At 55.1% G+C, this 57,671-nt stretch carries 33 protein-coding genes (2 of these 33 running past the window's edge); 17 read left to right on the forward strand and 16 right to left on the reverse strand.

What is annotated here, in order from left to right; all coding sequences use genetic code 11:
• From FYC48_RS27115 to FYC48_RS27125, 3 genes are all read right to left on the reverse strand, one after another.
• On the reverse strand, window positions 1–1,142 hold the 5' portion of the coding sequence (locus FYC48_RS27115) for a GTPase domain-containing protein (RefSeq protein WP_235034461.1). It extends 697 nt beyond the left edge of the window; 1,142 of the gene's 1,839 nt are visible here — the first part of the coding sequence; its start codon is at window positions 1,140–1,142; its stop codon lies beyond the left edge, outside the window.
• A gap of 90 nt (window positions 1,143–1,232) precedes the next feature.
• The gene (locus tag FYC48_RS27120) at window positions 1,233–3,353 is read right to left on the reverse strand and encodes a hypothetical protein (protein ID WP_149499913.1); all 2,121 of its coding nucleotides are present in this window, start codon (window positions 3,351–3,353) and stop codon (window positions 1,233–1,235) included.
• 7 nt (window positions 3,354–3,360) lie between these two features.
• Entirely contained in the window at window positions 3,361–5,634 is a 2,274-nt protein-coding gene (locus FYC48_RS27125; protein WP_149499914.1) for a serine/threonine protein kinase, read from the reverse strand.
• A gap of 416 nt (window positions 5,635–6,050) precedes the next feature.
• Between FYC48_RS27125 and FYC48_RS27130 the strand changes: the two genes are divergently transcribed.
• The 5 genes from FYC48_RS27130 (at window position 6,051) to FYC48_RS27150 (ending at window position 13,879) form a co-directional block, all read left to right on the forward strand.
• Window positions 6,051–7,391 (forward strand): RNA polymerase sigma factor RpoD/SigA, encoded by a 1,341-nt coding sequence (locus FYC48_RS27130; RefSeq protein ID WP_160149798.1) that lies wholly within the window; start codon window positions 6,051–6,053, stop codon window positions 7,389–7,391.
• 602 nt (window positions 7,392–7,993) lie between these two features.
• The gene (locus tag FYC48_RS27135; RefSeq protein WP_149499916.1) at window positions 7,994–9,592 is read left to right on the forward strand and encodes a Do family serine endopeptidase; all 1,599 of its coding nucleotides are present in this window, start codon (window positions 7,994–7,996) and stop codon (window positions 9,590–9,592) included.
• Window positions 9,593–9,769: 177 nt separating this feature from the next.
• Entirely contained in the window at window positions 9,770–11,284 is a 1,515-nt protein-coding gene (locus FYC48_RS27140) for a sensor histidine kinase (protein WP_149499917.1), read from the forward strand.
• A gap of 188 nt (window positions 11,285–11,472) precedes the next feature.
• Window positions 11,473–12,864: a sigma-54-dependent transcriptional regulator gene (locus FYC48_RS27145; protein WP_149499918.1), complete on the forward strand. Its 1,392-nt coding sequence runs from the start codon at window positions 11,473–11,475 to the stop codon at window positions 12,862–12,864.
• 61 nt (window positions 12,865–12,925) lie between these two features.
• Window positions 12,926–13,879, forward strand: coding sequence for a sugar phosphate isomerase/epimerase family protein (locus tag FYC48_RS27150; RefSeq protein WP_149499919.1), 954 nt, complete (start codon window positions 12,926–12,928; stop codon window positions 13,877–13,879).
• 318 nt (window positions 13,880–14,197) lie between these two features.
• On the opposite strand, the gene FYC48_RS27155 is transcribed toward FYC48_RS27150, so the two are convergent.
• Both FYC48_RS27155 and FYC48_RS27160 read right to left on the reverse strand, forming a co-directional pair.
• Window positions 14,198–14,749 (reverse strand): PAS domain-containing protein, encoded by a 552-nt coding sequence (locus FYC48_RS27155; protein ID WP_149499920.1) that lies wholly within the window; start codon window positions 14,747–14,749, stop codon window positions 14,198–14,200.
• Window positions 14,750–14,754: 5 nt separating this feature from the next.
• Entirely contained in the window at window positions 14,755–18,819 is a 4,065-nt protein-coding gene (locus tag FYC48_RS27160; protein ID WP_149499921.1) for a chemotaxis protein CheB, read from the reverse strand.
• A 428-nt stretch (window positions 18,820–19,247) separates the two neighbouring features.
• Here FYC48_RS27160 and FYC48_RS27165 point away from each other — a divergent pair, with 428 nt between their 5' ends.
• Window positions 19,248–22,046 carry a PSD1 and planctomycete cytochrome C domain-containing protein gene (locus tag FYC48_RS27165; protein WP_149499922.1) on the forward strand — a complete coding sequence of 933 codons (2,799 nt, stop codon included), beginning with the start codon at window positions 19,248–19,250 and terminating at the stop codon, window positions 22,044–22,046.
• Complete coding sequence (locus tag FYC48_RS27170; RefSeq protein WP_235034462.1) at window positions 22,043–23,506, forward strand: DUF1501 domain-containing protein; 1,464 nt, start codon at window positions 22,043–22,045, stop codon at window positions 23,504–23,506. Before FYC48_RS27165 ends, FYC48_RS27170 begins: the two co-directional genes overlap by 4 nt.
• A gap of 113 nt (window positions 23,507–23,619) precedes the next feature.
• On the opposite strand, the gene FYC48_RS27175 is transcribed toward FYC48_RS27170, so the two are convergent.
• From FYC48_RS27175 to FYC48_RS27185, 3 genes are all read right to left on the reverse strand, one after another.
• On the reverse strand, window positions 23,620–24,339 hold the full coding sequence (locus tag FYC48_RS27175) for a PEP-CTERM sorting domain-containing protein (protein ID WP_149499923.1): 720 nt from the start codon (window positions 24,337–24,339) through the stop codon (window positions 23,620–23,622).
• Between the two features lie 302 nt (window positions 24,340–24,641).
• On the reverse strand, window positions 24,642–27,365 hold the full coding sequence (locus FYC48_RS27180; RefSeq protein ID WP_149499924.1) for a PSD1 and planctomycete cytochrome C domain-containing protein: 2,724 nt from the start codon (window positions 27,363–27,365) through the stop codon (window positions 24,642–24,644).
• 340 nt (window positions 27,366–27,705) lie between these two features.
• Window positions 27,706–27,990: a hypothetical protein gene (locus tag FYC48_RS27185; RefSeq protein WP_149499925.1), complete on the reverse strand. Its 285-nt coding sequence runs from the start codon at window positions 27,988–27,990 to the stop codon at window positions 27,706–27,708.
• Between the two features lie 165 nt (window positions 27,991–28,155).
• Between FYC48_RS27185 and FYC48_RS27190 the strand changes: the two genes are divergently transcribed.
• Both FYC48_RS27190 and FYC48_RS27195 read left to right on the forward strand, forming a co-directional pair.
• Window positions 28,156–29,316, forward strand: a complete 1,161-nt coding sequence (locus tag FYC48_RS27190; RefSeq protein WP_149499984.1) for a hypothetical protein — start codon at window positions 28,156–28,158, stop codon at window positions 29,314–29,316.
• A 354-nt stretch (window positions 29,317–29,670) separates the two neighbouring features.
• The gene (locus FYC48_RS27195; protein WP_149499926.1) at window positions 29,671–29,949 is read left to right on the forward strand and encodes a hypothetical protein; all 279 of its coding nucleotides are present in this window, start codon (window positions 29,671–29,673) and stop codon (window positions 29,947–29,949) included.
• A gap of 285 nt (window positions 29,950–30,234) precedes the next feature.
• On the opposite strand, the gene FYC48_RS27200 is transcribed toward FYC48_RS27195, so the two are convergent.
• The 4 genes from FYC48_RS27200 to FYC48_RS27215 form a co-directional block, all read right to left on the reverse strand.
• Window positions 30,235–31,356 (reverse strand): BON domain-containing protein, encoded by a 1,122-nt coding sequence (locus FYC48_RS27200; protein WP_149499927.1) that lies wholly within the window; start codon window positions 31,354–31,356, stop codon window positions 30,235–30,237.
• A gap of 261 nt (window positions 31,357–31,617) precedes the next feature.
• On the reverse strand, window positions 31,618–32,424 hold the full coding sequence (gene trpA, locus FYC48_RS27205) for a tryptophan synthase subunit alpha (protein ID WP_149499928.1): 807 nt from the start codon (window positions 32,422–32,424) through the stop codon (window positions 31,618–31,620).
• A 137-nt stretch (window positions 32,425–32,561) separates the two neighbouring features.
• A complete protein-coding gene (locus FYC48_RS27210; RefSeq protein WP_160149799.1) occupies window positions 32,562–33,953 on the reverse strand; it encodes a hypothetical protein in 1,392 nt (463 codons plus the stop codon).
• Window positions 33,954–34,013: 60 nt separating this feature from the next.
• The gene (locus FYC48_RS27215) at window positions 34,014–35,786 is read right to left on the reverse strand and encodes a hypothetical protein (RefSeq protein ID WP_149499930.1); all 1,773 of its coding nucleotides are present in this window, start codon (window positions 35,784–35,786) and stop codon (window positions 34,014–34,016) included.
• Window positions 35,787–36,094: 308 nt separating this feature from the next.
• Between FYC48_RS27215 and FYC48_RS27220 the strand changes: the two genes are divergently transcribed.
• On the forward strand, window positions 36,095–39,403 hold the full coding sequence (locus FYC48_RS27220) for an Ig-like domain-containing protein (protein ID WP_149499931.1): 3,309 nt from the start codon (window positions 36,095–36,097) through the stop codon (window positions 39,401–39,403).
• A 21-nt stretch (window positions 39,404–39,424) separates the two neighbouring features.
• Here the strand turns inward: FYC48_RS27220 and FYC48_RS27225 are convergent, their stop codons facing one another.
• Entirely contained in the window at window positions 39,425–41,401 is a 1,977-nt protein-coding gene (locus FYC48_RS27225; protein ID WP_149499932.1) for a hypothetical protein, read from the reverse strand.
• A gap of 513 nt (window positions 41,402–41,914) precedes the next feature.
• Between FYC48_RS27225 and lepB the strand changes: the two genes are divergently transcribed.
• The 5 genes from lepB to FYC48_RS27250 all read left to right on the forward strand — a co-directional run bounded on the left by lepB (window position 41,915) and on the right by FYC48_RS27250 (window position 50,162).
• Complete coding sequence (lepB, locus tag FYC48_RS27230; RefSeq protein WP_149499933.1) at window positions 41,915–44,008, forward strand: signal peptidase I; 2,094 nt, start codon at window positions 41,915–41,917, stop codon at window positions 44,006–44,008.
• 273 nt (window positions 44,009–44,281) lie between these two features.
• A complete protein-coding gene (gene lptB / locus FYC48_RS27235) occupies window positions 44,282–45,220 on the forward strand; it encodes an LPS export ABC transporter ATP-binding protein (RefSeq protein ID WP_149499934.1) in 939 nt (312 codons plus the stop codon).
• Window positions 45,221–45,625: 405 nt separating this feature from the next.
• Window positions 45,626–46,540: an aldo/keto reductase gene (locus tag FYC48_RS27240; protein ID WP_149499935.1), complete on the forward strand. Its 915-nt coding sequence runs from the start codon at window positions 45,626–45,628 to the stop codon at window positions 46,538–46,540.
• 66 nt (window positions 46,541–46,606) lie between these two features.
• Window positions 46,607–48,130: a carboxypeptidase M32 gene (locus FYC48_RS27245; protein WP_149499936.1), complete on the forward strand. Its 1,524-nt coding sequence runs from the start codon at window positions 46,607–46,609 to the stop codon at window positions 48,128–48,130.
• A 301-nt stretch (window positions 48,131–48,431) separates the two neighbouring features.
• Entirely contained in the window at window positions 48,432–50,162 is a 1,731-nt protein-coding gene (locus FYC48_RS27250) for a CRTAC1 family protein (RefSeq protein WP_149499937.1), read from the forward strand.
• Window positions 50,163–50,179: 17 nt separating this feature from the next.
• Here FYC48_RS27250 and FYC48_RS27255 read toward each other — a convergent pair whose 3' ends face one another.
• Window positions 50,180–50,863 carry a class I SAM-dependent methyltransferase gene (locus tag FYC48_RS27255; protein WP_235034463.1) on the reverse strand — a complete coding sequence of 228 codons (684 nt, stop codon included), beginning with the start codon at window positions 50,861–50,863 and terminating at the stop codon, window positions 50,180–50,182.
• 455 nt (window positions 50,864–51,318) lie between these two features.
• Here FYC48_RS27255 and FYC48_RS27260 point away from each other — a divergent pair, with 455 nt between their 5' ends.
• Window positions 51,319–51,915 carry an RNA polymerase sigma factor gene (locus FYC48_RS27260; protein ID WP_149499938.1) on the forward strand — a complete coding sequence of 199 codons (597 nt, stop codon included), beginning with the start codon at window positions 51,319–51,321 and terminating at the stop codon, window positions 51,913–51,915.
• Window positions 51,916–51,967: 52 nt separating this feature from the next.
• Here FYC48_RS27260 and FYC48_RS27265 read toward each other — a convergent pair whose 3' ends face one another.
• Together FYC48_RS27265 and FYC48_RS27270 are read right to left on the reverse strand one after the other, a co-directional pair.
• Window positions 51,968–53,092, reverse strand: coding sequence for a dipeptidase (locus FYC48_RS27265; RefSeq protein ID WP_149499939.1), 1,125 nt, complete (start codon window positions 53,090–53,092; stop codon window positions 51,968–51,970).
• A gap of 232 nt (window positions 53,093–53,324) precedes the next feature.
• Window positions 53,325–54,737, reverse strand: coding sequence for a glycoside hydrolase family 30 beta sandwich domain-containing protein (locus FYC48_RS27270; RefSeq protein WP_160149800.1), 1,413 nt, complete (start codon window positions 54,735–54,737; stop codon window positions 53,325–53,327).
• 490 nt (window positions 54,738–55,227) lie between these two features.
• On the opposite strand from FYC48_RS27270, the gene FYC48_RS27275 reads away from it, so the two are divergent.
• Window positions 55,228–57,671 carry the 5' portion of an FG-GAP-like repeat-containing protein gene (locus tag FYC48_RS27275; RefSeq protein ID WP_149499941.1) on the forward strand. 4,024 nt of this gene lie beyond the right edge of the window, so only the first 2,444 of its 6,468 coding nucleotides appear in the window; its start codon is at window positions 55,228–55,230; its stop codon lies beyond the right edge, outside the window.

Raw genomic sequence — 57,671 nt, forward strand, 5'->3', positions numbered from 1 at the left:
AGCGACGGCAGTGACCCCGACAACGACAGTAACAGCCGATCCCACGCCCCACTGGTCAGGTTGAGCACGCCGAGTACGGTGCGAAACGGAAACCAAATCGCTCCGATCGACGTTAGTAGCGAAAGACGCAAACGACTACGGACAGCGGCTGCTAACGGACCGTCGGCGCCGACAAGTGTCTGGGCGACTTGACCGGGAAGCTTCGTCGCTTCTTCGTTTAGCCGTTCGACCGCTCGGGTCAGACCCGGTAACTTTTCGGCCAACAGTCCGCTCAAGGCCGCTCGGAAGCGATTGTCGAGGGCTTCGAGTTTGACCGAACGGCGGCGGTCACTGTCGGGGTTGTTTTCCAGTTCTGCTTTGAGGCGTTTGACAAGTTCACCGGAGACGCGGGCGCCCACCGTTGCTTCGGATTCCTCGGAAAGGAAAAAGTCGTCGCACAAAATCGGGCGCGCGATGACGCTTGTCGGTGCGACGGTTCGCAAGTTGGCGACAAACGCGTCGACATCCGCGCCGACCGCATCGTCACCGTCCGCGACGGCGTTGACCACCGGCAACACGATCGTACCTTCACTCGCGACGGCCAAGACCCCTGGTGTCTGACCTCGGATCTGGTCGCGGCGGACGACCAAGATAATCGCCGATGCGAGTGACAGTGCCCGTCGCGCAACGTCGACGACGGCCTTTCGATCGTCCGTCGCCCCCGGCGCATCGACCAGTAAATACGGTACACCGAAGGGTTCCATTTCGTCGGAAGATACCCGAACGTAGGTTTCAAAACGCGCGTCCAGATCGGCGGGCGGTTGTGGTCCGACCCAGACCAATTGTTCGGTAGTTTGGTCGAGGTTATTGCCGCTGCGGATCGAGTCTTTCATTGGTGAGTCACGAATCAACTGACGCACCAACCAGCTCTTGCCCTGCCCGGTCGCCCCGACAACTGCCAGCACCAATGATCCGGCGGCGCGATCCTGGGCAATCAGGTTCCTCGCCGAAACATGTTCATCGCACAGGGCGCGAACTTGTCGACCCGTTTCGCTATTTCCCAAAACCGTGGTCGCCGCGCGCCGAACTCGCCGCACAAAACTGTCGCTCTCGCCTTCAGGTTGCGAGGGGAGGACCTGTTGGTTCATTTCGATAGATTCCATGGACTGTTCGTCGAAAGTGCGGCCGTTGGAAGCATTGGGAAAAATGACTTGTTGAACTCCCGGCCGTCATCCGACGGCGGAAGTTGATCTCTATCGATCGCTTTCCGGCGGCATCAGTGCTGTGAGTTCGTTGATAAAGCTTTCGTTCAAGCGGTAAACGGGGAGCATCGGTTTCGATTCATCGATCGGTATCGGAGGAACGTTCGGCACCGGCAATCGATAGGATTGCGTTCCCAGTTTGATCGTCGGCAGTGGATCCCCCGGATCAACCCCGAGGTGATAACCTAACAGGACGTAGAACATTGCCATCTGCTCGAGTGCCGCTTGGGTGGTCAAAATTTGCGCGTTTTTGCCGCCGGCCCAGTAAGCGGAAAAAGCGGTCAAGCCGGCGGCGGCTAACAACTCGACGATCGATGCATTCGCAATGACCGATGATCCAAAATCAAATGGCAACATCAAGATACTGCCGAACGTCGCCAGCATTGCGGCAAGCGGCGTCAATCCGAACGCGAGTTTCTTATGCGCCGGGACATGCTCCCACATCTCGGCGGCGACTTTGTTTAGTTGATCGCCGTCGAATTGGACTCGATCGTTTGCTTCGAACGAATACAGCACTTCATCGAGCGTCGACGTCCAGCGGACTTGATCGATCGGGTCGTTCTGATCGCCGAACCAGTGAGGCAGTGTTAACGGGGCACCGAAACGGCGTAGCGATGTGTCCAAGTCATCGGTGGCGACTAGATGACCGACCTTTTTCGCTTTGAATTTTTCTTTGATCGATTCGGCGTAGCTTTCGGCAATCGCAGTCGGCGCATATTGCGCGACCAAGTCGGTTGCCGCTTTGGCTTTCTTTTGGATAAACGTGTTGATACGAACGCCCAGTCGTGCGTACCAGGGAGCCGCCCTGCAAAATGCGTCGGCCAATTGCTGGACGATGCGTTTGGATTGGTGCATACGAACTTCGGTGACCGATCCCTTTCCGGACTGTTTGGTAAACAAGCTGAACGTTGTTTCCAAAAGCGTTTGTCTCGCTCGTTCGGTCAAGCTGGTCGACTGTCGACAATCTTCGCGGATCTTTGTCAGCGAGACATCCCAGATCGTTCTGTGCAGCGCAGCGACGCGACCACGCAGAAACCGTTCGAACGATTCGGGGCTGTCGAGTTCCTCGGATAAACTCGACAACAAACGCCTACGGTCGATTTCCGCCGGTGGGTTTCGATCTGGATTCGGGTCAACGGAGTAGAACACCGGGAATGGATCTTCCTGAGGCTGTTCGATCGAGAAGACTTGATCTCCGTCGATGACCGTTTTGGGGATGTAGGGTTCGCTTTTTGGAATTTCGTAGTCGTAGGCCGCATAGATTCGCTCGACACCGAACTTGTCAGTTTGCGGAGCGAACGATTCGAGGATGTCTTCGGGCTCCTGGCCGGGACGGATTTTATTGACGGCCAGCAACCGCGGGATGCCTGGCATCAAATCAGAGACGGTTTGCAGGATTTCACCCAGGGTGCGATCGCGCGCCATCCCCGGCGTCGACACGATCATGAAGGCGCTACAAAACGTCGATGCCTTTCCAAGCAGTTCACGGCGTTGCTGTGGCGAACCAACTCCGAAGACTTCGTCCGACACGATATCGGGGCAATCCAGCAGACCGATGCCAAGTTCGTCAAGTGCCGGATCGGTCGCGACCAAGGGCACGCCTAACGCATCGACGCCGCCGCTGCGGTTGTTGTATTGCCGGTGCGCTTCGTCGGGGTCCGCGGCAAGTAGCTCGGGGGTATGACCGACCGCGTTCCCAAAATCTTCCAGCAACAGCGACCAGAGTTCGGGTTCGTTGCGCCATCGCTGAGGCATCCAGAGCACAAAGCGGTGGGTACCATGTCGGTTGGCGATCCCACGCAGAGTCCGCTCGCGGCCATGTGGACTAAGCAGGCTCGCGACCAAGCTGGTTTTGCCGCTGTTAAGCATTCCCGCGATCGCCAGCGTCGGATACTCGGCCAATTGGGCCCCGTGGTGGACTTGTCGGCCGAGCGAAACGAGGTCGTCGGACGAACCGGGAACGATTCGGCGCAGCGCCGTTAAAAAGCTTTCACGCCCCGGTTCAGGATACAAACGATCGACCGCGGCGCGCTGATCGTCGTCCTCCAGGAGGGCTTGTAGCAAGGGCCACTGAATCGTCGCGTTTTTCTTTTTACGTTTATAGCCAAACATGATTTGGTTAGCTGGCCGTGGTGTCCCCGGGAGCGGTTTGGGGAGATCTCAGTTCATTGACAGCCGTGTCGCCTCGGGTATCGCCTTCGCCGGCGGACTCCAAGATCGCTTCGAAGTCTTCGAGGTAGGGGCCATCGAAAATCTCACGCCACCATATCCCCGCATCCGCTTGTGTCCAATGGGGACTATCGGCACAAGCTAACAACAAGGACGCAAGTTCTTTCGCCGATTGTGGACGATCCTTGGGATCTTGCCGCAAACATCGTAACAAGACTTGCTGAAGGTCCTCCGGGAGTGGGCTACCGATTCTCGCGTCCGGCCGCTCGGGGGATTCATGCAATTTTCGTACACAGACGTCGGCCGAATCACCGACGAACGGTGGTGTTCCGCACAGCAACGTGTACCCGACCGCACCGATTGAATAAATATCGCTCCAAACGCCTGCCGATGCCGCGTCACGGATCGATTCGGGCGACATGTACATCGGAGTTCCGGTCAGCGAATCGGTTCGCGTCAATTGCACCGATTCTTGGTCAAGTTGCTTCGCGAGTCCGAAGTCGACGACTTTGATTAAATCATGAATGCCGCTTCGAGAAGTCAGCAGTACGTTGGCTGGCTTGATGTCGCGATGGACCAGTCCGGCTTCATGGGCTTCCGATATCGAGCCACAGATCTGGACCAGCAAGTAGATCACGCGATCCGCCGGTTGGCGATCATAGAAATCGACGAGCTGCTCGAGCGAAATGCCATCGACGTATTCCATCACGTAGTAAAACGTGCCTTCGTCGGTCGCACCGATGTCGTAAATCTCGATCGTATTGGGGTGCATGAGGTTTGCACTTAGCCGTACCTCGCGGCGAAATCTCGTGAGCGATCGCTCAGTCGCATCCGCATTCTCAAGCACCTTGATCGCGACCGGGCGGTCAAGCAATCGATGGGTGCCTAAATAGACCGTTCCCATCCCGCCGCGACCGATTCGCTGCGTCAACTCGTAAGGGCCAAGGTGTCGATCAAGTACGCGGGGGCTGTTTTTGTTGATACGAATCAAGCCAATCAGTGGTGGCCCGGCAAAGATCGCCATGATCCCCAAAGATGCCAGTATGGCCCCGCCCCATGTCAATCGATCGACCCAACGCATCGGCGAAAACGTTCTCTCCCACGAAACTTCCGCCGCGAGCCCGATGTCATAATTGTCGAGCCAATGCCACGCGCCGACCACGGGTCTGCCAAGGTAATTTCGATAGCCATCGAGATCTTGTCCGTATCCGCCTCGCGTCGCCGAATCTGCCATTCGAGTCAGCGGCCAACGTGTCGGCGATGAGTCCGGTGATCGGCGGTCGCGAAGGTCGAAGCCAGGGTCCCGAAGCTGTATATGCATCGAACTCCTTTCGTCTTCGCTCAGCAATCCCGCCGTTCGCAACCAAGGTTCATAGCGGCTTTCGGTTAACAACGTTCCCCGTCGATCAAAAGCATAGGCCTCGCCGCCTCCGCCAAACGATGAGTGCCGAAACAGTTGAGAGAATTCTTCGTCGGCATCGATGAAACAAACGACCGCGCCGATCGTTCGCAAGCCATCGCGGATGGGCACCAAAGGCATCACGAAGGACTCAGTATGGCTCGCCGCATTTGTGTCGGTCTGATCGGTAGAGGTACGATTCGAAGAGCGGGCGGAAGGCGACATCAGCACGGTCGGGTGGCCGTCGTTGAGTAGTTTGCGGCAATGTCGAGAGATCGCAATCGATTCGCCAACAAAGTTCGGTTCGGTTGCGAACACCACTTGTCCGTCTTCGTTCAAAATCGCCCACTCAGACAAGAGTCGTCGCCCGACAGTGGCGGTGGATGAACTCATCGTTGCAGCGGGGAGGCCTTGCACGGTATCCGGAGCCGGCGCATCGAGCTGCGGGATCGTTTCAAAAGAGTCCGAGACGGCTCGTCGCACGCTGGGACCAGATGCCATTTGTACTGCGATCGCGATCTGTTGGCGAAGCCAAAGGTCTATGACCGCCCCGTTGGAACGCAGTGTGTCTTCCAGCGAATGACCGATCCCTTCACGGATCGCTTGTCGCGATAGAGCATTGACGCAGGCCAACGCCGCAATCATGCAGACCAACGCGAACGCCAACAATGTCCGGAGAGCTAACCCGGGATAGCTCCCGTCGAGTAAGGAACTGCCTAAGGAAGTTCGGTTTGATGTCCACACCGAACCATCACGCCAAGAAGCAGACAAGGACTGCTGGTGCGTACGAATTTTATGTGGCGCGATCGGATCCGGTTCGGTCATATAAACAGTATATCCGGTTATCCGCAGCGTCACTTCGTCGGTTAAGTGTCCACTTCAGCAGACAGATTAAATCGCAGAAAAATACGTCACTGAACGTTCGACATCACTCCTTTGAGGCAAATTGCCCCGTTTGGAACTTTGAGCGTCGATCGACGTACTAAGAGGTGTGACCAACGATTACAGCAACTCACTTTAAGCCAAGGGGCAACACCATGGTTATCTTGGCAGATAGCAACTTTGAATTACCGGTCGACACCCCCGTGACATCAAGGGGAGTAGTCGGTCGAAGCAATGATAGAGTAGAGCAGGACGATGCACGAGACGTAGCCATCGCTCGTGCGATTTCTGAACAAACACGAACGCGGACGCGCCGCTCACGTCGCGCGGACCCACTGCGGCCGACGAGCGACCCCGGGATGCGCGGTAGCGAAAAATCTCGGAAGCGGTTCACGATCGCAGCCGGTGACCCAATCGATTTGTACCTTGAGCAAATCGCGCAACGATCGCTTTTGACACAGGATCAAGAAATCGCAATTGCGATCAAGCTGGACACCGCACGGCAAAAGTTTCGTCGCGAGATGCTTCGTGTCGCTTCGGTCGCCGACGCGGCGATCGAGCTTCTTGAAGACGTCTTGGTAGGCGACCGTCGTCCCGACCGCGAACTCGATTTCTGTGTTTCCGATCACGACGTCAAGGACTCCATCCTGGGACGATTGCCCGTCAACTTGCGAACGGTCCGAGCGCTCCGTGAAAAGCAACGGCGTTCCTTCGAGACACTTCGGCTCGGCAAGCTCGGTCGGCGCCAGCTCGAACGCCGCGCCGTTCAATTCGCCCGTGATCGCGAAAAAATCGTCGACCTGATTGAGGAAATGCGGATCCGTATCGACTGGTTTGAGATCCAGTTCGAATCGGTCGCCCTGTGCAAGGGGCCGATGGTGCGGTCGCCCGCAGACGACAGTCAGTTCGACCTTCTGGCAGCCTTCGAGCAAGAGCTTCACGGAATTCGTAACCGGCTGCGAAAAATTCGTATGCAGCACCGACGCTATGTCGACGCACGCGGGCACCTTACCGAAGCCAACTTACGATTGGTCGTCTCTGTTGCCAAAAAGCACCTCGGACGTGGAACCGGAATGTTGGATTTGATTCAGGAAGGAAACGTCGGATTGATGAAGGCAGTCGAAAAGTTTGACCATACCAAGGGATTTAAGTTTTCGACCTACGCGACGTGGTGGATCAGGCAAGCGATGTTCCGTTCGAGTTCTTCGCACGGGTATTCGATGACGATTCCGCAACACGCGATGCAGACTATGAAGACGATGCTCAGTGGCGTCGAAAGCCTCAAAAACGAACTTGGTTATCGACCGAGTCGGGGCGAGGTTGCCGAGGCATTAAACATCAGCGAATCTCGTTTGCGGCATGCCGAAACATTGCTCGCCGGGACGCAGTCCGTCGTCCGAGATTCCGAAGACGACAACACGATGACGGCAATCGAAGACCCGAGTTCCCGTCCCGTCGACGAGTCAATGCACCGACAAGAAATGGCTCGGCAACTTTCCGTGGTGCTGGACAAACTCAACGCACGTGAACGCCGCCTACTTCAGCTTCGATATGGCCTCGATGGCCAGTCGACTCATACGTTGAGTCAAATCGGTTCGGAATTTGGAATTGGGCGTGAACGTGTTCGACAAATCGAGAAGCGTGCGCTTGAGAAGATTCGTGACAGTCATTTGGTCGACGGGTTGATGGTCGAAAACTGATTTAGAAGCGGCAGGCTTTTTATCGTCATAGCGAACGTGGTTTGGCATTATCCCCGATCACGTTCGCTTTTTTTATGCCTGCGTTGGGTTAACTGTGCAGTTTGCGGCCGGCAGCGCGATGCCGCATCAATCTCCGTAAGGCGGATCGATCGACTTGGACCAGTGAATGGTTGAAGTTCAATTTTGGGTTTGTCTCAACGGCGTTCGCCACGGTTTCCATTGACGGTCGACTCCATTCAGCCACCTCCTCGTACAGCGATCGGGCGGGTGCTCGTAGCTGATATGCCGGAATAGAACGATTTGCCTTAATGGGGAACTAACTTCGCCGGTTAAAGATAGTCCGTCAGTGGAAGCCATCACATCTTCACGGGCCCTGGGGCAGTTTGCCCCGGCCTGGGGCAGAGCTCCCCCGGGAAACACATTCGAATCGCTTCAAACACCGTAAAACACCGCAAAAACCGGTTTGGCACGTCGCTTGCTTTTCCTGGTTGCGACCGAAATGCCATGGCAAGCGACTGCTTTTGCCAGGCTTCTCTTGCTGCCGCTCAAAGTCGACCGCGGTGGCTTCCATCAATGCAATCTCATCCTCCTTGGAGACTTCCATGCGTTCGACTGCTAAGAAACGTTCGATGTTGTTGGGACTGATCCTGACATCGGCAATCGGATTTGGTTCCGGAGCCGCTTACATGACCGCCGATGCTTCTTCAAAAACCGCACCGGCGAAGATGATGGACAACCTACCGGCCGAGACGCTGGATGCGATTCATTCGGCCAACAATCTTTCGATGGCTTTTCGAGCGGTGTCCGAGCATGTGATGCCGTCATTGGTAGCGATCGAAAACCGCCCTGCTGTCGCTGTGGCAAAAGGCAACAAGATGATTCGCCCATCGGCTGATCCGTTCGGCGGACAAAACCCGTTCAAGGGAACGCCGTTCGAAGACATGCTGCGTGACTTCGAAGGCATGCGGCGATTTGAAGTTCGGCCGGACGGCAAGATGATCCCCAAAGGGTTTGGAGATCGAATGCCCCACCGCGCACGCGGGATCGGTTCGGGGGTCGTGATCGACGCATCTGGAATCATTTTAACGAACAATCACGTGGTGACCGGCGGCGGCGAAGTCACAGTCAAGCTTAACGACGGACGGGAGTTCGTTGCGAGCCAGGTTTGGACGGATCCCGATACCGACATCGCGGTGGTCAAAATCGAAGGTGCAAGCGGGTTGGTGCCAGCGGCCCTTGGAAACAGCGATGATACGGAAATCGGAGACTGGGTGATTGCGATGGGGCAGCCATTCGGTTTGGAAAGTAGCGTCACGGCTGGCATTATTAGCGCGAAGCATCGTGGTATTGGAATCACCGCGCGGGAGAACTTCTTACAAACCGATGCGGCGATCAATCCCGGAAACAGTGGCGGTCCATTGGTCAACCTGAAAGGTGAAGTGATCGGGATTAACACCGCAATCAGTTCACGCGGGGGCGGCAATGACGGTATAGGTTTCGCCGTGCCATCAAATTTGGCTCACTGGGTCAGCGATCAGCTACGTGAACACGGAACCGTTAAACGGGCTTATTTAGGTGTCGGAATTCAACCGATCACCCAGGCGTTAGCGGGTGAGCTAGGCGTACAGCCGCGTGGCGGAGTGTTGATTACCGACGTTTACGATCAAACTCCGGCGGCAGAGATGGGACTCGAGTCGGGTGACGTCATCGTACGATTCGGCGACAAGGAAGTTCGAACGCCTCAAGCACTACAATTGGCGGTCGAGCGGTCGCCGGTCGGTGAAAAGATTGCCGTAGCCGTCGTCCGCGATGGCAAGGAAATCTCGCTCACCTACCGCGGTACGGAGGCCAAGAAGGGATTTTTTGATCGTGGGAAAAAGGCCGAGAAACCTTCGGCAGTCGAACCTGATGCGACCGAAATTGAAGATTTCGGCCTTGAGGTAGCGGCGCTCGATTCGGCAATCGCGAAATCGTTAGAAATCGATGCCGATCGCGGTGTCGTAATAACCGGGGTCGAGGAAGGTTCGCCATCCGCCGAGGCAGGATTGAAGCCGGGAATGGTGATCACCGAAGTCGATCGCACGGAAGTCAACGACGTCAAATCGTTTGAAGCGGCGATGAAAGAAACCGAGGACGACACGGCATTGCTGTTGGTCAAAAGCGAGCGTGGATCACGATTCGTGGTCGTCAAGCGAAACTGATTCCCACGAAGGAATGGTTTGTCGTCGAAGTTTTACAACGGGGCCATGCAGCCGATGCATTGGCCCCGTTCTTTTTGGTAAATAGTCTTTTAGGGCAATCGATCGTGTTCACGTTGATCGTTGCACCTTGCACCGACCGTTTTTGTTCCTGTACCGTTTTCTACGACCGAACATGCCATGCGACTCGCCGCAAAACTGATTTTGCTGTTTCTCTGCGGACTGTTTCTAATCGTCGGCGTGTTCGCCTTTGCCACCGTACGTCGGGAAAAACAAGCGACGATCGAACAGCACCAACGCTATGCCACCGAGTTGGCCGAAATGCTCAAACAGCAGCAGGAGCAATCGAGGCAGCAATCGAGAGAAAGTCCCGAACGCTCGGACATAATCACGAATCCTAATCGCCAAACTTCGTATCCTCCGCTGGCAACTACGACGCAGCGTTTGATCCAAATCCGACGTGTCGAATTGGCGTCGGACGAACGCAGCCGGCAGCCTCACGCGCCGATCGATCAAATTTTCTACAGCCAGCGGGTGACCACCGTCACGGTATCGGAGCCGGAGGGCGTCGATCGACTGTATACCTACGTTCCCGTCGATCCGGAATCGTCAGCATCGGGTGAGAGGCCGGACGAAAAAGCAGAGCGTGAACACTTTGAAGTTAGCGCGCCAGACGTCGACAGCGAAAACCGTGTACGGCGAGCGCTGAGTGACACGTTGCTGACGCTGCTGAGTGTGGCTGGGCTGTCCGCGTTAGTTGTCTATTTTGGCGGCGTGCGAATGGTGGGACGTCCGCTGCAGCGACTGATCGATCGCGTTAATCGTATAGCCGAAGGTGACTTGTCCGAACGAATCGAAATTCATTCACACGACGAATTGGCAGACTTGGCCGTCGCCATCAACGCAATGTGCGACCGGCTAAATCGCCAACGCGATAAGATTGAATCTGAAACGGCGGCTCGACTAGCCGCGGTCGATCAACTTCGGCATGCCGATCGGCTGCGTTCGGTCGGCCGGATCGCTGCCGGCGTGGCTCACGAAATCGGGACGCCGCTAAACGTGGTCGCGGGCCACGCGGAACTGATCGAAGCGGGCGAATTGTCGGGCGAGGCTATCCGTAGCAGTTGTCGGCAAATTCGTACCCAGTGCGACCGGATTACAAAGACCATTTCGAGTCTGCTGGCCTTCGCGAGAAATGGTTCGTCGAGTCGACAAAAGGCAGACTTAAGTCAAATCATTGAGGACACCTGTCAGCTTCTTCAGCCGATCGCGCGGAAGACGAATTCGACCATCGAAACATCATTTAGCGGAGACGACTTAAGTGCCGAAGTCGACAGCGGGCAGATGCAGCAAGTCCTCACGAACTTGATTAGCAACGCACTTCAATCCAGCCAAAACGCGGTCCGTGTCCATGTGTCGGCAACGTCACCCCAGGAATCTTCAGAGGTCTTGATCGTGGTCGCCGACGACGGTGATGGAATCTCCGCAGAACATTTGAATCAATTATTCGATCCGTTTTTTACGACCAAAGACATTGGCGAGGGCACCGGCTTGGGGCTTTCGATCGTTCATGGCATCGTTCATGAACATGGGGGACGCATCGAAGTGTCCAGCCAGCCGGGTAGCGGTGCAGCATTTACGGTGCACTTGCCAAAGCAGTCTAATAACGAAGAAGGGGCGAATGACCAGGGCTAGTGCATTGTTCCAATTCAGCATCAGCCGTATGGCGTTAGCCACGGTTTCGCAGCTCCAGTCCGGCATCAACCATAGAGCGTTCGCCACGGTTTCGAAGCAATCACCTGGGTTCACACCGGTCGGCTGAAAACTCGCACTTGAAGTTTCAATTTGAACGCAGCATTAGCAATGAAGTATGCAACGCAGCCATGAATGAAAACGCCTCCCCAGACGAGAAATCTTCCGAAACAATCATGATCGTCGACGATGACAAGTCGATGTGTGATCTGGTCCAAGCCGCATTGGTCCTCAGTGGTTTCGACACCATGGTTTGCCAAAACGCAAACCAAGCGATCGAGCGATTGCATGAGCGAAACGTGGATGTCGTATTGACTGATGTGCGAATGCCCGGAACATCGGGGTTGGAACTGTGCCGTCAAATACATGCATTGCGCCCGGACATTCCGGTCGTGGTGATGACCGCTTTCGGCAACCTGGAAACCGCCGTCGAAGCGATCCGGGGCGGCGCTTACGACTTCGTGACCAAGCCTGTCGAAATGCAGGTGTTGCGGATGGTGATCCAACGCGCCGCGCAGCATCGCAGTTTATCAGAGCAGATTCGTCTTCTCGCCGAGAACCAAGAGCATTCGGGTGACTTCCCCGACTTGATCGGTCAGAGCGAAGTGATGGACCATCTGCGAGATCAGATTCGCCGTGTTAGCCCTAGCGACGCGCCGATCTTGATCACCGGAGAAAGCGGTACCGGGAAAGAGGTGGTCGCCAAATCAATTCACCGATTGAGCGGTCGAAGTGATCAGCCTTTCGTTGCCGTTAACTGTGCGGCGATATCGGAGTCATTGATTGAAAGCGAATTGTTCGGTCATGCGAAAGGTTCTTTCACCGATGCGCGAACCGATCGAAAGGGTTTGTTCCTCGAGGCGCAAGGTGGGACGCTGTTTTTAGACGAGATCGGAGACATGCCGATGAGCATGCAGGTCAAACTGCTTCGCGCACTCGAAGAATCACGTCTGCGTCCGGTCGGCGGGGACCGAGAAATTGAATTTGATGTGCGAGTGCTAGCCGCGACCAACCGTGATTTGGAGTCTGCCGTCGAGTCAGGAGACTTTCGCCAAGATCTTTTCTTTCGAATCAACGTCATTCAGTTGTCGCTGCCGCCGCTTCGCTCGCGAGGAACCGACGTTTTGGAATTAGCCTTGCACTCGATCGAACGGTTTGCAAAGCAAGCCGGAAAGCAAGTTTCCGGGATCTCTAAACCCGCAGTCGAAAAGTTATTATCGTACCGTTGGCCCGGGAACGTTCGTGAGTTGAGGAACGTGATGCAGCGTGCCGTCGCACTGACGCAATACGATTCGATCACCATCGAAGATTTGCCCGAAAAAGTCCGCGAACACCAGCCATCGACCGTTTTTATCGGCGGCGATGATCCTTCCGAGTTGATGTCGCTGGAAGATTTGGAAGAACGATACATCGAACACGTATTGCAAGCGGTCGAAGGCAACCGAACTCAGGCGGCGAAGATACTGGGGGTCGATCGCAAAACGCTCTATCGCAAACTGAAACGCAAAGACGACGAAGACTGATGCGATCGGATATGATGTCGGACTCTCAATCACCAACTGTCCCACCATCACGATTTACACGATGAATCTCAACCGTCGATCACTGATTGCTTCCACCGTGTCTGCCGCCGCGCTTTCACAGTTTGCGATGGCCAACATGTTTGCCGACGAATCGGCTTCCGGAAAACGGCGATTCACGATTGATTTGCGTTGGGGAAGCATTGGGGTAAAAGCGAATCAAAACGAAGCGATCGAGTTGGCTGAGAAGCATGGCTTCGAATCGGTCGCGGCGTCACCCCAGGCGCTCGCGGCACTTACGGATGACGAGAACGCCGAATTGTTGGCCGAACTAAAACGACGAAAACTCGTTTGGGGGTCGAGCGGCTTACCGGTACAGTTCCGCGAAGACGAAGCTCGGTTTAAAAAGGATCTGGCGGAATTACCCCGACTAGCCGCAGCGTTGCAGCGTGCGGGGGTCGATCGGATGGGCACTTGGATCATGCCCGGACACGACGATCTGACCTACCTGGAAAACTTCAAGCAACACGCGTCCCGTCTCCGTGAGATTGCCAAGGTCCTTCAAAACCATGGTTTAAGGTTCGGGCTAGAGTACGTCGGCACGCCAACGCTGCGGCACGGTCGCCGATACTCGTTCGTTCATACGATGAAAGAAACAGCGGAATTGCATGAAGCGATCGGCGTCTCCAACATTGGCTTCGTGCTTGACACGTGGCATTGGTACACTGCCGGGGAGACAGCCGACGACATTCGTTCTTTAGACGCAAAGCAGATTGTCGGTTGTGACTTGAATGATGCCCCCACCGGTATTCCGATCGATGAACAACTTGACAATCGTCGTGAACTTCCCGTCGCGACGGGCGTGATCGATACGAAATCATTCGTCCAGGCATTGATCGATGTCGGCTATGTTGGGCCCGTTCGAGCTGAGCCGTTCAATCAAGCATTGAATCGGATGGACAACGATCCCGCATGCGCGGCGGTTTCGAAAGCGTTGCACGCTGCTGTTTCATTGTAGCGGCGATCTCCGATGATTAGTCTATTCAGCTAGCGCGGGCTCGATCACCTTCTGATAGTTGGACTAGCCACATGGCTTTTGCCGCGATTTCGGTGCAATAACAGGGGTGAACGACCGTCGGCTGATGAGTCGAGTCCAAACTTTCCAATGACACGGAACCGAAGCCGCGTTTCACGTTATGAAAGCCGCGTGCGATAGCGTTTGCGTTCACCGCAGGTGCTTTTCTGCCGAGCGATAGGACTGGCGATTTCAATGAGGGCAACCAAGATCGCGTCAACACTCAGAGTGATTCCTTGACCGTGATGGGCGTCGCATGGTTCAGACGTTTGACATCTGTTTTCGGCACTGCGGACAAATCGCCCAAATGATCATTGCTGTCTGGTCGTTCGTCAGTGCGTCGGATCGCTGAACCAATTGATCGGCTTCGACCCAAACTCCGTTTTTCAGCTGAAACAGATTGCACATACTGCACTGGCGGATGGTGAATGATCCCTGAAATGCGTGCGCCAAACGCTGCTCACGCTCCGAACGTTTGACGATGGATTCGGTGCGGCTGATAAACAAGACATGCCCATCGACACGCCCTTCAATCGTCATCCGCATGTAGCGTCGGAACAATGGCGAGTCACATCGGAAAGCGAAATCGATCCGCTCTTGTGTTTTCCGGACGCGTTCGATCAGTTTCCGATAGATGTTTTGCAGGCCTCGGTCACGGACATAGTCCCAGATCGGTTTGCCGAGGACTGATTCGGGATGCAAAGATTGCCCGGCGTCATTTAGATTGGCGAACTCGGCCCACTGTTCGTTCAAATCCGTTAGCCGATCGTCTGCATCAATCGCATACGTCACAATAGGAAGTTGGTCAGGCATGGGCGCTACTTTGGCAGGAGGCCGGTCAGTCGGGCGATTGTGCGAATGAATTGAGTCCGGTTGATTGGTTTGGCCATGTGTTCGTTGCATCCGGACGCCAACGCTTCTTCGCGATCCGACGCCATTGCCGAAGCACTTAGCGCCAAGATCGGTCCGATGTAGCCTTCGTTACGCATCCGAGAAGCGGTTTCGTATCCATCCATCTCGGGCATTTGAATATCGGTGACGATACAGTCGAATGGGGCACCGGCACTGCTAGCTGCCACGGCCTTCTCTAGTCCGTCTTGGCCATTCTCGGCCGTCGTGACTTGGGCGCCGGCATCGACGAGCAGGTGTTCGGCGATGAAACGAATGTCACGGCGATCGTCTATCACCAAGATTTTTTTATGCGTTAGGCTCGGCAGTTTTCTCAGTTGAGGGAGTGATTCCTGGCACACGACTTCTCGCCCGGGCTGCCAGGGCAAGTTGACGGTGAAAGTCGTTCCTTTCTCGACGACACTTTCGACCGTGATCGTTCCATTCATCTGGTTGACCAACTGTCTCGTAATGGTCAGGCCGAGCCCTGTTCCTTCGTGCTTGCGGATCGACGAATCGTCGGCTTGGCAGAAGGGTTGAAACAATTGTGGCAACGTCTGTTCGGCAATTCCACAACCATCGTCGGAGACGGCGATGGAGAATTCGTCGCCTTCGCGTTTGCAAGCCAACACGACTTGACCTTCGGGAGCGAATTTTACGGCGTTCGTCAACAGATTGAGAACAATCTGACGCAATCGCCGTCGGTCGCTGCGAATGCAGGCCGAAGTCGATTTGTCGAGATTCAACCGAAGTTCGACGTTATTCCGTTCCGCCTTAGGCAACACCGTATTGTGGCATTCCATCAGTAGGTCTGCCAAATCGAAATGGTCTTCGTCAAGTTCGAGGTTGCCTGATTCGATCTTCGACAAATCTAGGATTTCGTTGATCAGGTTCAGCAAGTGTTGTCCATTGCTGCGAATGATGTCGATCGCATTTCGGTTATCGGGGTCGTTGAGTTGCTCATCTAGGATGTCGGCAAAACCAAGGATCGATGTCATCGGGCTGCGGATTTCATGGCTCATTTTAGCCAGGAAATCGCTTTTGGCTCGGTTGGCATTTTTTGCCGATTCGACGGCCGCGGCGAGTTCCCGTTCGGCTCGCTTCAATGAAGTGACATTGGCGGCGGACACATAAAAGCCAACGACATGGCCTTTGCGATTGACGTCAGGGATATAAGAAACGGTAAGGTGAATCACACCGTTGGGCGTAGGCAGTTCTTGCTCGAAGAACTGCGAGTGTCCTTCGAGCACCGCCCTGATATGAGGTTTGCTGTTCTGATACGCTCGCGGACCGATGACGTCACGAACCGATCGTCCGAGCACTTCGTCGCGGTCACATCGTAGCCAATCAAAGTACGCTTGGTTGGCGTATTGATAAACCTCATCACTGCTGACATAGGAAACGAGAATGGGGACGGCATCGATGGCCCGTTGCAATCGCCGCTGATACTTTTCGGCGAGCCTTCGTGATTCGACGAGGCGGGTGATGTCGGTCAACGTCACGATGACGCCGGCAATCCGATCTTCGATTGTGTATGGATGTATCCGCAATACATAATGATGATCGTGAACGTCCTCGACTTCTTGTTCGAACTTCTCGCCGTCGCGAAGCACTTTTTCAGTCAGTTCGTTAAGTTGATCGACCTTTAAACTATGCGAGAACGTTCTTAACGGCCGGCCTATATCTTGTGCACGCAGATCAAAAATGGACGCGACACGCGGAGTAAAACGTCGAATCGCAAGTGAGCTGTCAAGGAAGATGGTCCCAATATCGGTGCTTCCGAAGAGATGATTGATGTCATCATTCAACTCCCGTAGCTCGGCGTTCTTGTTTTGGTACTCGACGTTGACGGTGTGCAGCTCTTCGTTAACGCTGTTAAGTTCCTCGTTGGTACTCTGTAGCTCTTCGTTGGAGGAGATCAATTCTTCGTTAGTCGACTGCAACTCTTCGTTGCTCGATTCAAGTTCTTCGATTGTCGCTTGTAAGTTTTCACGCGAGTGAAGCAATTCTTCCTCGAGTGTCTTAATTCGTTCGTTGAGCTCTCGATCATCATGCGACATTTTCATCATGGTTGCATCGGAGTCGCCGTCTTTGCGAGTTTCCGTGCGGATCGATTCGCGGACGGTGAAACGGACGAGGTAAAGCGGTGTTTCCTCGGAGTCACCAGGGACCGGATCAATAATGACATCCAGGTCACCCCGGTTTCCCGACGGCAAAAGGACGCCGGTAACGGGCAACTTGACTTTGGTTTTGTCTTTTTGCACCCTGCGAAACAAGGCCGATAGCGGTGCTTGTAGATCCGCCGGGGCGACATCCAATAGATCGTTGCTAAACAGTCGACGGGGGACACGCAAAAAGCGTTCGATTCCGCCAAAGCTTTCCAATACTCGGCGATGTGAATCGATCAAGACCGTTGCCGGCATCATGTGATCGAGGATGCGATCGTAATTTCGCAGACGTTCCCGCTGCGGCGATCGATCGGGTTGAAATGAATAGGGTTCGATCAACGACTTCGGTTGAATTTGTAGCGGTAGATCGATGCCATGTGGGAGTTTCGAATCATTTCGTTTGGAGTAAACCTTGCACCGCTCGTCGACAGTTGCAAATTCCTCACTCAATCGACCGGTGGTTTCGCTAGGGCCGAGAAACAAAATTCCATTGCGTCGCAGGCCAAAATGAAACATGGACATCGCTTTTCGCTGACCGTGAAGATCAAAGTAGATCAAAAGGTTGCGGCAAGAGATGAGATCGATATCGGTGAATGGCGGGTCTTGAAGGACATTATGAATCGCGAACACAACCGACGAACGAATTTCCTTGCAGATGTAATAGCCTTCCCCACTTCGATTGAAAAAGTTTTCGAGCCTGGGTAGCGAGACGTTCGTAAGGGCGTCGGACGGATAGTAACCCTGCGTAGCGATTTTGATCGATCCAGGGTGGACGTCACTGGCGAACACCTTGAATTCGACCGGCGATTTCAAACGCTCCCGGGCTTCGTGCAATGCCATCGCCATCGAATAGGCTTCTTCACCGGTCGCACAACCGGCAATCCAGACACGAACGCCTCGTTTGGGATCTGCCTTGACGAACAGATCATCGAATACTTTCGATTCCAGGTAGTCCCAACACGACGGATCACGAAAGAACTTCGTGACACCGATCAGCATGTCGCGATAGAGTTCGTCCAATTCATCGGTTTCCCGGTTCAGAATGTCGATGTATTCGGACAGCGTTTGAACCCCGCGAAGCGCCAGTCGGCGATCCAGTCGGCGCGTCACCGTCGATGGTTTGTAGTTGGCGAAGTTGATTTGGCAGTGGTCTCGCAACAGCCGAAAGATTTGTTGTTGTTCATCGTCATGAGACGAAAATGCGCTCGATTCATGATCCGATTGACGATCAAAGAACCATCGCTTGAGCGAATCACCCATCGACTCCGGCGGTAGCGTGAACTCGACGACGCCCGTCGCCGCGGCGGCCGTCGGCATGCCGGAAAACTTCGCGCTCGCCTCCGACTCCACAATCACCAAACCACCCGAGCGATAAATCTCGACGATACCGCGAGAGCCATCACTACCGGTTCCCGAAAGCACGATACCGGCTTTGATCACATCAGTGTTCTCAGCAAGCGAGCGAAAAAAACGATCGATCGGTAAGTGGGGAACTTCGCCACGGATTTGATCGTGCAGCCGAATCGTGAGGCCATCGAGCGTGATTTCCTTTTTCGGAGGCATCACATAAACATGACTCCGCTGAAGCGTTTGCCCCTCGCTGGCAATGGAAACCTGCATCACGGTGTGGCGTTTTAAAAGCGCATCCATCATCGTCTCGTGATCCGGAGACAAGTGCTGGACGACCACATAGGTTGCCTCGAACGATGGATCGATCCGATCAAAGAAACGCTCTAAAGACTCGAGACCACCGGCGGAGGCTCCAATTCCGACGATGAAACGCGGTAACGCCGTCGATTCAGAAGGTTCACTAATTTCGTTGGGCATTCGATGGGTTCAAAAATTCACAGGTAGCAGACAAGCGACCACGACAAGCATCCGCGATTGTATCAATGGAAGTGTATCAGCCGGAGAATGGGCTCCCCAAGGGCATCGTCTGAAGCAAGATCTCTCGTTTCTATGATGCACAACTGACATTGCTCCATCGTTACGGCCGATCCACACCGGTATTTTGTGTATCGGCTGACGACGGTTTCTCGTTTGGCACAGGGGCTCGTCTGGGAAGGGGGAGGAGAATGCGGTCTTGAGCTTGCGCATCACACCAGTGATTTATGGTACAATTTGCGGCGTTGTAGGAGCCATTTCTGACCCCGCCGCTAGAGCTTTGCTCCGTCGACAGGCGACAAGGATTTGGCCCTGCAACCGGCGTTCCATCACTGCCGCCTTCCTCCCCGCTCGCCAGGTCGCCGCATCCAATGCATTCGAATTGGCTGTCTGCTGTTGTACGCGTCTTCGTGCTGATTTTGATACCGTCAATGCTGGCGGTTGGAAACGACACGACTGTTTTGGACCTGACGCAGGTCGAATTTTTTGAAAAAGAAGTACGACCACTGCTGATCGAACATTGCTTGGATTGTCACGGCGGCGACGAAGCCGATGGGGGGCTTTCGCTCGACTCGTTTGACCGAATCATGAAAGGTGGCGATTCTGGGGCCGCCGCGGTTCCGGGCGATATCAGCGGCAGCTTGATGATCGAAGCCGTTCGTTATCAAAGCGAGCGATTGCGAATGCCACCTTCGGGAAAACTGACCGACCCACAAATCAAAGTTTTCGAGCGCTGGGTCGAATTGGGCTTGCCCGATCCCCGCAAGCCCATGCTTCCGGAGGAGCCTCCTCCCCAGCCGGTGGCCGGCAACCAGACCAGTGATCCCGATGCGATCGAATCATTTTGGTCGTTTCAGCCGATTCGGTCGGTGCCTTTGCCCGGAGTCAAAGATTCCGACTGGGTGAAGACACCGATCGACCGATTTGTTCTTGCGAAATTGGAGGCGAATCGGCTGCAACCAGCGCCGGCGGCAGATCGCCGAACACTGATTCGCCGTGTCTATCACGACTTGGTCGGTTTGCCACCAACGCCAGAGCAGATTGATGCGTTTCTAACCGATCAGTCTGACGAAGCATTTACGAAAGTGGTCGACGAATTGTTGCAGTCTCCCAGCTATGGTGTGCGTTGGGGGAGACATTGGTTGGACGTTGCCAGGTATGCCGATTCCAATGGACTCGACGAAAACCTGGCTTTTGGAAACGCGTGGCGATATCGCGATTACGTCGTCGATTCGTTCAACCGCGATAAACCGTTCGATCAATTCGTGATCGAACAAATCGCCGGGGACTTGGTACCTGGGGCGACAACCGAGACTATCTCCGGAACGGGGTTTCTTGCCCTGGGCGCAAAAGTTCTCGCCGAACCAGATCGTGAAAAGTTGATGATGGACACCATCGACGAACAAATCGACACGATCGGCAAGGCATTCATGGGAATGACGCTCGGCTGCGTGCGATGCCATGACCACAAATTCGATCCACTGACACAAGAAGACTACTACGCACTGGCGGCAATTTTCAAAAGCACGCAGACCTTTGCCGATAGTCGCACCGGAGCGATTAAACACTGGTATGAACACTCTTTGGTGACCCAAGATCAACTCGCGGTGTTCAAACAGGTCGACTCCGAGATTCAGAAAGCGAAACAAGCGGCGGCATCGTACAAGTCGACTCAGATCAATCAGCTGCGTCAGGAAGCGAGAACGAAGGCAACCGAATACTTGGTCGCCTGCACGATGATTGATCCACAGCAAACACTGATCGAAATCCAATCCGTGGCGGAACGGTTCGACTTGCATTCACGGGTGCTTCATCATTGCCGTCGGCACCTGGAATTTCATCGTGATGACGCTGTCTTTGTGCCGTGGCATTCGATAGACCGACAAGGATTATCGCAACAGGCTCGCGCCGAGGAAGTACGCTCGTACTATCAGCCACTTTTCCAGGCCGCGTCGGCCGTCGCCAAACCTGGATCACAGGAACAGATCGACGCAGATTCCGATCGCGACGCATTGATCCAGCAGGCTCGTACCGCACTGAACGACGCGACGGGGTTTCTTGCGATCCCTGCCAAGCCGGAGTATGCCTTCACGCCCGATGTCCTGGCGGAGTACCACCGTCTGATGGAAGTCGCGAGGAAGATCGAAAGCAACGCGCCGGACGAACCCGCCGTGATGGCTGTTAGTGAAATGGCGACCGAAGAATCGATTCCGATCCATATCCGAGGAAGCCATCTGAATCTTGGGGAAGACGTCAAACGAGAGTTTCCCGCGGTGCTTCGTTTCAGCGACGTTCGTCCCATTTTTCCTTCCAACCAGAGCGGGCGTTTGCAGCTCGCCCGTTGGATCGCGAGTTCTCGCCATGCGCTGACTTCTCGAGTGTTCGTCAACCGTGTTTGGGGATGGCACTTTGGTGTTCCGCTGGTCAAGACGACCGAGAACTTTGGATTGCTCGGTGATCGTCCCAGCCATCCCGAATTGCTTGATTGGTTGGCGATCGAATGGATGCGATCGGGGTGGTCGGTAAAGCAATTGCACCGGATGATCGTGTTGTCGGCAACCTATCAAATGCGATCCGATCATCCCGACGTCGAACGGATCGCGGTACTGGATCCTGAAAACAGAATGCACTCCCATGCCAACGTGCAACGCTTGTCCGCTGAATCGATCCGAGACAGTTTGCTTTCGGTTTCCGGGCTACTCAATCAGGAGCTTGGTGGCAAAACGGTACCACTGCGTAACCGGCAGTTTGTTTTCGATCACACGTCGGTCGATCATACGACGTATGAGACTCATCGCCGGGCCGCTTACCTACCGATCATTCGCAACAACCTTTGTGGATTTCTTTCGCAATTCGATTACCCCAATCCGACAACGCCGACCGGTCATCGATCGCAATCGGTCGTGGCCCCGCAAGCGTTGTTGATGATGAATCACCCGCTGGTCATCGAAGCCGCATCGCACTGGGCGTCACAAATGCGGCAATCCAAACTGACCGATCAGCAGCGTGTCGAACGGAGCTACCTTGCCGCGTTCGGCCGCCCGCCCGAGCCGAACGAAGTCCGGCGAGCGATCGACTTTCTGACGCAATCACAGCTATCTCCCCAACAAGCGTGGGTTGCATTTTGCCAAAGTCTTCTTGCCGCCAACGAGTTTATTTATCTGCGATGAAACGACACGTCCAACCATTTGAAGCGATGCCGAACGACATTGCCGGCGACCGTCGGCGATGGTTGCGCACCAGTGCGATCGGATTTGGGCATTTGGCATTCGCATCGATGCTACCGAACGCCAGCACCGCGGATCCGCCGTCGACACGGACGACGGCAGGCCCGAGCGATGGCGAGACGGTCGTCGCACATCACCCGGCACGCGCAAAACGCGTCATCTTTTTGTTTATGAAGGGTGGCCCTTCACACGTCGACACATTCGACCCGAAACCGATGCTCGATCGTGACGATGGGAAGCCATTGCCGTTTGATTTACCGCGGGTCACGTTTGCCAAACAAGGCAATTTGCTTAAGAGCCCCTGGAAGTTTCATCGTCATGGCGAATCCGGTTTGCCGGTCAGCGAGTTGTTTCCCAACGTTGCTCGGCATATCGATGACTTGTGTGTTCTGCGATCGGTCCACGGCACGAATCCCGCCCACGGCGGTGCGGCCTTAAAATTACACACCGGCAGCGACCAATTCGTGCGACCGAGCTTCGGAAGTTGGCTCGTTTATGGGTTGGGAAGTGAGAACGATAACTTGCCAGCGTTTGTGACAATCTGCCCAACGTTGGCTCATGGTGGCGTCAACAATTGGGGGTCGGCTTTTTTGCCGGCGCATTGCCAGGGAACACCCATCGGCAATGCCAGTCGGGCGGCCGCGGAGTCCAAAATTGAATACATCAGCCATCCAAGTTTGGACCGAACGCAACAGCGACGGCAGTTAGATTTGATCTCCGCAATGAACCAAGACCATCTACGACAAGTGGGGCCGAATGCATCATTGGAAGGACGCCTGCGATCATTCGAACTCGCGTATCGAATGCAGACCGAAGTCCCCGAAATTCAAGACCTGACGTCGGAAACGCAGACAACTCGCCAGCTTTACGGATTGGACGATCCGGTCACCGCCGACTTTGGCCATCAGTGCCTGCTCGCTCGCCGGTTCGCCGAACGGGGCGTCCGGTTCATCCAAGTCACTCATAGCGATAGTGAAGTCCAGTGGGACCAGCACGGCAACCTCTACCAAGGTCATTCAAAGAATGCCGCCGAAGTGGACAAGCCAATCGCGGGGTTGCTCGCCGATCTTAAAGCCCGCGGCTTGTTGGATGACACGTTGGTGTTATGGGGCGGCGAATTCGGACGGACGCCGACCGCCCAAGGCAACAACGGCCGCGATCATAATCCCCACGGATTCACGATGTGGATGGCCGGCGGGGGTGTTAAAGGCGGTTTTGCCTATGGCGCGACTGATGACTACGGCTACTACGCCGCAGAAAACAAGATGCACGTCCACGACTTGCACGCGACGTTACTCCACCTGATGGGAATCGATCACGAGCGTTTGACGTATCGTCACGCCGGTCGTGACTTCCGGCTGACCGACGTCGCCGGCCATGTGGCTCACAATATCTTGGCATGATCGAACCCTGCACGCGGCACTAACGCCGCGATTCGTTCCTCCGCCCGAGTTTGCTAGCGGCGCCGCCAAAGCCGCTCAATGATCCACAGACTTAAGTTGGACGAATCGCTTTGCTACGCTCGACGGCGTTTCCTAACTGATACGATCGCGCCGAGTCCCAACCAAAACATGGCGGAGGTCGGTTCTGGCACGGTACCGCTGCCACCAGTGCTGCCGTTGTTGATCGAAATAATGATGTTGTCGATCGACCAAGATTCGTCCCCGAATTGCTGAATTCCTGCCCCACTGGTAAACCAGCGAATTGTCAAGGTATTCGAGGTATGTGCGATGTTCGTAAACGTCGGATCCTTTGACATGTCATAGGCTGAGTCGTCGAAAATGCCACCTCCAAATCCCAATGGAACTCTGCTGGCCAGTTCCACTCCTGCAGGAGGCACGTAGGATTGTTCCGCCGCGTCAAAGTTGTCGAAGGTCTCGCTGAACACCACCGATCCGTCGACCGAGACATTGAAAATATCAGGTGAAACCGGTGGGGTGTCCGGACTTCCATCCCACGAGTCAATAATCCCCAACGAGAATCCGATGTCGATACTGGTGTGTGGGGCGAGCCCGCTTAGGGTGAGTGTGGTGACTGCGTTGGGCGTCCCATTTTCCAGCATCCATGAACCAAATCCATGGTTCGAGTAAGTTTGGGTTCCGACGCGTCCCGCACCCGCTGTAACGGTGATTTCGGTCGGCACAGAACTCTCGAAATCCTCTTGGAATATGACGCCGGCATGGACGTGCGAGACCACAAAATAAGAGAGAAGCATTGACAAGAAAGCAACACGCATCTGAGAACTCCTAAGCAGGCTCGGGCTCGAGTGTTATTTACAACGCTGAAATTGATTGCATATCCGCCTGTTCAGGTATTTTGAGCCCCCTTTCCCCATGGGTCAATCAATATTTTCCGGATTACAGGAATAACCGGATTTGTCCGAAGCTATGTGGATCAGGCAATAGCTCTCCGCGAAGAAAGGAACGGCCAAGGGCGCGAGCTTCGCGGCCTTTCCGAAGATTCGGCGGGAATCACCGGTTGATCTAGGCGATCACACAATCTTCTATTGCCGGCGCCCCAGCGCGGTGATCCGCATGCTTAATCTACAAACGCAAATTCGTTCGAGATCAGCATCGCTTGCACCAATTGACCTAAGCGGTCCAGCGGCTCGATGGGGGCGACCGAAACGGGACCGGAGAAGTCGGTCATTGAATTCCCTTGATAGAGTTCTCCGTCATCGCCTTCGAGTAGAATCGAACAACGGAAGTTAAAACTATCGAAGCTGTCGGAAGCTTGCGGCGAAACTACGAAGTCGACCGTTTCACCGGCGTGGACTTTCGTTCGCAAAGCTTCGAATGATCGCGTGCCATTCTGTTTGCTTTCGCGAAACAAGAGTTCGTCGTTCGCCCAGATCGCGAGTTGGACTCCGTCGCCCTTGTCATTGGAATGGCGAATCCTGCCTTCCAGAGTCACTTCCCCGTCGGCCGGAACGGTCCAACGTCGGACAACGGAATGACGCCGCCCAGGATGCCCGTTCTCTTTACCCAGCGACGCATAACCTAGTTCGGATTCCGATGGAAGTTGGTCTGCGTCTTGCCAGACCGCTCCGACAAACTTTTTTAGTTCAGTGAACTGGTCAACGCGGCCGTCATCATTCGCAGGCGAGGTGCCGTATCGCCAAGCAAGTCTTGAATCGAACGAGGGTTTCGTTTTCGCGACCGGTTCGGCGAGGTATGCCACCGCGGCTTGAAGTTCGACGTTGCTGGGCGATCGGGCGTAAATCTGTCGGAATGCTTCGATTGCTTGTTGTTCGGCGTCAGCATGTTGCTGTCTCAATTGACCTGCCAAGTGATTTGCCAAAATCCCGATTTGAGGATGGTTCATCAAGAACAACGCCTGCTGAGGGACAGTCGTTAAATAGCGTTTCGGCGCGTGACTGTCCGGCGATGCCATGTCGAACGTTCGAAACATTGACGGCAGGTTCTGCCGGTCGATCATGGCGTAGAGCGTTCGTCTGGAAACCGGTCGTTCGAGATGGATTTCAACCGGCGCACCACCGACTTGTCGGTCGAGTTTTCCGCTTACAAAGGTCAGCGAATCGCGAAGTGATTCGAAGTCGCGTCGCCGACGATTACCGCGAGCGAGGTAGCGATTGTCCGGATCGACATCAAAAGCGTTTTGATCGAGGGTAGTTGCGGATTGAGCATAAATGCGTGACGTGACAATTCGTCGAACCAGTCGCTTGACACTCCAGTGTTGACTGAAGTCGGCGGCTAACTCGTCGAGAATCTTGACGCTCGGTGGTGCTTCGGTCCGAACACCAAAGTCGCTGGTCGAATCGACGAAGGGACGTCCGATCAATTTCATCCACAGTCGGTTGACGAAGACACGCGCGAAGAGCGGGTTGTTTTCATCGGCGATTCGTTCGGCAAGTTCTTTGCGTCCACTGCCATCGCTAAATGGCGTGTCGTTGTTAGACCGCAGGGCCGTGAGGTACTGCCGCGGTGCGATGTCACCTCGGTTTCCGGGTTGACCGCGAAGGAAGACATGACTGTCGCTCGGCGTTTCTTTGTCGACCAACATCAACGGGCTGGGGCCGTCTTCTTTCGCTTCACTGCTTTGGATGATCCCTAGCAGTGAGTAGTAGTCTTTCGTCGGAATGGGATCGAACTTGTGATCGTGGCAACGGGCGCAGGCGACCGTCAGTCCAAGCAGTCCTCTTGTGATCACGTCGATCCGATCATCGATCGTGTCGTAACCATTGAGGTAGCGTCTACCGATTGTCAAGAAACCCATCGCATCCAAATTGCCGTTGGCGTTGTCGGGGTCGATGCGATCGGCGGCCAACTGCAGTCTGACCATTTGATCGAATGGCATGTCTTGGGCGAATGCGTCGATCAACCAATCACGATAACGCTCGCTCCCTTTTAGTCTTCTGTCCTTGCCGGCGAGCGCATATCCGATCGTGTCGGCGTAGCGGGCGACGTCCATCCAGTAGCGTGCGATCCGTTCGCCGTAGTCGGGGGAAGCGATCAGTTGGTCCGCCAAGCGTTCGACTTTGTCGGCAGAGTCCGATTGAACGAAGGTCTGAATCTGTTCGAGCGTCGGAGGGAGTCCGACGAGGTCGTAATACAGACGACGGATCATCTGTTCGTCGTCGACCGGAGTGCTAACTGCCAAGCCTGCTTGGTCCGCGATTTCACGCGCCAGTGAATCGATCACATCATGATCGTCTCGATGCATCACGGCGTGATGCGGTGCGGGCATCGGCGGAACAAACGCCCAATGCGATTGGGGGTCGATGTCCATTGGCGACGTCGACTTGGAACTGGAATTTTTGTCCGTTCGTGGATCCGGGGCCCCCATTTCGATCCACGTTCGTAGCGTCGCGATTTCGGCGTCCTCCAACTTGCCTTCCGGAGGCATTTGATAGTCAACGTTTTCGTAATTGATCGCTTCGATCAACAGACTAGCATCGACATCACCGGGAACAATCGCTGGGCCGGACGCGCCACCTTCGCGACTGACCGCTGCGTTATCGAGTCGCAAACCGCCAGAACTTTCGCCCGCCTCTTCACTGTGGCATTCGTAGCATCGATCGATCAAAAGCGGACGCACTTTCGTTTCGAAAAACGTTTCTTGTTCGGCGGTCAATTTGGACGCCGTGGGTGTATCCGCTTTCGCCAAACGAGGGTGCGTGATCGTTACGAATGTGCCGATCGCAACAAGGGCCGAAGCAAAGGTTCGAATCGTGTGGACGGAGGAACTGCATTGGCAGCCTAGAACGAAATGCCGAAGCACCGTTTGGAATCGGAAGGTCATGGTGGGATCGCAGGCGGGATAAATGATCGATCACAGGCGGGACGCGAGTGGGACGTTCGATTGATCGGGCTCGGATGGCACTGAACGGGCCGGGCAGGTAGGGCCTCTACGATCAATCACTCATGCTCCGTCTAGCCCCAATGTTCGGGTTCGGCTCATCAGCCGACGGGCGTTCGCCCCGGTGATTGCACCTAAACCGTGGCTAACGCCATGCGGCTAATCCCAAAATCAAAGGTTGACGAAGCACTCGTTCATTCACGTCAACTCGCGGACTCCGTCGCAAGCCAATACTTTCGCTCGCATCCAGAGCCGAACGCGTACGCTAACCGGCCACACGTTCTTAGGGCAAACCGGTACTCGTATTCGATGTCGGCATTGTACTCTCCTGGCGGTTCGGACACAGCGTCGAATTCTGGTAATCACGTGAGCCAACATCGATACGACTCGATCGAGACACCACTCTTCTTGCGGCGGTGGCGATCAAGTTGGAAACCGTCCGAAGCGGCGAGGCGATCGCTCTGTCTTTGATCGCTCTGCCTTTGATCAACCAGTCTTCGATCGAGAGGGCTGCTTTCGATCCAGAGACGATGCGATATTTGATCGCCAAGGTCGACAGAGTTTCCACATGTCAAACTTTGCCTAGCTGTCGTCTGCGGATTGGAAAATCGCGGACTCCGGGCAACCGACCGGCAAGAGCGTTTCCAGTTTCACGTTCGATCGACTAGCGTACGTGGGCTACATCGAAGTTCATCGTTTCTTCTTTTTTTTCCCCAAGGAACTCGCTGCCACGATGAATCAGGAAGATTTCAACGGAAACGCCAGCCCCGTCGACCAAGACGCTGTCACCAATCCATCCGAGGATCCAACGCAAGTCGCTGATGAGGCGAGTGCGAAGGCCACTGCGACGACCGAAGCGGAACCCTTGTCGGAAGTCGAGCCTTCTCCCGAAGCAAGCTCCGTCGCCGACGGCGTGTCGGCGATCGAGGCGTCGACGGACGAGGCTTCGGTGACGGGCGATTCGGACGAGTCTGCCGCTGAACCGATCAAAGACGAAGATCTCGATGCTGCTAAAGCAGCTTGGGACAAAGCGGAAAATAACGGTGAAGAGGCTCAATCGCAAGCGATCGCGGCGGAAGACTTGGAACGAGCTAGCGAGCTTGCCGAACCCTACGTCGGACTGTGGAATAAACTGATCAGCACGACGAACTGGGAAAAAGGCAAGATCATCAGCGAGTGGCGCGCCAAGTTGATTGCGTCGGGAGTCGATGCGACCCAGTACAGTGACGAAGCCTGGTCGCGGCGAGTCGGTGGGGTCACGTCCCCGCACGTCGGGCGGCTCCGCCGTGTGTATGAGCGGTTCGGCGACTCTTTTCAGAGCTATGAAAATCTGTATTGGAGCCATTTCCTGGCCGCGCTTGACTGGGAAGACGCACCAATGTGGCTGGAAGGGGCGGCCAAAGAAAAGTGGAGCATCTCGGCGATGCGTGAAAGTCGCTGGAAGGCCGAAGGTGCCGTCGAAAGCAATCGACCGACAGCCAGCCAGATCATCGAAGTCGACACCGACGAGGACGTCACCGACATCACCGAACCGGCACAGGGCGGTGGCAGCAATCGTGAGTACGACAACGAGGGCTCTGGAACGGCTGCAGGTCCCACGTTTGAAGGCCCCGACTTCGGCGAGGAAGAAGAGCTACAAACGATGGGGGGCCAAGCTCCACCGGCACCCAGCGGTGAAACGGTCGATCCCGATGCTGGCGAAGAAAATGCCCAGCCTGCCGATCCGGTGCAACCCTTCATGGGACTGCCTGATTTGCCCGATGATCTTACCGATGCCGTCGAATCGATGAAACTATCGATCTTGCGACATAAGTCAGCCGGATGGCGCGACGTCGATCCGGAGACAGTCCAACGTTACCTGGAAGCCATCGGAATCATGCTTCGCGCCTCGTGATTTCCCGGGCGGATTGGGACCATCGTCGTTTTTCTGTGTCGCATCAGACTGATTGGTCCGCCAGATGCAGCATTGACGAGGCTATCGACCAGCCAGGTGCGTCTCGCCGTGGTTTTCGCAATGGCGACTGCCGCGACTTGCATCGATCGATGGCCGTCACCTGATTTCCATCGAGAAGAAGCCTACCGGGATGACGCAAGCCATCCGGTGAACGTTTTGGGTCGGTCGCTAAAGAAAAACGTCCAATTTCGGGATCTTCCAAAGAAAGGCTAAAGTCGGGCTTTCGCTGCACAACTTGGACCTGGGATGTTTCCCGAAATGGATTTTGCTTCTCTCTTTTGATGATGGACTGTCATGCTCGGCGCACTCGAAATCTTGAACCTCTTCGAAGCACTTGCCCTTCCTGTCGTTGGACTGTGGGCACTGCTATCGACGAAGCTGTTGATCGGCGATGACTTGGTCCGGGCGGAACGCCGCTTTATTGCGGTTCTTGTCATCACAAGTTTGATTACGCTTCGAACCGTCGCGGGATTGCACGATGCCTGGTTGATTCACACCGTAACGTTGTCGGCGATGGTGTTGGGCGTGTTTGTCATCCCGGGACGTGGCGATGAAGAGCTTGCCGCGTATTAGTTTGCCGGTCTGATGCGATTGCGTTTCGAACTGCAATCATCGATCACTATGTCGTCAACTTTTAGATGAGGATTAGCCGAATGGCGTTAGTCACGGTTTCGGCGTAATAACCGAGCCGAACGTTCGTCGGCTGATAAACCAAACCCAATCAATCAAGCCGGAGCACTGGCAATCGTTGCATCATTGTCGGGGTGGTCGAAACATAAAAAAACCGCGGTAGCGTTTTCGCTACCGCGGTTTCGTCTTTTAGAACTGTGGCCGGCTTAACCGGTCCGCCGATCTGGATTAGCGATCGGTGAAGTCCAAGAACCACCATCCGTCGTCCCATTCCAGGGAGACTTTACGCCATCCCAATGGAACTTGCGGATAGGGGTAGAATGGGCCGATGTAAGGCCATGCCGAGGGGCTGTACTGCTGTGGATAAGTCAGTGCGGCGTAGTTCGGGTAGGCGGCGTATCCTGGCCAGGCGTAGTTGGGCAGGTTGGGAGCGTCGTAGCGAGGTGCACCCGCTGCTCCGTAGTTCATCGGCACGGGTTGGCCGCTGACGGGAGTCCCCATCATTGGGGCCGACGCGGTCGACATGGGGTGTCCCATTTGCTGTGGTGCAGCCATCGTTGGGACTTGATTCATGTGTGCCGGTGCCATGCGGTTGCTGGCAAGTTGAGCGGGCACACCGGTCGCACGTGCGGGGGCGATCGCAGGTGTCGGCTGGCTGTTAAGCACAGTGATCTGCTGGTCGATGCTCTGCACGCCCGGGGTCGCTTGTGCGATCTGGACGATCTGGTCACGAGCGGCGGGGGTGGCTGCACGTCCGTTGATCGTGACGACACCGTTGTTGCACTGAACGTCGACGCCAAAGCCACGGAGGTGGCCGTTTTGTTGAGCGTTGCTGAGTGCTTTCACAACGCTGGCGACGACTTCTTGGTCGTTGGCAGCGGGGGTGGCCAATTCGACAGCCGCCGTGGTTTGGATTTCGCCGGGGGCGATTTCCAAGCTAGGCTTCGCCGCAGTTTTCACGTCCGAGGGCGATGTTTCCAAGCCGGCGGTCAGCATCTTGCGAAGTGATTCGCGAGACTTGGCTAACGTTGGCGTGGCTACATCGGCGGTTTCTTCGGCAGCGGCTTGCTGCACTGAAACCTCGTCGACCACTTTCGTGATACCGTCAATTCCTTTGGCAGCGGCGAGAACCAAATCCTTTTGGCTCGATTCGCTCACACTGCCGCGGAACAAGACCACACCCTGATCGACCTTCATGTCGAGGGTGAAGTCTTTCAAAGCACCAGCATCGCGGGTACTTTTCAGGCGGGTCATAATTTCTTGGGCAATCTCACGGTCTCCACCAAAAGCCGACGCCGGCCCAAAAGCGGTGATCGCAGCGATCGCCAATCCGAGATACTTTCGTCGCATGGGAAATGCCTCCTACAGTTCCAAATCGCTCCGGCCGGCGACGTTATTCGAGCCGCCCCAAGATGATGCGGGACTTCTCAATCGCGGGTCGTGCTCCGTCTACCGGAAAATCCGTTTCGGACCGGTGTTGCTGTAGATTTCGGCGATCGACGCTTCGGGGAGGTACGTTTTTTCGGATTTTGCCGTCGAATCAACCGGGCGACGCCGCAAAGATTCACTAGCTTGCCACGCTTAGTCTTCTTGCGCGAAGGACTCGCCAATTTAACTGGTCGCGCCGTCGATCGCCTCTCGCAGTTCTGCGATAAACCGGCTGACATTCGTCGCCGCACTTTCAGAATCAGAGCTTTCGGCGATCCGACGAACCACCGCTGACCCGACGATCAGACCATCAGCAACCGGCGCCAGCTTGGCAGCCGTCTCGGGACCACTGATCCCAAATCCGATGCAAATCGGCAAATCCGTTTGCTCACGCAGCCAACCAACGTTGTCGGTCAGGTCGGTCGGCAGTGCGGTCCGTTCCCCTGTGATCCCGGTCACACTGACGTAGTACAAGAAACCCGATGATGTGTTGGCAATCTGAACTTGTCGCTGCCGGGGCGTGGTCGGCGTGACCAGCTGAATCAAGCTGAAGTCTTTTTTGCGGCAGATTTCCGATAACGCGTCCGCTTCCTCGACCAATAGATCCGGCACGATGGCCCCGGCGTAGCCCGCCTGTTGGGCTTGATCGACGTACTTCTCAAGTCCGACGCGAAAGATGATCGAGTAGCTAACCATCGTCACCATGGGAATGCCAGCGCCGACGGCATGATCACGGCCGAGCTGAAACGCGTGCTCCAATCGAAAGCCGCTTTCGAGCGCGCGTTGGTAAGACGCCTGGATCACCGGACCGTCGGCGATCGGATCACTGTAGGGGATGCCGATCTCGCACAAGTCCGCTCCCGATGACTGCAGCTCCGCGAGCACTTTCGCAGTGGTTTCGATTTTGGGGTCACCGGCGGTCAGGAACGGCATCAGAGCTTTACGGCGATCTGCTTTCAAGCGAGCGAAGAGGTCATCGATCGAAGACATGGAACATCTAGAGTTTCAGAGGGACGCTAACAAATGATGCCGGACAGCAAGCGGCAAGACGATTGATACAATCGAGATTCGTACTCAGATCGTCGGTTCGCTTGGTCGCAGAGCGTAGTCGATTCAATCGGCCGCGTTTAGCCCACAGGACCGGAATCGTCTGACTTGGAATCGTGCTTATTGGCGGCGATGATCGCCGACGAAAGCAGAGCCAGTTGGATCCACTGGCCGAGTGCATGCGTGTCGATCCCCGGCAGCGAAAGCTGGTACTGCTCCGCTCCCACTGTCGCAAGGCGTTCCCGAAGCTCCTCACGTTGTTGTGATCGAAGGTCACTGACCTTTTGCGATCGATCAAGCGGTTCGGCGGTCGATCGAGATTCAGAACGTACAGGGGGTTTGAGCACGATTGGATCTGTTCGTTCGACCCCGGGGGCGAGATGCAGAGCGACGTGCCGAGGCGACGAATTGGAATGCGATGTGAACGGATCACGGCCACGTTGCAGTTTTTCCCCCGCATCACAGGACCGCATCGACTGGACTCCGCCGTTCGCAATTGGCCACTCAAGCTGGCTCCACCAGTGAAGCAATCGATCAAAGGACGGCGATTCGTTAACAAGCCAACAGGCTCGCTGTTCGCAAGCTTGGTTCCACCGGAATACCAAGTTGTCGGCAGCGGATGCTTCTTGGAAGTTCTGGTTGATTGCCGCCGCACCAACGAGCAGCTGGATCACGTCCAGACCCAAAAAAGCGGCGGGCAGCAACGTCGACGGTGACAGGATTCCCCGGTGGCCGGTGAGTTCGTCGTTTTGCAGCAGTGTTTGAAACGCGATCCCACCCGTCATGCCCTCGTTCCAGTCGTTCGGTCGAGGCGTGATAATGGTCAACGGGAAAGGTCGGTCGGCGAGATGGTCGGTCCAGTGATCGAGTTGCGTGGAAAAATAGCGGAACAGCGGCAACCATTGGTCGCGACTGTTTGGAGCGTCGATCAAAATCATTCCCCATCGACGCTCGGCGTGGACGTCGCCGTAGCCATGTCGTTGAAGTCGCCAGGCGAGCGACTGAATCGAATCATTGTCCGGTTCAAAGTCGGCAAAGTACAGCCGCGGTTTGCTGCCACGTTCGGCGCGCGACATCTCGTTGTGAAACGGATCGCAGCAGGCGGACGTGACCGCTTCGGCAGCCAAGTTGCTTGAGGCGGGGCCGATGACTGTGATGGCATCGAGGTGGTCGTGCAGTGAATTGGCTATGCGAAAGACATGCCCCAGTTCACTCGTTTCGCGATGGCGCTCGTACGCGAGCAGCAACTGTTCGGGCAGCGAAAACAGGGTTAGCCAGTCGGGAAGTCGAGGACACAGCGATTCGTCCCGATCAAAGTCAATCGTCAACTGCTCGAGAAATTTATCACGTCGCTGGACCCAATCTGTCCATTCGAGCGTTGGCTGATCGGGGGCGCAGACCGCGGCCGGTTCGCGTTCACGAGAAGGCCCAGGCAAACGGATCGCGCTGAGCTGAATCGACGGACGGGACAAAAACGTGACACGCGTAAGACGAGGGCGGGAAAGCCGAGCCATTCACGGTGGGCTGTGGCGTTAAGAATCCGAATTGCCACCGGCGTATTGGTCGGAGATCCATTTTCGGACGACCGACAGTTTTTCATCTTCGGTGCCAAATAACAACTGCAAGCCTTCGTCACCGCCGACGATATCGAACACTTGCATCACCTGATCCTCGTTAAGAAGGCCCTGTTGTTGGAATAAGCGAACTTCGGCCAGAGTCTGCAGGTTTCGGCTTCCACCGCTAGCGAGCAAGGTGCCGATTCGATTGGTCGCAACCGCCGGTGTGAGTTGCGGCAGGTCGGAAGCAACCGTTTGGCGGTCGATAATGCCGACAAAATTAGAGAGTTGCTCCTCGATGTACTCGCGCGAACCGAGTCCTTTGGTGCGCGACTGCTGTTTAAATTCAAGTGAGTCGATTGACCCAGAGGCGCCCAGTGATTTTCCGGTGGCGACATGAATCAGTCGACATCGCGAAATGTTCTGCGTGTAGTCACCACCGCGAAGTGGTTTGAGCAAGACGTCGATGTGGATGACCAGGTCGATGCCGGCACGTTTGGCGGCAGCTAAGTTTTCATCGGCATGGCCACGGCCCAGGTAAACGATTCCCGGTCGCCACAGCGGCGGGTCTGAATCGGCACCTTCGAGTAGGTCAACGAATTCGCCCGAGACAACATCGGGTTGGCCAGCTTCACCGGAGACGTCCGTGAGCGCCTGCCCGAAACTGCCTTCGGCATAGCGTTGGTCAAATTGTTCGCCCAAGTAAGCGACGACTGCGCCGAGGTTATCCTCGAGTTCTTTGGCGGCTTCATCGCTAGTCATCGAGCGTTCCATTTGCTCCAAACGCTCGCCGGGGGTGGGTGCTTTGGGGGCGACCGCGAGCGCGTTGGCTCGGCCGCCGGGCTGGCCATACATGCCGTCGCCACCGTACATGTCCATCCCATCGGGAGACGACATGTTTCCCATTTCCATTTCCATTTGGGCGCGCATTTCGTCTTCGCTGTAGCCACCCGATTGGTCTTCCATCATGCCGCCGGCGTATTCGGCCGTCATCGCGGCATCGGGAGGCCCCATGCCATCGCCCGGTCCGCCGGTCGATCTTGGTGCGGTTTCTTTGATCGGTTGGGGGTCGGTCGCGTCGCCTCGGACGGCCATCGAAATACCCCAACGGATTTGCCAAACAGGACGCTTGAGAATCTTGCTGTACTTGACGGCTGAAAGTTGGCCCTGCGCGTTCTCGAATTCGGCGACCATGTGACCAAAATACAGTTGCCGGGCTAACGACGACGCTCCCTTGGCGTAGGCCACCGTCGCTTCATTCAACAGAACCGGGCCGGACGCTATCGGCGGTGCCGATTCGGGGTCGGCCAAGGACGCGATGTTCGTGGATTCGGCGGCCTTCACAACGAATTGCTGGAGCATTTCTCGCATGACGTTGGTGTCCGAGCCACGCCGCGAGCGAGTGTTTCCGTAGCTACTGCCACTGTAGCCACTGCCGCCCGGGTAACCACTGCCGGAGCCACCCGGGTACCCCGATCCGGAACTGCCCGGCTGGCTTCCGTAGCCCGTCGGTGGACCACTTCCGGATCCGCCGGGGTAGCCTCCCCCGGAACTGCTTCCCGCCGGAGGTCCGCCGCTGCTGCCTTCATAGGCTTGGCGAATTTGTTCTTCTGAAGTTTGTGCGTCGGCGACTGCGGCCGATCCGACCAGGATTAGCGCCCCGAATGTGCATTGGAATGAGCCCTTCAAAAGCGACCACCATTTCAACGAAACAGCGGCATGAGATGACGTGCGAAGGTCTTTTTGCATAAAACATCAGCTCCGAAGCAGGAGATTTCGTCAGAAGGGTGGCTCGGCAATGCGGTATCGGCCCCTTCGATCACGCGTCTCAATCTGGTAAAGAATCTGTTCAAACGAAAGAATCTTGGGTCCGATTATGTTCGCTACAGCGTATCATAGACGTCGTTTCTAGCGAACTGTTTTCTGACGGACAAAATTTCCGCGAGTCTGGAAAGCATAGTCGGGAAAGGCCAAAAAATGGGCCCTAATTGACTTGGTGGCCTCCAATCTGGGGAACTCAGAGGGTCGGGAGTTCGTCAAACGAGCGTTGAGGTCCAATGTCTCGGCGCAAAACGGGTGGCGGCCCCACAACTTGGATACAACTACGAAGGGATAACCGTATCAACATGGGACGCAGGCGGCGATCGATCCGATGCGAAAGCAACTCGCTTGGCAAACCATTGTCGCTGCGCCTCTCCAGCGATACGAATCTTTGCTCAAACCTGCCATCGATTGCCGGGGCGTCTGGTGCCGTCAAACGTGACGGTGTCCGCCGGCGGCTGGTTTTCGAGACGCTCGGGCAGCGCCGTGTACTGGCGGTGATCAGCGGAGCGGTCTTTCATGATCTCGACGGCTCGATGCGTCCCGATCCGGCAGAGCAGCGGTTGGATTCTCGCTTGGCCTACATCGATTCCAACGACAATGCCAGTTTGGATCCGGGCGAAGCCTTTCAAGTCGCTGACGCGAATGGCGAGTTCCAGTTTGACGGTGTCCCTACCGGTATTCATCCGGTGCGTTTGTTCGAAGGTTCTTCCTTTCAAAATCAAACCTTTCCCGTCGAAGCTTCCGATCGTCGACTGGTACCGCAGCTTGATTTGAGTGATGCGGTTGATGCGGTTCGCAGCGGGAACCAGTTGCACATCGCGACGTCACAATCGGTCGTGGTGATGAGCACATCGGGTACGTCGATGCAGGGGCAGACGCTGCCGTTTTCTACGTCCGGAATCGTTTCGGCGATCGAATCGGAAACCGGCCCGCGTGCGACCCTGGTGCTCGGTGATAGCGGCGGTCGCTCCCCAGACCCGTCAGCGCTGTGGTTGGTCCATGCCGCCGGCAACGAACCCGAACTATTGTTTTCGGGCACCAGCATCGATGCCACGGTCGGCCAAGACGGTCACGGCTTGATTGTTGAATACGGCGAAAACGAAACAATCTTGCATTCCTTCCACACCCCGCGCGTTCGGGCGGGAGACCAATCGGGTAACCAGATCACTGTTCGGATCACCCCCGAACCTCAATTTTTACCAGCCCAGGCTCAGGTGCTCGCCTCGGCAACGGCGATCGATGTTTCACCAGATGATTCGTCGGAACTGGTCAGCAGCCGTAGCGTGATCGCGTGGCCGGTGGCCAGTCAAGGTGCCGACGGTCAGGAATCACCGGCGCTTCACACCTCATTGTGGGACAACCGTTCGGCCGACTGGATCGAGGGATCACAAACCGTGATCGTCGGGGCAAAAGAACTGCTTAGCTTTGACGATGAAGCAGGGTTATTGGCGATCCGTGGTGTCGACGGAGAGATTTCGGTATTGGATGTCGAAGCCAACTTTGCCGAATTGCAACAGTTCGAAGCGATCGATGGCACCGCGCAATTCGTCGGTGACTTTAACGCGATCGCAATGATCGAGCAGCTCGCCGATGGGAACACGCTGACCTTGCGAGACGTGCAAAGCAAGGCACAACTTGCGTCCTACGATTTGGGGACAGTGACGCACAAGGCGCTCGTTCCCGGTGACGACTTTGCCTCATACTACTCCCTGTCGACTGCGGGCGTCACCAAAATTGCCTTCAGGCAAAACGACGCCCATCGTATCAATGTCACGCAGGTCGATGAGGTTCACGAGGCTAACTTCGGACTTCGGATCGAGAACGAAAATGTTCCACCGGTCGTCCAGCCTGACTTCCTCGCTAGCGCCGTCGAAGATGAAACCTACACGATTCCGTCGAGCGAGTTTCACCAGCTCGTCAGTGATCCCGAAGGCGATCGCCTCATTCCGTTGATCGTCCAGACGCCCGTTAACGGCGACGTCGAATTCACCGAAGACGGCGACTTGCGTTACGAACCCGACGCCGATTATTACGGCAACGATTCGTTTTCCGTTCGATTCCATGATGGCCAGTCCGTTTCCGAACCGGTCACCGTTTCGGTGAATGTTGCTTCGCGGCCCGACACGCCGACCGGAATTACATTCTTTGGTGGCGAGATCCCCGAACATACAATCGGTCCTTATGTCGTCGGCGGCCTGTCGGTAGAAGACGCTGACTTTGGCGACGAACACCAACTCACCGTCTATGACCATCGCTTTGCGATCGAGGGTGGCGACTTGGTGCTGGTCAACGGACCGTTAAATTACGAATTCGAGAGCGTCATCTATTTGACCATCGCCGGGATCGATCGCGCTACCGGGACTTACTTCTCGCAGGAGATCGCCGTCCGCGTCGGTGACGAGAATGACCCAGTCACGCAGCTCGTGATCGGCGGCAGCGACGTCGAAGAAAACGTCAGTGGCGTATACATCGCGCGATTGAGTTCCTACGACGAAGACCGGCATCAACCGACCGAATACTCCGTCGATGACCAACGCTTCGAAATTCGCAACGACAACGAACTTTGGCTTAAAGACGACGAAACTCTCGACCACGAAACCGAGCCCACGGTCGTGATGACGGTCTCGGCCAAAGACAATGCCGGCAGTTCAACTTCGAAAGAGTTCCGGCTCAACGTGCTCGATCAGCCCGAATATGGCGGCACGCTTCGCTTGACCAACGAAACGGTGGTTGAACTCGAAGCTGGTGCGACGGTCGGTGAGGTGCGGGTCGATGGATTGTCCGTCGAGGTCGACTCGTATTCCGTCGACGACACACGTTTTGAAGTCGACGGCAGGACGCTGAAGCTGCTCGATGATGTGTTCGTTCGACGTTCGGCGGCCGAGGAAATCGGGCTCACCGTCACCGCTTACCTCGCCAACGGCGAAACCAGTTCAATCTCGACGCCGTTCGTGATCGAAGTGTTGGAAAATGCCTCGCCATTTCATAACGACGACAATCCCTATGATGTCGATGGGAACGGGACGATCTCTCCCATCGATGCGCTGGCGATCATCAATTTCTTGAATCGATATGGCCCCGGGCCGGTCGGGCCAGGAGACCCGGGCTACGGTTATGATGTCAACAAAGACGGCCAAGTCACGCCGTTGGACGCGTTGTTAGTGATCAACATCCTCAATGCGATTCAAAGTGGTGCCACCGTTGGCGGTGCTAAAATGAATGACGTGGTCGATCCGGACGCGACCAACGTCGATGAGGGCGGGCAAGCGGAAGCTCCGTCGCCCGACGCAAGCGTTCAAAATTCGGCGAGTCGAATGATGATGTCGGCTTCGTTTGCGCTCGACTTGCCGGCGATCGATGAGTCCGTCGAAGAAACGGATTCGACGTTTTGGGCGTCTAGCTTGAATGTCGATCCACTGCTTTCGGTTGATGAAGCCCAACGGGCGACCGATTGGTTGAACGAGATCCGTGATGAAGAAGACACCGAGTTAAACGTCGCAATCGACGAGCTGCTGGTATTGCTGCAGCAGTCGCTACGTTAATCCCTCGTCGTTTTTGCCGCGTTACGATTCGCTTGCTTTTGCCGCTTGGAACTCAGCGAGCTGCCGTTGCATTGCGAGCGAGTGTTGCTCAAGGTCGAGGGCTTCTTTTTGAGTCTCGATCGCTCTGTCGATTTGCCCGGTCGCAAAGTAACACCGTGCGCAGGTATCCAATCGAGCCGCACGCTTCTCTATCTCTTCTTCGCTGGCAAATTTCAGGGAACGGAGGCTGCACTGCAACGCGCGATCAAAATCGCCTTCTGTGTTAGATACCAACCATGCATACTCGTTGTACTTGTCACCCAAGACTGCTTTGAAACGCTCGTCTGGCATCGCCCGCTTCGATGACTCGTACTGTGTGATGGTTTGGTGCAAGCTGCCGATGTGTTGCGATAACTGTCGCTTGACGTTTTCAGTCCACTCTGTGTCTTCGGGAGCCTTAACACGATACATCTGGATCAAAATGTCGATGTTTCCCGAATATTGACGATAGGCTAGCTGCAGCAACTGCTTTGCCTCTTCGATCTCGGAGGCAATCGGGTCCCCGGCAAGCAGTTCTAGCGCTTGCTGAAAGTTATATTCGCTTTGAACGAAATGACTGCCGATGTCAAACCGTATCAGACGTTTGGCGTATTCGGCGTCACGTTCGATGCGATGGACCAGCACGCCCAGGACATCGGATGCATCGTCATGTCGAAGCTGTTCGGCAAAGATCGAACTAAGGCTGATGCGCGATCGGATTCCCGCGTTGGTTTCGACACCGCAGCTTGCGATGATCGATCGGTGTTCTCGTTCGGCCCAGTCGTATTGTCCGCGCATTCGTAAACGATTCGCGACGGCGTAGTGAAGAAACGCGATGTCTTCGAGTTGGTGGTCGGTCAGCGAGTGATCTTGGTCTTCGCGAGGCAACGCGTCTTCACTCAGGGATTCCAATTTGACATCAGGGAGCGGAGAAATTTGAAATGCTTCCGTGGCGAGCTGTTCGCCCTTGTCGGTTTCGCCGTTGTCTCGATACGCCTGAGCAGCCGAGTACAGTAACTCCGCATTGGATGAAAACGCGTGCCGCTGTCGCTGGTACAGCTCGATCACGACTGGGTAAAGCCCATGGGTGATCGCCCAGTCTGCTTGACCGGCGAGTTCGATCGTCGAAGGGGCGATCAGATCCAGATTCTCGATGGAAATTTGCATGGCCGAGTCACGTGCGTCTTCCAGGATAGCGCGTGTCGCGATGACCTTGATCAACTGCAGCACTGATTTGGCTGTGATGTCCTGGTTCAATCCCAGGTCAACTTTGCGTCGTTGCGTCGCCACGACCTCTTCCCAACGCTGTGGGTCGTATCTTCCTTGGCGAAGGTCTTCGATGTAGGCCCGGAGCCAAGTGATCGCATCACGTGAATTATCGCCGATTACAGACTCAAGTTGACTCGCCAAAATCTGGCGGCGAACGGGCTGATCGGGGATCGCTTGCTTCAGGACCAGCATCGCGGCGCGTCGTGAAAGCAATTCAAGTCGATCAAATCGGGCGAGCCGAGCGAGGGCCTCGATTCCCATCCGATCGGGAAGTCGTCCGAGTAACTCGATCCTCGCTAGGCGATCGGTCGAATCCTGGGCGCCATACTCGTACAAGATCTCACGAACCTCTTTGGGGTCCGATTCTTGTGACCACGTGACCAATAAGCTTTGCTGCAGATAACGAGCTGCCGTTTGGACCTCACTATCATTGTGGTACTGGGCTTCGTAAAGCGCATCGAACGCCTCCAGGCCGTACTCCTTGAGCTGATCACGAGCCCTGACGCGGGTGGCGTAACTGTCGCTACCCAGCTTCTCGATTAGCTCGGCGATTTTCTGATCATTCGATTGCGGCTTCGGAGGTTCGGCCGCACCCGCAATGCAGGGGGTGAGTGCCGCGAGCGTCATCAATGACACCGCGAGCCTTCGAAACGCGAGCTGGATCGCCACCGAGGCACTGTGATCCGGCCGTCGTGCATTGAATCGGGACATCGAGCGGATGCGATCAGGTGTCTTGTTTGCCCGTGGATGTCGCGAAAAGACGTGTCGCATTAGACGCTTCGATCGTTAGCGGTTCTGGTGAAGGCTGTCTCGGCCCCCCCGGCTGAAATTTTCCCCAGCCGGGCGGTGTCCCCATTCTATCGCTTGCGCGGACGCATGTGCAGGTTTGTTTGACGCCCCGATTTGGGAACTTCCTCGTCCTAGAGCGGAGATCGGGCCAATATTTCGCGAACTGAATCGAAGTTCCCATTGTCCACCGAAACCGCTAGTATGGCGGCCGATTGCGCTGCTCCGCTGGCGCTTTCTACACCGATGACGTCCGTCACACCGACTGTAAGTGCTTTGTTTGGGGATAGATTTAGGGTTCCGCCGCATGGCGATCGCCACGGTTGAGCTGCGATGACTTGCGTGGTCGCTCGTTGACCGATCAAACTCAAGCAAATCCTCAATTGAAACAAAGTACTCGCGATACCTTGCTTGCCACACTTGCTTGACCACGATTGAATGCCTCGAAAACCGAACAAACGCACCGATTCAGAGTCAGCGGAAGCCGGTTCGCCCAAGGCGACCGACCCAACGAGTGTGGATCAAGGCAAAGCATCAGGCGAGTCTGCGGCCAAGGCCACGCTCACCAAAGAAGAACGTTTCGCCGAGAAGATCCGCACCGAGGGCAACCGCGAAACTGTCGAGGCCTTTGTCGTCGCGTTTATTCTGGCGTTGCTGTTCCGAGCGTTTGTCGCCGAAGCCTTCGTCATCCCGACCGGTTCGATGGCGCCCGCATTGATGGGGGCTCATAAAGACGTATTCTGTGATCAATGTAACCATCGGTTCCAGATCGGCGCGAGCAAAGAACGCCGCAGTCTGGAGCAAAACGACACCGTTGTCGCCGGGATCTGCCCCAACTGTCGCTTTGTCAATAACCTGAATCTCACCGCGGACGCGAACGACACGACATTCAACGGTGATCGAATCCTGGTCAGCAAATACGCCTATGCGATTGCCGATCCAGAACGTTGGGACGTGATCGTGTTCAAGTTTCCCGGCAACCCCAAGCAGAACTACATCAAACGACTCGTCGGCCTCCCCGGTGAAACCCTGTCGATTCGCCACGGTGATGTCTACGTCGACGGCCAGGACAATCGGCTGCAAATTCTGCGGAAGCCAGACAACAAACTGATGGCGATGCGTCACCACGTTTATGACAGCAGTCAACAATCCGAATTGCTCATCAAAGCGGGCTACCCTAGTCGCTTTCAACCTTGGAAAGAGGACGCGAGTGCTCCTCCGGAAGATTCCTGGTCAGTCTCCCGCGACGGTGACGGCTTGCGTGCATCGATTAATGCTTCGGCAAGCACCGACGACCAATGGCTGCGTTACTTCCACCGATATCCCAGTCAGGCTCAGTGGCAAGCGGCCAGCGAAGGCGAATCGCTAGCCGAGGTCGATCCCTATCAAGGCGGCTTGGTGACGGACTATTACGCCTATGACTGCTACATCACCGTGCCGACGAAGGAAGTATACCAGGGCCGCGTCTCAAACGGGCAAGCGGTCCCGGAGGCCAAACGTCGACGATCGTTGTTTAGTGGCATCTCGTATTCACTAAAGTCGATCGCCGGTTTCAATGAACCCGAACTGAACCCCGATTACACCCCCGGCGGACCACTCTCGCAGTTCGCCGGTATCGAAAGCTATGGCGAACGCGACGTAGCAAACGAAGGCTTGCACTGGGTCGGTGACTTGATCGTCGAAACCGACATGCAGTTGTCGGGCGAATGTAAACGGGTGACGTTTGAAATCGTTGAAGCGGGAATTCAGTACCAATGCATCATCGATTTGACTTCCGGCGAAGCAACCGTCACGGCGCTTTACAAAGGCCAGCAGCAAGCGATCTTTGGTGACAAAAGACAAGAGCAAGTGACAGCGAAAACTTCGCTGACCGCCGGTAAAGCCGTTTCAGTTCGGTTTTCGAATTGCGATGACGAATTGCGACTTTGGATCGACGATGAGCGTGTGGAATTTGAAGCGGCGACAACGTTTGATGTCTCGCTGGTACACGACGTTCAGTCCAACCGTCCCTACTACGACGGAAAACGTCATCCCCTCGATGCCGCCCCGTTTGGTGTCGCGGTCCAAGGTGGAAAAGCGACGGTCGATCGAGTAGTGATCAGCCGCGATAAGTATTACATCGCGACGAACACCAGCTCATACCAAATTGCCGATTACTCGCCGAGCGATTTGTACAGTTTGGCCAACGCGAGTATCTCCGATAGTAAGATCCAACTGATTCTTAAGCGTCCCGATTTGTGGGATGAGTTCCCGATCTGGAACGCGCGACGCACGGTTGAGTTTGAGCTTGAAGAAGACCAGTTCTTTCCGATGGGAGACAATAGCCCGGAAAGCTTGGACGCCCGCTGCTGGGCAGGGGCCAAGCAAGCTTTCAACCTGCCCGATCGGATTCGTAAGGAAGCCGATAAGTATTCTCAGGCGTCGTACGTCCCACGGGACCTACTGGTCGGTAAAGCGGTGTTGGTCTTTTGGCCGCATCCGTGGGCTGATCCACCGACGCCAAACTTTGATCGCTTCCGACTGATTCGTTAGTGCACTGTCCAAATTCGAAAATAGGATTAGCCGCGGTTCTACAAATGAACCGCACGGCGTTAGCCACAGTTTCATCAATCAGCCGCACGGCGTTAGCCACGTTTCCACCTATCAGCCGTATGGCGTTAGCCACGGTTTAAAATCACAGCCGTATGGCGTTAGCCATGGTTTTCAAACGATAACCGGTGCGAACGACCGTCGGCTGATGCGTCAAACTCGAAGATCTGATCTAGGCGAAACACTCGTTTTATTCGTGAAAAGGAATTCACCGTCATGGAACCGTCTGATCAAGCAATGACTCCGGTCTTGGAAGCGATCGACTTGCAAAAAACGTATGGTCGACGCCGCGTCGTCGATGGCGTAAACCTGCGCGTCGGCAAGGCGGAAATCGTCGGTCTACTCGGGCCCAACGGGGCTGGGAAATCAACCAGTTTTCGGATGATCTGCGGCATGGTTCAGCCCGATCGTGGTCGAGTCTACTTGGACGGTCGCGACGTGACCGATTGGCCGATGTTTCGTCGAGCGCGTGACGGTCATATGGGGTATCTGCCTCAAGATCCGAGCGTGTTCAAGAAACTGACCGTCGAACAGAATATCTCAGCTTTGCTGGAACTGTTGGGAATGGATCGCAAACAGCGGCGCATTCGCACCGATGAATTGTTGGAAGAGTTCAACATCACGCATATTCGCAAGAGCCGTGCCGCGGGGCTGAGCGGTGGCGAGCGGCGTCGACTGGAGATCGCACGTTGCTTGGTGTCGGAACCCAATATCGTGATGCTCGACGAACCCTTTGCCGGCATCGACCCCGTCACCGTCCAGTCCGTCCAGGGCGTGATCATGCAGCTCCGCGATTCTGGTATCAGTGTTCTAATCACCGACCACGCCGCCCGGGAAATTCTTGGAACGGTTGATCGCTGTTATGTCATCTCTCAAGGCCGAGTTCTAATCGACGGCACCCCCGAAGAGGTCAAGCAGCACCCACAGGTCCGCGAGGAATACCTTGGCGACCTCGATGGCGCGACCAAGCGTTCCGGTCGTCCCAACGGTGCAGGCCTCGCAGTACACGCAGCCGAGCGCGGTCCGGGGACTTTCGAATCGACCATCCGAAGCGAATACGCAGACGAAGGCGGCGCCGTTCCCCGTCCACACTTCGATCGTGCAACCGGACGCAATCGCGGGTTGCGCCGTCCCAACAACATTTCTGACGTTTAAGCGATCGGCGCCAGTATGGGACCGTGCCTGTCCGGCAACTTTCGTGAGTCGAACGTGGTCGGGTTCCGTCGACTTGTCAAATTAGGATTAGCCGATCGGCGTTAGCCACGGTTTAGGATTAGCCGATTGGCGTTAGCCACGGTTTGGGATTAGCCGATCAGCGTTAGCCACGGTTCCTGCACAATCACCGTCGGTAAAATGAAAAGCCGGCGGTTGACCCCCGTTGGGCATCGACGGGGGCCAATGTGTGGGATCTCAAAATTCAAGCAACAAACGATTGGCGTCGGCTGCCGTCACTCAACGACGCGAGCAGCGGCTGTCTCTGAACGCACCTAGCGGATACGATTCGGTGAACCATCGCGACCGAGACCAACGCCGCACTCTTACCCATCAAGCTTTGTTCCGATGAATCCTTCATCCAAGATCGTTTTAGGGCTTTGGCCCATCGCAGGTGTTACCACCGTTGGTGTGACCGACTCCGATGCGCGTGAAACCATTCGAACCGCGATCGATGGTGGGGTGACGATGTTCGATACCGCGTACAGCTATGGGTATGACGGCGAGAGCGATCGTCTGCTGAGCGAATTTGTCAGCGGTGATCCCGATCGGTTTTTTGTGATGGGTAAGGTCGGTCAGCGTTATACGGTCGACCGTGATCGCGCCGTCGATGGTTCAGCGAGTCAACTGACCGCCGACGCGGAAGAACATTTGCGGCGTCTCAAGCTGGAACAGATCGATTTGCTTTATCTGCACCAACCCGATCCCAATGTCGCGCTCGAAGTCTCTGCCGGAGCGATGTTGAAACTGAAAGAACGCGGACTCTGCAGGTCGGTCGGTATCTGTAATGCGACAACCGAACAGATTCGGCAATTCGCCGATATCGCAGGCTGCGCGGCGATTCAGTGCCCACTGAATTTGATTCAACGCGATTCGTTGCAAACGACGATCGCCCCGACTGCCGCACGCGGCATTGGAAGCTATGTTTTTTGGACACTAATGAAAGGCTTGCTGGCTGGGAAAATCACTCGTGATCATCAGTTTGCCAAGGGGGACAGCCGACCAAACTATCCGATCTTTCAAGGTGAGCAACGTCGGAAAGCACACGACATCGTCGATCGTCTTGGCCAAATCGGCGAACAGACCGGCAAAACCATCGCTCAACTTTCGATCGGCTGGGCCATCTCGCAGCCCGGTGTCGCCGGGGCCTTGGTCGGCGCCCGTCGCCCCGATCAAATTGCTGAAACGGTCGACGCGACCGAACTATCCAGTGACGTACTCAGCGAGATAGACGAGGAAGTCAAACAGCACTTTCCTTGGTAAACGGCAGCTAAATCCACAACAGACGATTTTCAACGACGCAACACACGCTTTGATTCGAGCCTATCAATGACCATCGACGACAATCTGTTTCAATCCGTTTGCCAAGTCGCACGAAAAGCGGCATTGTTTCAATCCGCCGCCGACGCGTTGGAGTGGGACGAACGCACCGGTATGCCCCCGGCAGCCGGCGAGTACCGAGCCGAACAGGTCAGTGCCTTGCGATCGACGGTTCACACGCTGCGCACCGCCAACGAATACGGCGAAAACCTTCAGCGGCTCGCCGAGCAGCTAGGTGGCTTGGACCCAGCCGATGACCACGTGACGACGGTTCGTGAACTTCACCGTGACTTTCAGCGGGAGCGTAAGTTGCCGCTGGAGTTGGTCTCGCGATTAAGCGCGATGACCGTTCGGGGACAACAGGTTTGGGATCGGGCTCGGCGTGAAGACTCGTTTGCTTTGTTCAAAGACACCTTAACCGAAATCGTTGACTTAAAACGTGAGGCCGGAGAGCGGATGGCCGAAGGCAGCGATAAGACGCCCTACGAAGCACTGCTCGACGAGTACGAACCAGATGCACGAATCAGTCACCTCGGGCCGGTGTTCGCGGATCTGAAAGGTCGGCTCAGCGAGTTGATTTCACGGGTCGCCGATGCTCCGCGGCAACCCGATGTCAGTTTGCTGCGACAATCATTCCCGGTCGATGCCCAACGTCAACTTAGCCAGGCCGTTGCCGAAGCGGTCGGATTCGATTTCAGTAGCGGCCGACTCGACGAAACCAGTCATCCGTTCTGTACAACGTTGGGGCCGGACGATTGCCGAATCCTCACCCGCTATGAAACCAATTGGTTGCCCAGTGGTTTGTATGGAACGCTTCACGAGGCTGGGCATGGGCTTTATGAGCAAGGATTGCGCGGCGATTGGTTTGGCCTTCCACCGGGTAGCTTTGTTTCGTTGGGGATCCATGAATCGCAATCGCGACTTTGGGAGAACCAAGTCGGTCGCAGCCGCGCGTTCGTTCGCTGGGCAATGCCGCTGCTGAAACAAACGTTTGCGGGGGCGCTCGATGATGCCGACGTCGAACAGGTTTACTTCGCTGTCAACCAAGTTCGCCCAAGTTTAATTCGTGTCGAGGCGGATGAAGCGACGTACAACTTGCACATCTTGATCCGGTTTGAACTGGAACAAGGCTTGATGTCTGGCGAATTGAAGGTGGCCGATCTTCCGGAGGCATGGAACGCACAGTACTCCGAAAGCTTGGGCATCGAACCACCTTCGGCGGCGGACGGAGTGCTTCAAGACGTCCACTGGAGCGCCGGTTTGATCGGTTATTTTCCAACCTATACGCTCGGAAACTTGGCCGCCGCCCAATTGTTCGACGCCATCGGCCAGTCCATCGGTGATGTCGAAGGGTTGATCGAAAAAGGCGAGTTCGGACCTATTCTCGATTGGCTTCGTGAGAACATTCACCAACACGGACGATGCTACTCTGGCGATCGCCTAGTCGAAAAGGCGACCGGCAAACCATTGTCGTCCGAACCGCTGTTGAACTACCTGAGCAAAAAATTGACTCCGCTTTACGGTCTACACTGATCGGTCAGCAAAGAGAACTTGCGGGGAACGACTGAAATCCGGGCCGAAAACGAATGTGCTCTGCTTGGTGAATCGGTGACCCGACAAAGCCTCCGCAGTATTTCAGTTTGGCGGCACGACTAGCCGCCCGGCGTCAACCACAGCATCAGCCGCTTGGCGTTAGCCACGGTCGAACAGAAACTAACGGCGCTAGCTCCCGACACAGTGCAGTCACGCCAATTTCGCAGTTGAATCCAAATACTCGCTGTCATCCGGTGATTGACCTACTTATTTACTTTTCAACCCAGATCACACCGCGACGATGCCCGATCGCCCACTCGATGGTCCGCCACAAGAATCCGCCGCCGCGAAGAAACTGCGTGGTGCCTTGATGGTTTTCGTTTTTGGAATGATCCCGGTCATCGGGATCCTTGTTTTCTTGAACCTCACTAAAGAGCAAGACGCAGATCGCGCCTACCAAGATGCAGCCGACCAACCCCTGGCAGAGCCGGATGCCGGGACAACCGTAGCGGACACATCAAGCTTGCCTGATGTCACCTTTGTTGATGTGACTTCCCAAACCGGAGTCACGTTCAATCACTCTTCAGAATCGATCGAAGCGGAACAAGGGGACCCGATTGCGTTGCCAAACCGGCAACCATCGCCGAACGATTTGCGTGGCGGCGTTGGAGTGTTTGACTACGACAACGACGGAAACCAAGACGTCTTGTTGGTTGGAAGTGAATGTCGATTGTTTCGTGGCAACGGTGATTTCCAATTCACCGATGTGACTGAACCCGTCGGGTTGAAGTCACGAATCGGTGTCACCGGAGTCGCAATAGGAGATTATGACGGGGACGGCGATCGCGATCTCTATCTAACCTCCGATGGCAAGAATCGATTGCTTCGAAACGATGACGGGGCATTCACCGATGTCACCGAGTCGGCGGGCTGTGGAGGTGCGGAACAGACCTCTAGCACAGGCGCATGCTTCGTTGACTACGATAACGATGGCTCTTTAGACCTAATCGTCTGTCATGAAGGTGGATATGAATCGGGCCGTGCAGTCTCACTGTATCGCAATGAAGGCGATGGGCGCTTCGACGATTCGACGCTCGAGGCTGGAATAGTCTTTCCGAGCGATGAAGCCGCATTCGTACGAACGATCGCTGTTAATGCCCTGGATTTTAATCGCGATGGTTTTCAGGACTTTTGCGTCACTCAGTTGTTCGGACCGAACGTGCTTTGGGAGAATCAGCGCGATGGGACATTCGTTGACGTGGCTCGCCAAACGGGATTGACGACCGACGAATCCGTCGTGGGATCGTTGGGACTAGATTCGAGCGTTTTTCGCGAAGACGAGACAATCGCGATTGTGATCGCCAATTCGACCGACAAACCAAATTCGTTTTTCATTGCACCGCCACGCCGGTCGGCCTTTGTCGATGCCGCGGGGTACAATGGATTCGGCTCCGCCGCCAACTCGCAATCGGCAATCGGGGCATTCTTTTTCGATGTCGATTTGGACGGCCGGCTCGACGTACTAACGACCCACGGCGGGTATGGATCATCGAGCGAGCCTGCTGTGCCACAAGTGTTTTGGAACGCCGGTAGAGATGCCGAAGCGGAACTTATACGACTTGAAAACCTTGGGGAATCCTTTGAACGCCCCATCAATGCGCGCGGTGCGAGTTTCGGTGACTTCGATAACGATGGCGATCAAGACCTGGTCGTTCTCGCTCGCGGCGAGACCGCAAAATTCTTTCGGAACGATCAATCAAGTGGGCATCACTACCTTCGGTTGCGGTTGATTGGAAAGCGCCCCTCAAATGACGCCGTTGGTGCTCAAGTCACCGTGATCGCCGGTGGCCAAAAACAAACTCGTATAGTTCATTCAGCCCGAGGCTATCTAAGTCAATCGGAAATCGAGCTGACTTTTGGACTGGGTGAAATCTCGAAAGTCGATCAGGTCACTGTTCGCTGGCCAGATGGCGCATCCCAAGTCGTTTCGATCACCGGCGTCGACGATCAAGTTGAGGTCCGCCAAGAATAAACGAGTCACCCTTTTAGTCATGCTGAATCGATACGACGTTGCCACCCTTTTCCTCGACCGCTTTCGACCTTCGTCCAGCTATAGACGCGCAGCGGGGGGAGATTCCGTGCGACGTGTTGCTTTCGAGGTGTTCCGAAAAGCGGATGAGCAACCTTGGCAACGTCGTCACGCACCTGGTACGCGAGAAACACGCCCGTGTTATCCAACAACTCATATATTTGTTGCGTGATCTGTCGGGCGACGTCAGCGGGGAGGTTGCTGAAGGGGATCCCTGAAACAACCACATCGCAACGATGGATACCATGTCGATGAGCGATCGCTTTTAGATTCAGTGCGTCACCGATTTCGTAGGCGAATCGTGAATCGGGGATTTCCGACAATGCATCGGCGAAAACCTCGGTTTTTTCGATCGCCAGTAACCGGGATTTCGCTGGCATTTGCTGGAGCAAATTGGCCGAGGTTCCACCGGCCCCTGGTCCAAGTTCGATCACCGTCTGCGCTTCGCGAATGCATTGACGGTTTGCTAAGCAGTCCATCAGTTGAGCTGAACTTGGAATAACGGTGGCGACCTCGCGTGGGTTTTGCAGCCATGCACGCAACACACACCAAGTGCGCTGGGCGAAAGAAGGCTGTGTCACGCGGAATCGACGAGTCCAACGGCGGGCTCTTGGTGGGGTGATCGCTTCGACGGTAGATGTCATGGTGGTTAGATTCAGCAGGCTTCACAGTCTCGTTCGCCCCAAACGCTGGCGGCGACGCCGCATCGAACAGCACGCGGCGTGCCCACTCCAAGTTCCTGCTCCATTTTTCGCTTTTGGCCAAATCTCTACCAAACTTGTCATGCGACGATGTTTCGCTGCGTGGCGTCTGCCCTCTTGGCATGACGATTGCACCACCACGCGGTGATGTATGTAATGTATAGAGCGTTGGTCAGCCTAGGTTCCGGTTGATCGGCCAGTGGTCGCCGAGTGATCAACGGCGTTTAATTCGGCGAATGCAATACGACGACCACGTTAGTTAGCGGCTAGTTGATTCTCGGTTGTCGCCTTTCACTCCAGGAAAGAGGCGTCTGTCAACGCAATTTTTGCGGAGCAGAAGGCGACGTAGGGAAAAGCCCAACCAGAAAATCAACCGGCCCATAGCCCCCGGCGGAAAGATGAACGATGTAGAACAACTTGGGTGTGATGATCCTTCTCTTGTCGAGCGTGCGTGCGATGGAAATTCGCTCGCCTTCACTCGTCTGATTCAGTGCAATCGCGACAAACTTTTTGCCTCTTTATGCCGGTTTCTCGATTCACCTGTCGACGCCGAAGAGGCGCTCCAAGAGGCGTTCGTACGAGCGTTTACGCGCATCGAATCGTTCAAACGCAATAGCAAGTTTTCGACGTGGCTTTACCGAATCGCACTCAACACTGCGATTACCAATCGGCAGAAAAATCGCCGCGCCATTTCGATTCATGGCAGAGATCAGCAGTACCTCTACGACTTCGAGGACTCGCGTTACGAGTCGGCGGAGTCGATGATCATTCGCGAAGAGCAGAAGCAATTGGTGCATGCGGCGCTTGATCGGTTGAACGACGACCATCGCGCGATTCTGATTTTGCGAGAAATGGATGACTTAGCCTATGAAGAAATTGCGTCAGTGCTTGGCATTCCGATCAACACCGTCCGCAGTCGACTCTCTCGAGCCCGCGATCGGATGCGAGAGGTCGTCGAAGAGCTGCAGCAATACGTCGCCGAACCCACCAGCTAGACGGTTCGGACGCGATCTGACGGTCACCGGCAAGTAAATCCGCATCAGGCAATTATTCCGCGACCGATTCAGCCGCGCGTAGCGCACGCAGAATGTTACCGCCGAGAATTTTATGGATCTGTTCTTTGCCGTATCCTCGGTTCAGCAACTCCTGCGTGATCAATGGATAGCTAGCTACACTTTCCAGTTGTAGCGGCAATCGCGGGACTCCGTCAAAGTCTGAACCAATCCCGACGTGGTCAATCCCCGCGACCATGATCACATGCTCAATATGATCGACGACATCGTGGATTGTTCCGTTGGCATTCTCATTCGCCGCTAAGGTTTCTGTCGGCGCGACGTATTTTGAAAAGAAGTTGACCATGACAACGCCGCCGTTCTTCGAAAGTTCTTTCAGTATTTCATCAGGCACATTTCTCGGGTGATCGGTGATCGCGGCAGCCGATGAGTGCGAAAAGATGACAGGCGCGGTCGAGATTTCCATCGCCTGCCGCATGACTTCAGGAGAAACATGAGACAGATCGACCAGCATACCGAGACGATTCATTTCTCGTACGACTTCGATACCAAATTCTGTCAGTCCTCCATGTCTTGATTCGTCTGTCGCAGAGTCCGCCCATGGCAAAGTTCTTGAATGCGTCAACGTCATGTAACGACAACCACGATCGTAGAGTCGTTTCAAATTGCCAAGTGACCCTTCAATCGAATGACCGCCTTCGATTCCCATCATCGACGCGATCTTTCCAGACTCGGCGATCCGCATCACATCGTCTGCCGTCGATGCCATTTCGAACACGTCGGGATAACGCTCGACCAATTGATCGATAATCTCGATTTGGTGAAGTGTTTGCAGAAATGCGTCTTCCGTTTCCGTGGTATCCGCAGGCACATAGACCGACCAAAATTGCGCCTTCAGACCTCCCTTGCGCAGTCGCGGAATATCGGTATGTTGCTGCGGTTGCAACTTCGACACATCAACTTGATCGAAGGATGAATTCCCATTTTCGCGAAGTTCCCAAGCGAGATCATTGTGTCCGTCGAATAGCAAACCGGAAAAATGAATCTCGCGTCCTTGCTCAGTTAGCAGTACTTTGGGGCGTACCAGCGGGGGATCGGCCGGCAACCATTGGGCAAACACCAAAAGATTGACGACAGAAATGAAAATCCGGCAACACATCGACACTGGTCCTCTCTTTTTCGACTCAGTTCGTTGCTTCAGGTCCCTTTGCTTCAGACCAAGGATCCGTCGTGATGAATATCCGAAGCATTCCGAAAGCTTACCAGATCGAAGCACTCGACTGGATGAGTTCCACCTCAACCAAAAAAACGGTGTCGCATGAGTAACATCTCGTTGATCTCCAGTTGGCAAATTAATCATGCGATCTTCGAAACGTTATCGAGGAAAAACCCTAGTTAGTGGTCTGGTTCATCACCGCGGTCAAAATGCTCATCGGCGGCATCGTTATTGTTGAGGAGCCTAATTCGATTTTGGCGTTTCCGTCGTTTTGAAACTTGAAATCATCGGACGTACGAATCAGTTCAAAGCGTTTTCCCTTTGGAACATTTTTCATCGTGACCTCCAGTGTCTGTTCTTCATTCGCAGAATTGATCGCAACCACGACAAGTTGCTGATCGCTTTCATGCAGAAATGAAGCTACTTGAATTGGTCCAAACGCGGGACTGGCCGCTATCCGTACTGCACCGGGACGAATGAATTTGAAGTAGTGCCTTGCCGCGTGCGACTTGTCGGTGTATCCGCTGGTCAACATTAAACCATGTGTCGATTTCTCTCGTTCGCAGATCTGCCACGGGACGAACGCAGAACAATTGCCTCCGACCAATGCGTTATGAATCGCATTGGCGACGCCCTTTTGAATGGGAACTGGCCAATCGTGACCACCGGTCCCACCTTCGGTGATCCAGAACGGCTTGCCTGTCTCCTGGATAAGCTTCCAGAAAACTCGTGATGAATTCGCCGACATTTCTTCCACCACACCATCTTCATAGCCGTGCGTAGCGAATACATCGATGGCCTCAAATGCGGCTTTGTCCTTTTTGATCGCTTCGATGTAGGTTCCCGTTCCACCGTCATACATATGACTGGTCATCGTTTCTGGACCAAAGATTTTGACGTCTTGGTATCCTTCTCGATCGAGCGCCGTACGAAGCATGGACAAGATTATCACATAGTCATCCGCGTCCCAAACACAGCTCTCGAATGATTGCGAGAATTGAACTTCATTTCCCGGACTGACAGCGTAGAGCGGCGCGCCTTCCGAATCGTGTTTTTTGACGTATTCGACCATCCACTTGCAGAAATGGGGATAGAACTCCTTCTTCACACGGTTCCGAATCCCACGATAGTCATTGGCCCGAATCCCGCTAGAACGCTCGTCTGTGATCGAATCGTTTTCTTTCATCCACGCCGGCGGACTCCAAACGGTTCCGATCAGCTTTGAGTTGGGCTCATGTTGTCGGATGGCCTTTCCAAAGTCGACAAAGATCTGTGGTCTACCACGACTTGCCTGCATATCAAAATCGGTGTGGCTGATCTGACGCCAATCGGACTGAGCATTGGGTAAGGTCGGTCCCCACATGTTAACCCTTAACATGGTGCATCCCATGCCATTGACATATGTGTCTTGAAATTCTTCTGTCCGATACAGCTCTCTCATCGGAGCCTGCCACGCGACGAGACACGTTCCAAAGCCCTCGATCGTTTGAAATCGCTGACTTCCGTCAATTTTGACTTCGACGGCATTGGCCGGAAAAGCCAAAGCGAAAAGTAAAAGCAAGACGCTACAGATATAGAAACGACTCATTGTGTGCACTGGAGTAGTGATGGCGGGGTGGAACCTACGACCGAACCGCCATTGTATCTGACCGCTTTCCTCCGTTGTAAAACACACGTTTTCATTGAACGCTGGAGGAGAAGACGTTGGTGCGATCTGCAAAACTTTGACCGCCGCTGTCCGCCTCACACCAGAGATCCATTTTGTCTTTGAAATTGGGAAATGCAAAAGATTCGGTGTCAGACCCCAAGTTCCGACGCGTTCGTAGTAAAGATTGGCCACAGCGACGAGGTTGCCAAAGTTAAGCACATCGAAAGGTAGTCGACGAAGCGATCTCGGCTTGTTTAAGAGGCCCTCAGGCAGATTCGCCCCAAGCCGTCGATGCCTATGCGTCGTCTGCTGAGTAGATAGCGACGTCTCGCTCACCGCGCAAGTTAATCGAGCTCGCGCCTTTCTAACTGAGGCAATGTGAACTACGCTGAAGACTTGCGCCCGCCCCCCCCGAAATTCGCTATCGACCATGCGTGTTCGTCCATTTCGTCGCTTAAAGGCTGAGGTCCTTGAACGTCGATGCCTTCTGGCGTCAGATGTGATGGAATCGGAGCCAAATGACCAAATCTCAGACGCGGATGTGTTCACGGAAACCGGAATTCTGCGAGGCAGCTTTTCATCCGAACAGGACAGCGACTATTTTCGGGTCGAATTGTTGCAAGGTAGTTCGATAGCCATCGACCCAAGATATGCGGATTCAGATCGCGGCGATCGTGAACACTTTACTGCGTTCGATTTATTGGACAGCAGTGGTCGGCTAGTGCTCCGGTCAGACGACGTCTTCGCCACGACGTATGTCGTTCCAGAAACATCGGACTACTTTTTGCGAATCAACGCGGATGATCGATTTGATCTCCCCACTATCAGCTATGCGATTTCGGTTTCGATCGCTCCCTTGGCCGGCGTCCTCGAAGCAGAGCCCAACGATTCAATTGAACAGGGAAATGAAGTCAACTCGGCGACGCGGATTGCTGGCGAACTGACCTCAGCCGTCGATCGCGACGTGTTTTCAATCGCTGCGTCTGGCGGTGAAACGATCGTTCTTGATTTCACTTATCACCACCAATACCCACGGGTCTCACTGCTTGATTCTAGCGGTAGCGTACAGCGTGTCGACGAATCGGGACTTGGGTTCGCGTTCCAAACTCAACGTTCGGATCAGTATCACGTTGTCTTGGAATCAACTGGCATCCAAACTGGAACGCTCGCGTATACTGCCAATCTTGCGAAATTCGGTAATGCGACGGTCGAGCCAGAACGTGGACATCACCTAAGTGACCATAGTTCAACTTGGTCGGTCACACGGCAATCCAGCGAGCGTGTATCGATTTTGGAAAGCGTCGATGATAAAGATATCTACCTTCTTGAAGGAAATGGATTAGAACGTTTTTACTTTGACCTGCGCAGTGACCCGAACGATTTCCTTTCACATACTGGTCGCCGAATTAGTTTGCTCAACCAGTATGGGCAATTGATCGCGTATAGCGAAAACCAACGGTTCAACTACGTCGAATTACCGATGCTGTCAACGCCGGGGAAATACTTCTTGGTTGTCGAGCCGACTTCGCACCTCGGCCTCGGCGCGTACAAACTTGCCGGTTCGACGATTGATGTTTTTGGGCACCAACGTGACGTCCCCTTATACTTCTTCGACTTTGATCAGCAATTGCCCGAACATCGCGGGCGTGGTTTTGACGCTCCGTTCTCAAGTCCTGAAAATATTCCATTTATCATCGGCGCATTCGAATCGACATACGATCGTTTCGATGTCGATGTCACGACGGAGCTTCCGGCTGGCGATCGCCCCTATATTTCACAGGGTGTCGGCAATTTTTCGGGCCGAGGGAATGGCGGCAATGGAAGCATTCGTTTACGCACCGTTGAAGGATCGTCAATTGCGGACATACCGAGTGGAATCCCAGTCGGAACGATCAATCACGAAGTAGGGCATGCAGTAACGCTGAATCACTTCCGAAGTAGCCTGCAACAAGTCGCATGGGAGAACTACGGAAAAGACCTTTTTCCCGGAACCGGCTTTGGCTTTTCTACTCAACCGGTTGCAACTGGGACGACGATGAATCATCTCGATCAAGTCGATTGGGTGCTTCAATCTGGAAGCCAATATCGAGACCCGATAGGTAGCACCGAACCGGTCGAGTTGGACGTGTTAATCGACGAAATGATGTTTGAACTGCGGACCGAGACTCAAACAACGGTCGGACGAGATCCACACCATATCGTGCAAGGTGATTTCAATGGCGATGGGCATACTGATCTGGTGACGGCCAATAGCGGCGATTCCACGATGACCATTCTCTACGGTTCGTCGACGGGAGTCTTAGGAAACGCACATCATCTTAATGTTGGTCCCGATGCCTGGTTCGTTGACTCAATCGCCTCGTCCGATTTCAACGGTGATGGGATCGACGACTTGGCACACTCCAACTACGAAGCGGCCGGCAGCATTTCGATTTTTCTTGGAAGCACTACTGGGCCGCCGATCTTGATCGATGACTTCCCTGTCGGCAACCGACCCAACTCGATTCGGGCGGCCAACTTGAATGCCGATCAGTTTCTCGACCTTGTCGTTGCAAACTATTTCGGTGCTGATGTGTCCGTATTGATGGGAATGGGAGATGGAACTTTCGCCAATGCCGTTCACGTCAGTACCGGTGGTGCACGTGCCAACTCCATCGAGATTGCTGATTTGAATCTCGATGGGCACGCTGATGTGATCGTCGGAGACTCCATCGGATCACATGTCACTGTCCTCATCGGATCTGCCAACGGGACACTGACAGTGGCAGAGCAATACGATTTGCCTGATGACGTTGCTGACTTGGTTGCCTTGGATGCCAATCTCGATGGTAAATTGGATGTGGCCAGCGTCAGCCGAGAGGAAGGTTCTATGAC

It is taken from the genome of Roseiconus lacunae (assembly GCF_008312935.1).
In the GTDB taxonomy this organism is placed as follows: Bacteria; Planctomycetota; Planctomycetia; order Pirellulales; family Pirellulaceae; genus Stieleria; species Stieleria lacunae.

What these genes read in the sequence shown, in the direction of transcription:
- trpA (WP_149499928.1), bottom strand. Translation starts at nt 32,424, where the DNA reads ATGTCTTCGATCGATGACCTCTTCGCTCGCTTGAAAGCAGATCGCCGT.
- FYC48_RS27240 (WP_149499935.1), top strand. Translation starts at nt 45,626, where the DNA reads ATGAATCCTTCATCCAAGATCGTTTTAGGGCTTTGGCCCATCGCAGGT.
- FYC48_RS27170 (WP_235034462.1), top strand. Translation starts at nt 22,043, where the DNA reads ATGAAACGACACGTCCAACCATTTGAAGCGATGCCGAACGACATTGCC.
- FYC48_RS27165 (WP_149499922.1), top strand. Translation starts at nt 19,248, where the DNA reads ATGCATTCGAATTGGCTGTCTGCTGTTGTACGCGTCTTCGTGCTGATT.
- FYC48_RS27245 (WP_149499936.1), top strand. Translation starts at nt 46,607, where the DNA reads ATGACCATCGACGACAATCTGTTTCAATCCGTTTGCCAAGTCGCACGA.
- FYC48_RS27155 (WP_149499920.1), bottom strand. Translation starts at nt 14,749, where the DNA reads ATGCCTGACCAACTTCCTATTGTGACGTATGCGATTGATGCAGACGAT.
- FYC48_RS27270 (WP_160149800.1), bottom strand. Translation starts at nt 54,737, where the DNA reads ATGAGTCGTTTCTATATCTGTAGCGTCTTGCTTTTACTTTTCGCTTTG.
- FYC48_RS27135 (WP_149499916.1), top strand. Translation starts at nt 7,994, where the DNA reads ATGCGTTCGACTGCTAAGAAACGTTCGATGTTGTTGGGACTGATCCTG.
- lptB (WP_149499934.1), top strand. Translation starts at nt 44,282, where the DNA reads ATGGAACCGTCTGATCAAGCAATGACTCCGGTCTTGGAAGCGATCGAC.
- FYC48_RS27215 (WP_149499930.1), bottom strand. Translation starts at nt 35,786, where the DNA reads ATGCAAAAAGACCTTCGCACGTCATCTCATGCCGCTGTTTCGTTGAAA.
- FYC48_RS27150 (WP_149499919.1), top strand. Translation starts at nt 12,926, where the DNA reads ATGAATCTCAACCGTCGATCACTGATTGCTTCCACCGTGTCTGCCGCC.
- FYC48_RS27125 (WP_149499914.1), bottom strand. Translation starts at nt 5,634, where the DNA reads ATGACCGAACCGGATCCGATCGCGCCACATAAAATTCGTACGCACCAG.
- lepB (WP_149499933.1), top strand. Translation starts at nt 41,915, where the DNA reads ATGCCTCGAAAACCGAACAAACGCACCGATTCAGAGTCAGCGGAAGCC.
- FYC48_RS27175 (WP_149499923.1), bottom strand. Translation starts at nt 24,339, where the DNA reads ATGCGTGTTGCTTTCTTGTCAATGCTTCTCTCTTATTTTGTGGTCTCG.
- FYC48_RS27195 (WP_149499926.1), top strand. Translation starts at nt 29,671, where the DNA reads ATGCTCGGCGCACTCGAAATCTTGAACCTCTTCGAAGCACTTGCCCTT.
- FYC48_RS27140 (WP_149499917.1), top strand. Translation starts at nt 9,770, where the DNA reads ATGCGACTCGCCGCAAAACTGATTTTGCTGTTTCTCTGCGGACTGTTT.
- FYC48_RS27220 (WP_149499931.1), top strand. Translation starts at nt 36,095, where the DNA reads ATGTCTCGGCGCAAAACGGGTGGCGGCCCCACAACTTGGATACAACTA.
- FYC48_RS27145 (WP_149499918.1), top strand. Translation starts at nt 11,473, where the DNA reads ATGAATGAAAACGCCTCCCCAGACGAGAAATCTTCCGAAACAATCATG.
- FYC48_RS27120 (WP_149499913.1), bottom strand. Translation starts at nt 3,353, where the DNA reads ATGTTTGGCTATAAACGTAAAAAGAAAAACGCGACGATTCAGTGGCCC.
- FYC48_RS27225 (WP_149499932.1), bottom strand. Translation starts at nt 41,401, where the DNA reads ATGTCCCGATTCAATGCACGACGGCCGGATCACAGTGCCTCGGTGGCG.
- FYC48_RS27130 (WP_160149798.1), top strand. Translation starts at nt 6,051, where the DNA reads ATGCGCGGTAGCGAAAAATCTCGGAAGCGGTTCACGATCGCAGCCGGT.
- FYC48_RS27190 (WP_149499984.1), top strand. Translation starts at nt 28,156, where the DNA reads ATGAATCAGGAAGATTTCAACGGAAACGCCAGCCCCGTCGACCAAGAC.
- FYC48_RS27160 (WP_149499921.1), bottom strand. Translation starts at nt 18,819, where the DNA reads ATGCCCAACGAAATTAGTGAACCTTCTGAATCGACGGCGTTACCGCGT.
- FYC48_RS27255 (WP_235034463.1), bottom strand. Translation starts at nt 50,863, where the DNA reads ATGACATCTACCGTCGAAGCGATCACCCCACCAAGAGCCCGCCGTTGG.
- FYC48_RS27265 (WP_149499939.1), bottom strand. Translation starts at nt 53,092, where the DNA reads ATGTGTTGCCGGATTTTCATTTCTGTCGTCAATCTTTTGGTGTTTGCC.
- FYC48_RS27200 (WP_149499927.1), bottom strand. Translation starts at nt 31,356, where the DNA reads ATGCGACGAAAGTATCTCGGATTGGCGATCGCTGCGATCACCGCTTTT.
- FYC48_RS27180 (WP_149499924.1), bottom strand. Translation starts at nt 27,365, where the DNA reads ATGACCTTCCGATTCCAAACGGTGCTTCGGCATTTCGTTCTAGGCTGC.
- FYC48_RS27260 (WP_149499938.1), top strand. Translation starts at nt 51,319, where the DNA reads ATGAACGATGTAGAACAACTTGGGTGTGATGATCCTTCTCTTGTCGAG.
- FYC48_RS27250 (WP_149499937.1), top strand. Translation starts at nt 48,432, where the DNA reads ATGCCCGATCGCCCACTCGATGGTCCGCCACAAGAATCCGCCGCCGCG.